The organism is Mucilaginibacter psychrotolerans (assembly GCF_004519315.1).
GTDB lineage: Bacteria > Bacteroidota > Bacteroidia > Sphingobacteriales > Sphingobacteriaceae > Mucilaginibacter > Mucilaginibacter psychrotolerans.
The window spans coordinates 1-57,671 of record NZ_SOZE01000028.1 but is presented as its reverse complement, the minus strand read 5'-3'; the positions used below and the strand labels follow the sequence as shown (position 1 = coordinate 57,671).

Below are 57,671 nucleotides of genomic sequence, written 5' to 3'. Positions count from 1 at the left end.
TAAGCAATGATGTTATACAGGCATACTCCAAAACTGGTACCATCCATATCCTATCCGTATCCGGCGGGCATGTGGCTATTATTTACGCCTTGCTGGCCCTGGTGCTTGGCTTTTTAGATGGATACCGCCGGGGTAAGCTCATCAAGGTATTTTGCATCATCGTGCTGATATGGGCATATGCTTTGCTAACCGGTTTCTCTCCGGCAGTCAATCGTGCAGCTTTGATGATTAGTCTTGTAATCTGCGGAAAAACCTTTGCGCGGTATATCAACAGTTTGAATATCCTGGCTGCTTCTGCGTTTGTGTTATTGTTGTACGATCCGTTTTTGCTTACAGATGTGGGTTTCCAGCTATCGTACCTGGCAGTAGCCGGATTAGTAATCATACAGCCGGTGGTTTATGAATGGCTGGTTTTTAAGCATAAAGTGGCCAATTACCTTTGGAGCGCATGCTCGGTATCTATCGCTGCACAGGTGATTACTTTCCCGCTTAGCGCATTTTATTTTCACCAGGTGCCGGTTTACTTTTTATTGAGCAATTTGCTGATCATCCTTCCTGTCATGCTGATCATGTATAGCGGCCTGCTCCTGCTGCTGTTGCCGCAGCTTCCATGGGTTTCGGGTATACTGGGTTATGTATTGGAGCATAGCATCCTGGTGATGAATAAGGCATTGGCCTGGATAGAACAAGTACCATTCGCAAGTATTGGCAAAATATGGCTGAACGGGCCGGAGCATTTACTGCTTTACCTACTTATTGTCGCTGCCTTTTGCTTCTTTTATAAGGGCAACAAAATCTATCTGAAACTCGGCGTAGTAACGATGCTTGTATTCTGCATCAGCATCAGCCTGAAAAAATACAATGCCGATAGGATAAACGCTATCAGTTTCCTTGACCTGCGCAAGCATATGGGCATCATTTTCAAGAACGGTAGTAGCGGCGTGGTGCTCACCGATTTGGCCTACACCCACAAAACTTTCCAATACGCCATACAACCGGGGCTGGATAGCATGCAGATTGCCCACTACACTTTACTCAAGCCAGATAGTAATATCCGGCTCCCTTATTTTATCAAACAGCAAAACCTGGTGCAGTTTAATAATACCCGCCTATTGCTTTTAAACCAAAGTTGGCAATTGCCGTCTATCCCAAGGCAATTAAACGTCCAATACTTGTACCTGAGCGGCAATGCTTTAATTAATAAGAAAGCAATTAATGGATTAGTGGTCATCGCCGACGGCAGTAATTCGGATATTTATATTGACAAACTAAAAAATATTGCTGTAAATTGTAAAATATTAAAGCGTAACAAATCCATCATCATCGCATCTAAATAGAAAAATAAGTTTAATAACTTTATTGAAACAGCACACACTTAATAAAACACCAAATTGAATTATCAAACTAAAAACATGAAAATTAAATTATTTACGGTTGCCATGGGCATTGTGCTTACCGCAACAGCTTTTAAAGCAAGTGCCCAAAAAGCCTACACCGAAGGTTTTGTTACCTACAATATGGATATGCGCGGCCAGGCAGTAGAAGCCAAACACTATTTCAGGGCAGATTCAAGCGCTATAGCGTTTTCTGCGGGCCCGGCAAACATCAAAGTACTGTCTGACTCTAAGCAGACTTTTATGGCCATTTTAGTAGATGTATCCATCGCTTCGATGAAAAAGGCAGCGGTTATGTCCCCTGCTGAAATTGAAGAGGCTGTTGCTAAAATGCCGACATTGACATTTGCCCCCGGCACCGAAACCAAGGTTATCAGCGGCTTCAATTGCAAAAAGGTAGTTGCTACAGATACCAAAACCAGCAAAACCTACGACGTTTGGGTAACTAACGACATATCTGTACCTGCTACAGCATTTTCTAAATACTATGCAGGCGCGGGCGGTTTCCCGGTACAGTTTGCTAGTTTCCAGGATGGGCAAACTTCTCAAGTTACTGTAAAAAGCGTTACCGAAGGCAAAGCTGCTGCGGGCACGTTCGGTATCCCCGGCGATTTCGAAAGGATTACCATGGATGACCTTAAATCCCTTGGCGGCGGTATGTAATACACTCGCTATATAATATCAAACCCCGGTAATGGATAACGTTACCGGGGTTTATTGCTTTCAAGTATCTTATTTATCATAAAGCTAAAAAGAGAATTAGCGAGAAAGAACCTAAAAAATTGCAGCCAAGCCGCTCAAGTGCGTTAATTCCAATGCCGAAATCCCTTACCAAGCCCTATCGCCTACCAACGGCACGAACCTAAAGGTATCCAGCACAATTTTTTCGTAATGGTTTTCACCGGTTTTTAACACGGTGACCATCTTTTGCGATTTTTCGTCGCCCACGGGGATAACGAGGATACCGCCGATGTTAAGTTGCTTCAGCAACAGGTCGGGAACGGTGGGTGCGCCGGCGGTTACAATAATTTTATCGTATGGCGCATCGCTGGCTATGCCTATGGAGCCATCACCTAAAAAGAATTTGGGCTGGTAGCCCATATAAGGCAGCACTTGTATAGTGCGTTGGTAAAGTTTTTCCTGTCGCTCTATGGTGAATACTTTGGCGCCAACCTCCATCAACACACAGGTTTGATAACCGCAGCCGGTGCCTATCTCCAGCACCTTGTCGCCTTTTTTGATGTGCAATAATTCGGTTTGGTAAGCTACGGTATAAGGTTGCGAAATAGTTTGCCCGGCCCCAATTGGGAACGCGATGTCCTTGTAAGCCTGGTTCCAGAAGGTTTCGTCGAAAAAGTAATGGCGGGGCACTTTGCCTATGGCAGTTAAAACATGCTCATCTTCTATGCCTTTTTTCCTCAAAAGCTCAACCAACCTTTTGCGGGCACCTTGCTCGCGATAATTATCAATAAACTTATAGGCCATTTCATCACGAATATAGTACAGGAATTATGGATTTAGCCATTAACCAGATTGAATTAGCTAACACCCCTTTTATCCGGCTGATTTTGAGACTAATTATTTTAGTACGGGTCAACGTCAGGTTGAATGATGCAGCCCTTGCTCAGTTTAGTCGTTTGAAACTGCGTTATCGTATCGCGTATTAATGCCTTCGCCTTATTTATCGATACACCATCCTTCTCAAACTTCAGCATAATGGTTTTGATATAGAAATTACGGATGCGGTTGACGAGCGGCGGCTCGGGGCCAATCACGCGGTCGCCGAAATGCTTGCGGAGTTCGGTTGCCAGGTATTCGGCCTGGTTGTAGAGTATCTCGGGGTTCATGTGCTTTACATCAATGCTAATGATGCGGTAGAACGGCGGATAGTGAAAACTTTTGCGTTCCTCCATTTCGGTGAGGTACAGGTCTAGGTAATCGTTTTCTATCACCTGTTTTATCACGCGGTGGCTTGGGTCGTAAGTTTGTATAACCACTTTGCCCTGCTTGCCCCTTCTCCCTGCCCTGCCACTCACCTGCGACAGCATCTGGTAGCTGCGTTCATTGGCGCGGTAATCGGGGTATTTTAAAAGGCTGTCGGCATTGATGATGCCTATGACGGTAACATCCGCAAAATCGAGCCCTTTGGCAACCATCTGGGTACCGATGAGAATATCTATTTTCTTCTCCTCGAGGTTATTGAGGATGGTTTGCAGCGAATTGCGCGAGCGCGTGGTATCCAGATCCATCCTCGCCAGCCGCACATCCGGCATCAAAACGGATAATTCATCCTCCACCTTTTCGGTGCCGAAGCCTTTATATTCCAAATGGGTGGAACCACATGCCGGGCAAACGGCGGGCGTATCTTCTTTATAACCGCAGTAATGGCAATGCAGCTTGGTGGTATGCTTATGGTAGGTAAGGCTTACATCGCAATTGATGCACTTTGGCGTATGGGCGCATACCCGGCACATCAGCACCGGTGCATAACCCCTCCGGTTTTGGAACAGTATCACCTGCTCCTTATTTTCCAGGGCCAGTGCCATATCGGCCATCAGCACGCTACTGAAATGCGATTGCATGGTTTTCTGCTTAAGCTCTTTTGATATGCTCACCACCTCAATGGCAGGTAGCTGTACACCACCATAGCGTTCGGTAAGCTCTACCAGGCCATATTTGCTGGAACGTGCATTATAATACGTTTCGAAAGAAGGCGTGGCCGAGCCCAACAGCACTTTGGCATTGTGCATGTTGGCCAGGTAAATGGCCGCATCGCGGGCATTGTAGCGGGGTGCAGGGTCGTATTGCTTATAAGATGTTTCGTGTTCCTCGTCTACGATGATCAGGCCTAAATCGTGGAAGGGCAAGAAGACCGATGAGCGTGCGCCCAGCACCACTTTATACTCGCTGCGCAACACTTTTTGCCATACCTCTACCCGCTCGTTATCATTAAACCGCGAGTGGTAAACGCCTATGGTACCACCGAAATAGATGCGCAGCCGCTCTATGATATGGGTAGTTAAAGCAATCTCGGGCAGCAGGTAAAGCACCTGCCTGCCGGTGGCAATCATCTCCTCTATCAGCCTGATATATAACTGCGTTTTACCTGAGGCTGTTACGCCATGCAGTAATACCACCTCCTTTTTCTCAAAATGCTCCCGAACCTCGGCCAAAGCATGTTGCTGAGCGGGGCTCAGTTCAAACACACTGCTTTCTTCGGCATCATCTTCATATCCAAGGCGACTAATTACTTTCTGCTCAGCAAAAAACACTTCCTTTTCTATCAATGATTTTATGCTGGCCTCACCCGCGCCGCTTTCCTCTATCAGTTCATTTTTGGCAACGTTTTTTTGCTGCCGCGAAAGTTTCATATAGGCCAATAAAGAATCGGCCTGTTTTGGCGCTCGTTTCTCTAAAATCTCGAACAGTTCGCGTCTGTTATCGGGGTTAAGATAAACCGGATTTAGGGTGATATAGGTTTTTCGGCGGGGCTTGTACCGCTCACTTACTTCTTCAGACAGGATGATGATATTCTTCTCGAACAGCAAACGCAGTATCGGCATCACCGTTTTCTGGCCCAGCAGTTTTACGATATCGCTTATCGTAAGTTCGGGCTGTATATCCAGCGCCTCGGTAATCAGGTACTCTTTATCGTTTAGCTGGGTTTTATCGTACTCATGTTCCCGGTTCAGCATTATTTTGGTCTCGCTGGCCAGTTTCAGTGCCGAGGGCAGGGCGGCGTTCATCACTTCGCCGGCGTTGCACATATAATATTCGGCAACCCATTGCCAAAAGGCAAGTTGCTTTTGGGTAACCACAGGGGCATCGTCTAAAACTTCGATGATATACTTCGCCTCGTATTTCTCAGGAGCATGCTCGCCAACGGCGGCTATAACGGCTGTATAAAGTTTGCTCTTGCCAAATTGCACCACCACGCGTTTACCCACGGCAACGGCTCCATTCATATCGAACGGTATGCGATAAGTATAGTTAAGGCTAATGGCCAAAGGCAATATCACCTCAACAAAAAGCGTTTTACGGTTAGGCTGCTGTACTTCGGCAAACTCTAACATGGGCTTATTTGTTGCGGAACGCAGCTAATGCAAGCGTTATCCAGCCAATTATAAAAAACAAACCGCCCAGGGGGGTAACAGGGCCAATGGCAACCAAGCCTGGCATTTTTAATAAATCTCGGCAAGCCAGCAGGTATAGCGAGCCCGAGAAAAGTAATATCCCTAATGTGAAACACCAGTAAGAGGCTACGATAAGGTTATTTTTTAACCTGGCAAAGGTGGAGAGGAACAGCAAAGCGAAAATGTGGTAAAACTGGTACTGAACCGCCGTATGCCAAACTTCCAACTGCCGGGGCTGTAATTTTGCCGCCAGTGCATGGGCACCGAAAGCACCGAAAATAACGGCAATTGCACCAAGTATTGCGGCAGTACTTATAATTTGTTTGTTCATGCAGATATAAAAGGCTAAGTTAACCAAATGAAAGTATTACTTTATTGTGGTACGGTAAAATTCTAAATTGCGGGCGCAAAGCCACATGAAAAGATTCATCCTATTTACGCTAATGCTGATTGTGGGCACCGGGTACCTTACGATTAAGTATTTTAAGAGCTTAAACTCGTCTGGCGTACACGCGGGCAACATTATGCGCACCATACCCGATAGTGCGGTAGCCGTTTTCGAGTTCAGTAACGATAAAGGCTTTTATGAAATTTTTACCGATAACACCTTACTGGGTAGCCTGATAGGCGAACAAGCGATAAGCGAACTGGATACCGTGCGCCAAACGCTCTTCGGCAATGCAGCGCTGCAGCAATTCTTCGAGGGCAGCAATGTGTTCCTTTCATTACACCCCAATACTGGTGCGGGGCCCCAACTGTTGCTTACTGCGGCGGCCGGGAAAGATTTTGAAATAAGTATTTTGGATGCGCTGGCTAAACAAAAAAAAACGGGGATGCTCATCACGTCGTTTACCATGAACGAGAAAAGGGGCTTTATTATCTACTTCGCATCGCTCAAAAAACGCTTCTATCTCCTCAATACCGAAGAAAACATCTACTCGGCAAGTTTTTCTAAAGAACTTATAGCACAGGTGGCCTCACCGCAAAATGATAAGGAAAAATCGGCCTTCCTGCTTTTGCCCGATCAGCAAAACTCCAATTCGCTGGCCAACCTTTACATCAATTACAGCCAGCTATCGCCGCTTTTCGATAAGCTCTTCAAAACTAAAAACAACGATATCTTCAAAAACTTCCGCTTGCTGCCTGCTTCGGCCGCGCTCAACCTCAATTATAAAGCAGATGCACTGATGTTTAATGGCTATACCAAAACCGATGCTAATAAACCGGCCAGCTACCTCAACTTATTTATAAGCCAGGCACCTGTAGAGAACCAACTGAAAGAGATTTTCCCATCTACTACCGCCTATACTATTAATATGGCGGCATCCGACCCGGAAAAATTCATGGGCGATTTAACCAACTTTCAGGATAAAGCGGGGCTGAAAACCGACAGGGACACACTCCTGAAAAGGGTAAAAGCAGAGACCGGCATTAACCTGAAATCAGAACTCACCAAACTGCTAGGCAAAGAATTTGCCGTAGTCACTACACGCTATCGTGAGAAATTTGCATTGATCACCGTAAAAGATGGCTCTAAACTACGCCCCTTTATGGTCAATATCAGTACCATGATAAACGATGACACCGGCGAATTAAATTACAACAAGCTGCCTTATTTTATGTTCGGAGATGCCTTCAATGCCTTCCGCAGGCCATATTTCAGGATATTTGATAACTACCTGGTGCTGGCCAACAGCGTTAAAGAACTGGATAGCTTTGCCGATAGTTACCTTAACCGTAAGTTCATGAGCAAAACAGATTCATACCAGCGTTTTGATAACCTGATGGCCGAGCGCAGCAACGTAACGTTCTATATCAATTTTAAAAACGCCCGAGCGATATTGAAAAACGACCTAAAGGATAATGTTTTGAATGCTTACGAAAACAACAAACTATCCCTGCTGAATTTCGAATCGGCATCGTATCAGTTTACCGCCACCGATGGTAATTTCTACACCAACTTTTGCATGCTACGGAACCAACCCGACACAACTATTCGTTCAAAAAGCGACCAAAACCAACAATAAATACAACCCTTGCAGCAGCATTCCCGTTAAAAGAGCATAATTATTTAGCGCAGTTACCGCTAAGTGAAATTGGATATTATATATTTAACCGCTTTTACGCGAGCAAAGAATTCAGAGCGATTTATGAAGAAAATTTTATTAGCATTTCCCCTGCTGTTAATTACTGTACACTCCTTCGGCCAACAATTTTCGCAATACAATACCGGTACTTTGTACGATTCCTTTGAGAATCCGTCGCGCGGCACCTTCATCCCCGATTCAAGCCGTAAGTTTGCTTTCAACTTCTTTCTTCCTAACTTGTCTACCAATACGTTTTTAACAGGTAATTCGCAGATACCGTTAAAATCGAGGGCGTTTTTAGGCTATTACACCACTACCAACCTAACGTTTAACCAGGGCAAAATGAACCGGTTTAACAGCAACATCAATTATTACTCGTTGATGTTCAAGGCATTTACAAACCTGGAGGGGAATGCCGAGATTGGCATATCGGTACAAAGCAAAGCGGAAGCCCGCGGCCTTTTCAGCGACGAAACCATCGCCTTGTATAACGGCCCAAATGCCTTTGCCGACAACCATTACGATAACATCTTCAACAACCAGGGTACTTACCAGGCCTATCACCAGCTTAGCTTTACCTACCGCGAAAAAATAAACCGCAAACTGGCGCTGGGCGTAAAACTTAGTGCCCTAATGGGTATCCGGTATCAAAAGCTGGAAACTACATCCTCTTCGCTAGACATAAACCGACCGGGCGACCAGGCATTGCTTATTATGAGGGGCCGATATCATCTTAACTATAACCCCGGAGAGTTCACCGGACGCGATTTTTTGCCGACGTTACGCAATCCGGGCTTATCTGCTGGTTTTGGCGTATCGTTGCGAACAAGGGATGCATTCAACCTGCAATTCAACCTTAAGGATTTAGGGTTTATACACTGGAGCAACCGATCCAGCATCTACAATTTTGCTGCTGCTGATACCATATTTCAATTTTCGTCGAACCGGCGCGAGCGGAATATCTACGAAGCAGCCAGGCACATCACCAAAACCAATCAAAAGATCGGCGGTTTTATTACGCCCACCAACAGCAAAATTGAGATCAGCGCAAACAAAAACTACTGGCTCGACTATGACAACCAATATAAATACTCGCCAACGTTTATCATTTCTAAGGAGGTGTTTTTTGATGGTATAACGGCGGCGCTGGTAAACCCTGTGCAATACAAAAACTACACGGTAACACTTACTACCAGTTACAATAACTATAAAATATTAAGCGTGGGCGGCCAGTTTATGATAAAAACACCCAATGTGGAGTTTTTTGCCGGCAGCGAAAGATTGATACCGACCGCAAGACTGGCATTGGCATCAGCCAAAAACAACGGCCAGATAAACCGTAACGCGGCCTATACAGGCGAAGACATCTTCTTTGGCGCAGCCTTTAAATTCGGCCCGTTGATAGAGCATCCGCTTAATGCCAGTTATGTACCTATAGATAATAAACCGGGTTTCATCCGCAGGATATGGAACCGCCTGTTTGGTAGCGGCGACGACTATTAGGCGTTCGCCTTTTTGCCGGCGATAAAATCTTTAAGGTAATAAGGCTCAAAGTAAGCCACGTCTACAAAATCATTCGCAAGGTATTTCTCTGCAGCTATAGCCGTGAGGTGTGCCGCAGAATTGGCAAAGCCACTACGGAAATTGGCATTAGGGTTATCACTTAAAGCTACGCGGCATTTCTCTGCACCATCGCCAAAAAACAATATCTTATTATCGGCTAACAAGTCTGCAAAGCTATCCCCGTCAATTATTTCTGCTGCGGTGGGCTTAACCATATCGCCCTGCTGATTAAATATAGCCGTAAACACTTCCATGCGGCGGGCATCAATCATAGGGCATAATAGCATATCGCCTCCGGCATCTGCAATGCCCTTGCCCATAGCAGCCAGGGTATCTACCGATATCAGTGGTTTATCCAACGCAAAACATAAGCCTTTAGCGGTAGAAACACCAATGCGCAAGCCAGTGTACGAACCGGGGCCACAGCTTACTGCAACAGCATCCAAAGCATCATAGCTTATGGCCGCATCCTTTAGTAAGCCATCTATATAAAGCGTTATTACCTCGGCGTGAATATTGCGCTGGTCTATTTCTTTAAGGCCCAATACCTGCCCATCCCGGGCTAACGCTACCGAGCAGGATGTTGTTGCTGTTTCTATTTGTAGTATGGTCATTGTTTAGTGAGCGGTGATTAGTGGGTGGTGAGTGGTTTGAAAGCTGATGATATTAAACTGGTGGAGTTTTTGGCAAAAATAAGCAGTGTGCAAATAATCCGCAACACCAACCATTCACCACTCAACCATTTACCACTCAGCAACCTCAAGGTACCGGATCATGCCCGTGGCCGCCCCACGGGTTGCAGCTGCCTATGCGTTTTAGGGTAAGCCAACCGCCTTTAAATGGTCCGTATTTTTTGATGGCCTCTGCCCCGTATTGCGAGCAGGTGGGTGTATAACGGCAAGATGCCCCGGTTATAGGCGATATAAAGTACTGGTAAAACTTTATCAGCAGCAAAAAAACACTACCAATAAGGCGTACAAATATATCCCACAAAAACTTCATTTAATTACCTGCCCCCCAAGCTGCGCCAAAAGCTTAAGCATTTTCTTTTCCATAAGGGCATAATCGGCCATTTCTTTGCCAATGAAACCAATAGACAAAACAATACGTTTATCGGCTTCGCCTAATATATTGTATAAATATGCTTGTTTGTTGAGGCGGTAGGCCTCGCGCATGCGTCGTTTGATCACATTACGGTCCACAGCACGCTTGTAGCGCTTTTTCGATACTGAAAACACTACCTGTACAGGGAATTCCTGCGCATTATCTACAGGCTTCCAGGAGGCCCTGAAAGGGTAACATAAAAAAGAAGAACCGTTATGAAAGAGCCCGTCGATAAGCTTCTTGTTACATAACCGTTCTTCTTTTTTAAAAGTATGCATAGTTGTTAGTGCTGAACCTAAATTAAGCTTATAACCGGTTCGGCCCCTTATTTAAAAGGAAAAACAACCAGTATATTAAGCTTTGTGGGTGCGCTCGTCAGAAACTGACAATCTTTTGCGGCCTTTGGCTCTTCTTGCTGCTAATATCCTTCTGCCGTTAGCAGTTGACATGCGCTCACGGAAACCGTGTTTATTCCTTCTTTTCCTTTGTGAGGGCTGAAACGTTCTTTTCATGGCTATATTTTATTCTTATTATCCTTAATCTTCGTCCTAAAAAACAAGAGTGCAAATGTAGCGTATTTTTTAGTTTTTTCAAATAGAAATGTTGTTATTTGATAACGCGTATTTATTAACATATTAACATAGCCGCTTATCTCATGAAATTTACTGCTTACCTGCTTTTTTTATTGCTCCCGCTTACCGCCTTTTGTCAGGACCCTATGGCCGCCCATTATAAAATATACAATACGGCCAAAAATGCCCCTGCTACGCTGGAGGATGTGATTAATGATATGGAGAAGAACGATGTGCTTTTCTTTGGCGAGGAGCATAATGATAGCACGGGCCATTACCTGGAGGCCGTATTATTTAAGATGCTGGTAGCTAAATATCCTGCCAAAACAGCGCTATCAATGGAGATGTTTCAAACTGATTGCCAAACGGTATTGAACGAATACCTCGCCGGCTTTATCCGCGAGAAGAACCTGATTACCGAAGGCCGCGCCTGGAAAAACTATAAAGATTACCGCCCGATGGTTGATGCTGCCAAAGACAATCAAGTGCCCGTTATTGCAGCCAACGCCCCTGCCCGCTACACCAACATGACTACCCGCGTTGGCCTGGGCGACCTGCAAAAACTGGATGCAACTGCCAAAAGCTGGCTGCCACCCCTACCTATAGATACCGCAACCGGCCGCTATTATGATAAGTTTGGCGAGGTGATGGGCGGGCATGGCGGACCGATGCATGTGTACCAATCGCAAAACCTTTGGGATGCTACCATGGGCTACTCTATTGCCAAATTCTACAAAGCGCATAAAGATTTTAAGATAATGCAGGTAAACGGTGGCTTCCACAGCGAAGAGAAACTGGGTACCGTTGCGCAGCTAAAGAAGTACGCGCCTAAAATAAAGGTAATGAACGTACAGGCCTACGCCGATGATAACTTCGACAAGCCCGATTGGAGCAAATACGCCAAATTTGGCGACTATATTATTATCACCGACCCTAAGCTGCCGAAGACGTTTTAAGTTTTAAGTTAGAGGTTAGAGGTTAGAGGTTAGAGGTTAGAGGTTAGAGGTTAGAGGTTAGAGGTTAGAGGTGAACTCCAATTAAAGTGTATTGTTTTTCACAGACACATTTTTCCTAATCTCTTACCTCCAACCTCTAATTAACTAAACCTCACTCATCAAAACTAATCAGTACCGCGTATTTCTTAGGCGCTACCTCGCAGTAAGCTACCTTTAATAACGCTGCGCACATTTCAGGTTTGGCGATATCCAGGTCGATGTGCATCCAGCCAAGTTTGCCCCACTTGTTAGGTACGGGGTAAACACCATTACTATCGGCCAGGCAAAAAATGTCCTGATCGGCTGGAGAAAGCTTTACCGTGGCACGGTTTGCCATTTCGTTCAGCGTGGCAAATATTTTTTTAGCTATTTTGAACGATATTTTATCGAAGTGCGGCTCTTCCGTTACAGCTGGCAGGGAAAGTGCCGTTTGGCGCAACATTACTGTCGTTGTCATTTGGTTTAATAGCCTACCCTATAACCTCTAAAACCCGACACCTTCATATAGCTGGGGGCATCATTATTAGGCAGGCGCTTTAAAATTAGTGTATCGCTATACTTGCCCGATATAAAATCCTTATAGTCAACTTCCAAATCAAGCCGCTGATTGTTTCCTAAACGGGTATAATCCACCACAACATGATATTCCGTCCGCTTGGAATTACTCCATTCATAAACGGAATCAATACGGCAATACACCGTTATACCCTCTTTAGTTAACCTGCTTTCAACCTGCTTGTCGTTATATTGCGTACAAAAATAGCAGGCAACCAAAATAACGATTATGATGGAGGGATAGATATACCACAAAACCTTCTCGTCCTCTTTGCTATAATAAGGCGGCATGGCCAACTATTTCTTAGCAGCCAAAATATCCCTTATCTCGGCAAGTAACACTTCTTCTTTTGATGGTGCGGGCGGCGCGGCAGGTGCAGCTTCTTCTTTCTTTTTTAGGGAATTAATGGCCTTCACTGCAACAAATATGCAAAGTGCAACAATCAAAAATTGAATAATGGCATTGATGAACAAGCCGTAATGAATAGCTACTTCCGTTACTTTTGCTGTAGCGTCTGCGGGAGTAAGGACAATCTTCTTATCAGCAAAATCAACACCACCGGTGATATAACCAATTGGCGGCATGATCACATCAGACACTAAAGACGTGACTATTTTACCAAAAGCAGCACCAATGATAACACCCACCGCCAAATCAATCACGTTACCCTTTACGGCAAACTCTTTAAATTCTTTTACGAAACCCATAATATAATATATATAAGTTTTAAAGTTATCAATATTTATACTTTGCCTCCAAACAAATTAATACAAAACGCATTTACAACATTACGCCGGTTACAACTTCTTTATTTTATAAGTTAAGGTAATTGATGTACTTTTGCCCTTGTCTTAATTATGCTTAAACAGAACCTCCAACAAAAACTTTTACAAAAACTTTCGCCGCAGCAAATACAATTTATTAAGCTGTTGCAGGTGCCTACGGTATCGTTAGATACCCGTATAAAAGAAGAACTGGAAGAAAACCCTGCGCTTGAAGATATAAGCCTGACTAACATAAACGAACCCGAGGAACTATACCCCGACCGCGACCCCGATGAAGATAAGTTCAACGCCGACGAAGAGCGCGGAGAGATGGATGAGTTTAATATAGACGATTACCTGCAGGAGGATAACGTGAACGATTACGGCTCGCGTTACGACCAAAACGGCGAAGATGAAGACGAACGCAAGGAAATACCCATTGCTGTGCAAAGCTCGTTCTTCGAGAGCCTGCAATCGCAACTGGACCTGCTCCCTGTATCAGATAAAGATTTTGCTATAGGCAAGCAGATCATCGGCAGCCTTGATGACGATGGCTACCTGCGCCGCCCCATCATGAACATTACCGACGACCTGGCCTTTTCGCAAAACGTGATGGCCGAAGATGAGGAAGTGGAAGATATGCTGAAGGTGATCCAAAGCTTCGACCCGCCGGGTGTGGGTGCCCGCAGCCTTCAGGAATGCCTGCTGATACAACTCCGCAAAAAAGACGTTAACGACCCTATCGTAAAAAAAGCGATCATCATAGTTGAAGATTACCTGGACGAGTTTACCCGTAAGCATTACGATAAACTGGAGCGGGTGTTGAACATGAACTCGATAGAGTTGCGCGGCGTTGTTGCCGAGATACTAAAGTTAAACCCTAAGCCGGGCGATAGCAATGAGGTAAGCACCAAGCAAATGCAGGTGATACCCGATTTCCACATCAGCAACAACGATGGCATGCTGATACTAACGCTAAACAGCAAGAACGCGCCCGAGCTAAAGGTAAGCCGCTCGTACCAGGAGATGTTTCAGCATTACGATAAGGCATCGCAAAAAGACAAGAAACTGAAAGAGGCGGTACAATTTGTGAAGCAGAAGCTCGATTCGGCAAAATGGTTTATTGATGCCATTAAGCAGCGCCAGCAAACCCTGCTGAAAACCATGAACGCGATAATGCAGTATCAGTACGATTTCTTTTTAACCGGCGACGACAAGAACCTGAAGCCGATGATCTTGAAAGATATTGCCGACCGTATTGGCATGGATATCTCTACCGTATCGCGTGTGGCCAACTCCAAATATGTACAAACCGAGCATGGCACATTCCTGCTGAAATCGTTCTTTAGCGAAGCTATCCAAACCGAAAGCGGCGAAGAGGTATCTAACAAAGAGGTTAAAAAAATACTGGAAGAGCACATTGGGCAGGAAGACAAACGCCACCCCCTTGCCGACGAAAAACTGACAGACATACTAAAAGATGCGGGATATAATATAGCCCGACGCACCGTAGCCAAATACCGCGAACAAATGAATATCCCCGTGGCAAGGTTGAGGAAAGAATTATAGAAGAATCAAGAAATAAGAGTCAAGAATCAAAATAAAAGAAAAGCCCTTTAAAAATCAATTAAAGGGCTTTTCTTTTATCTGAATATTGTCTTGTCTCTTGATTCTTAACTCTTGCCTCAATCCTAAAACCCGTGCTGCGGACTTTTTAAGTTATAACGATTGTTTAACAATATGCCCAACACCACTTCGTGCGAGCCGTTGCTTACGGTGCGTAGAGCCGATGTGGTAACATCGTAAGAATAGCCCACGTTAATTACCGAGCTTAGGTTGAAACCAGCCAGTACAGAGTACGAATCGCCTTTGCGGAACGAGCCACCGAACCAGAACCTATCGCGGAAAGATAGCTTCATGTTGATATCGAAGGTTACAGGTGCCGGATCAATGAATTTAAGCAAAGCCGATGGCAGCAACGTAACATCGTCTGAAAGGAATATCTTGTAGCCACCTGTTGCGAAGTAGTGCGGCACTGTTTTACTTTGGTTGGCTGTGTTGCCGGTAGTTATATACAGGTTCTGCGGCAAAATCTGCTGTACAGATACGCCGAAGTAAAACCTGGACGAATAGGCCCATAAGCCCACGCCCAGGTCGGGTTTCCATTGACTGTTATTGATATTGTTGAGGGCCGGGTCGTTGGAAGTCTCCAGCGTTATCATATCGGTATTGAGATTAATATGGCTTACGCCGGCCTGTACACCCACGGCGAGGTTAAGTTGGTCGGTAAGGCCAAGGTGGTAAGCATAGCTCGCATCGATATTGGTTTGGGTGATGGGGCCTGCTTTATCAGATACGATGGCGAAGCCAATACCATGATGCGGTTCAGCAGCGCGATAGTATTGGGTGAACAACCTGCTCGATGGGTTCTCCCCGCCCGATGCCGGGAACGCTGTTGCATCGCCCTGCAAAAAATCCTGCCCAAGTGGTGCGTTTATGCTAAAGTAGCTGGTTACCGGTGCGCCTTGCAAGCCGGTCCATTGGCTACGGTAACCTAGTTTGGCATCTGTATAATTCTCGATACCGGTTACGGCCGGGTTTAGCAGGAAGTTGTTAAATACATATTGGGTGTACTGTGGCCGCTGCTGGGCAACAGCTGCACGCACAAATATGGTAAGCAATACAAAAAAAAGTAACGTTTTCTTCATCTGATAATTGTGACACTGCCCGAGACAACCTTACGGCCATTTTTGGGGTTTATAATGTAATAATAGGTCCCTGATGGTAAATTTGCGCCTTTATAGGTGCCGTCCCACGGAATGCCGTAACCAACAGACGAATATACCTTTTCTCCGTATCGGTTGTACACATCAACAGTGTTTCCGGGGTAACTTTCGAGATACTTTATGGTCCAGGTGTCGTTATATCCGTCTCCGTTAGGCGTAAAGGTATTTATTACGCCCAACTTTTTCAGCACTTTAACAAAAATTTCATCAGATTGCTGGCAGCCATCGCTACTGGTAACGGTTAACCGGTAATTAATATCGTCTGTTGCAGCACAAACCGGGTTCAAAACATCGTCATGATCCAGCCCGGTAGCTGGTGTCCATTTATACGTGAGGCCGTTACCGCTGGCCTTTGCTTTCAAAAGCACCGTGCCGCCCTCCAGCAAGCCAGTATTGCCCCCGGCATTCACCGTTGGCGTAGGGTTAACCGTAATCTGCTGGGCCGTAGTATAGCTGCAGCCGTTGGTAGCCGTAAAAACATAGGTAATGGTAGCAACGCCTACCCCTGCTACCGCCGGGCTGAATAAACCCGAAGCACTCACGCCCCTGCCGCTAAAAACACCCGTGCCGGCAAAGCCGTTGTTGTTGGCAATCAACTGCACCGGCGGTACTTCCAGGCAAATGGAACCTAAAGCGGTAACTTGGGCAATGGGGTTAGCTTTTATAACGATGTCCTGAGAGACACTATCTACACAGGCATCGCCCGAGTAAGCTTCCATGTGCAGGCGGTAAGTTTTAGTAGCAGGCGTGTTGAATAAGGCATAGCTGTGGCTGTATATTCTATCGGCGGGCAGATTGGGGCGCAAAAAGGTTTCCGCATCCTGGCGGTTGCCGTTATAATCGTAATACCAAACTATCTTGGTGAAGTTACCAAAATCCAGCGTAGAAGATTCATCCATCACCACCGGACTGCTACTGCAAAGTGCATCTTTATCGCGTACGGTAAATTTAGCCACGGGTTGCGCACCATTAACCGTAAACTGCTGCGTTTTCTCGAATACACATCCACTCGCGCTGGTCACCGTAAGCTTTACGGTGTAAACCGCTGCCAGTGTGTACCTGTGGCTTGGGTTTTTAAGCGTTGATGTATTGGGGTTGGCGGCATTGGCTTTGCTGTCGCCGAAATCCCACAGGTAGGCGAAGCTGCCTTCGGTATTATCGGCAATGGTGCTTTTATCGCTAAAGCGGGCTACATCAGATATACATACATCCGGCAAACTAAAATCTACTACGGGGATGGGGTTAATTACCATGGTTCGCTCTACCGGCATGCCCACACAGCCATTTTGGTTGGCTACTGTTAGCTTTATTTTGTAACTACCCGTATTGGCGTATAGGTGGGTAAATGGCTTATTATCGTTAAAGGTGGCGTTGGTGCCGTCACCAAAATCCCAAAGCCAGGCTTTAATACTGCCATCGTCGGTTGTAGAGGCATCGGTAAGGGTAATTTCTTTACCCGCACAAAGCGGCGCACTGATCTTAAAATCAGCCAGCGGCTTGTTAGCAACATGCACCACCATGGGCTGCGAAACCGAAGCGCAATCATTGAAATTCACGGTGGTTAATACTACATGATAATTGCCCGGCAAAGCATACACATGCTTAGGGTTTTGCAGAGCACTGGTTTGCCCGTCGCCAAAATCCCATAGCCAGGTTTTTACGGCTATGCCCTTGGTATCGGTAACATCGGTAAAACCGACTTCTTCGCCGGGGCAGGCCCCATCAACCGTAAATTTAGCATCGGGGTATTCGCTAATGTTGAAATCAAAATCGATATCGGTAGTAGCGCCGCAAATATCGCCATTAGGGTTGCTTACGGTGGCTGTAACACTATAGTCGCCGGCAGTGTATTTTACGGGTTTGTTATACTCGTAGTAATATAAAGTCTTCCCTTCTTTAACGGCGGTGCCGATAAAGGCAGGGTTGTTTATTACAAGCGGAGCAGTACCATCTTTAAAATCCCATTGGATGCGTGGGGTGGCATACGGCAGGGTGAGCAGCATCTTGTAAGCAATATCTTTACAGCCGTTTATTTTTACGGTGGCCGGGCTGCCGGTTGCCGCATCCTCCAGGGCGATGAACTGATTGAGGTTTTTGAGGCTGGCACCTGCGGCATACCCGTACGATTCCAGGTTGCCAAAACCATAGGCAATGGCGTTGAAACCATCTGCCGCCCTGATGTTGTGCGTACCGGCATCTACGCTTATTTGCGCATACGAATAAGCTGTGTTACCCGGCACGGGCGTAAAACTGGTGTACGGCTTGCCATCCAGCGTAAAGGTTGATGCCTGGTCGGTTTTGATGACAACATTGATATAGTTGGCAATGATGTTGAAATATGGGCTCGAGTACAAAGTAACCTGATCAAGCGTTTGCTCGGTAGGTGTTAGGTATATCATCTCCGGGTCGCCCAGGTCACTGTTATCGTGCGTGCAGCCATTGAGGTTTTGCCCCTGTGATATGGCGTATTGCACCACCTGTATGGGCTTATCTGCCGTTATTACGTTAGTTTGCTGTGAGGTAAATTCGTAGCTCGTGAGTCCTGCAACCGGGATGAATGTACTATTGCCGTTAATTTTGATAGCGGTATTATCCTCGCTGGTAATTATCCGGAAGATATCGTAATTACGGTTCTTCAGCGGAACGGTAATATAATTTTTCCCCCACGATGAAATAGGGTACACCTGCTGGAAAAGATTGTCTGACGTAAAATTCGTTTCGGGGCAGCCGATGCCGATCTTGCTGCTGCCCGAGAATACGGCTATAGGCTTGCAATCGCCGTTTACGTTTTTGGTACGGATAACCGTGTTGGTAAGATCGGTAGCCGACAGCCCCTGATAAACTTCGCCTTTCTTTAAGGTGATGGTTAATGTTTGGCCAGCAGGTATGCCATTTAACAAATTGCCCTTAGGGATGATTTCTACCGTAGTATTATCTTCGGTAGCAACCACCATAAAGGTGGAATACGAGGGAAGATTTTCTACCTGTTGAGAGTTAGAGGCCTGTGTGTAGTTAATAGAATAGTAATTTTTGCCCAGGGCATTTACCGGCAGCAAAAGCGTTGCGCCGGAAACGCTGGCGGCATAGATATGTGCATAAACTGCAACGTTTTTTTGCGCGGTAATGTGCAAGCCTTTCATTGACTGCCCCTGCCCTTTTATAAAGGCGCTTGCGGGGATAACTACCGTAGTAACCTGGTTGGCCGTTACCGTAAACGGAATGGCGAAGCTGCCATCGGCAATCTCTACCTTGCCCGTTGTGTTTGCGCCACCGGTAATGTAAAGGCTCATCTGGCTTTGCTCAGCACCCTTGATGTGCGACATCCAGCCCGTCCAAAACTCTTTGCCCTGGCTGGATTGCGCAATGGCCAAATGGCCAAAACATGCCAATATAATTGCCACCGCCGCACTTATCGCCTTAACCTTATTCAACTTAACAATAGTTTATATTTAATTGGTTGCAACAAAACGCGGGCTTGGGCTAAAATACATCATATCCATAATTATACCTTCGGGAACCTGCGGATTACCCCCGTAAATATATCGCTTTTTATGGTTAAAAAAACTTATCAGGGTTGGGTACCAGGTTCAAAAATTTCTCAAAGTTCTCCTGGTAGTGCGATTGATCCAACCGGTAATAGAATGCGCCTTTTTTAGATGATAACTTATCCTTTTCGGTCAGTTTTACCAATAAGCCTGTTGATAACAGTTTGCGGCTAAAATTGCGGTCATCAAACTCGGTTTGATAAACCCCCTCGTACAGTGCTTGTAGCTGCGGTATGGTAAACTTGTCTGGCAGCAGTTGAAAAAGTATCGGGTGCAGCGCAGCCTTATACCGCAGCTGCTTCAGCGCACCGGCCACCATCTCGGCATGGTCAAAAACCATGGGCGGCATATTATCCAGCAAAAACCACTCGGGGCTATACTCGCCGGTAAGTTGCTGTTCGTACTGGTGTATATCTATCAAAGCGAAGTAGGCCACAGATAGGGTGCGTTCCACCGGGTCGCGGCCGGGTTTGCCAAACACCATAAACTGGTCCATATAGACATTCTTTAAACCAGTGCGCTCTTCCAGCACGCGGGTTGCGGCATCTTCGGGGCTTTCTGTAGGGTGCATAAAGCCACCCATCAGGCTCCATTTTCCCTTTTCGGGCATCAAACCGCGCTTTACCAGTAACAATTTAACGTTTGTGCCATCAAAACCAAATATTATACAGTCAACAGCAACCAGCATACGCAGTTGCCCGGGATATTCATGCATGAGCGATAAGTTTATTTACAAGTGTAGAAATAATATCGGCATTTTAAAAACCGGATAGAAATGTAATGCATTTGTAAGTAATAATATTATAGAACCGCGTTATTAAGAATACGTTGATATTTACAAGGCATCAGCAAAATATATAATCGTTTTGGAAACTATACTAAACATCGCTAACCTCTACAAAACCTATAAAAGCGCGGGGCGCACCTTAACGGTTTTAGATAATATCAACTTCGCCATAGGTGCCGGCACGGCCAATGCCATTGTTGGCCCGTCGGGCAGTGGCAAAACCACCTTGCTTGGCCTGTGCGCCGGGCTGGATAGTGCCACATCGGGCCTGGTAGAGCTCAACGGCGTAGACCTTGGTTCGCTGGGCGAGGATAAACGCGCGCAGGTGCGCAACCAGTATGTAGGTTTTATTTTTCAAAACTTTCAGCTGTTGCCAACGCTTACCGCTTTAGAGAACGTGATGGTACCGCTGGAACTGCGCGGCGAGAAGAATATCAAAGCGCGCGCTTTAGATCTGCTGGATAAAGTGGGCCTGGCCGACCGCGGCCACCACTACCCTGCCCAGCTTTCGGGCGGCGAGCAGCAAAGGGTATCCTTGGCCCGGGCTTTCTCCAACTCTCCCCGGATATTGTTTGCCGATGAGCCTACCGGGAATTTAGATGCCGAAACCAGCGAGAAAGTGGTAAAACTTATCTTCGACCTGAACACCGAGGCGGGTACTACTTTGGTGCTGGTAACGCACGATTTGGAACTTGCTGCCAAAACACAGCGCATCTTGCGCATAAAAGGCGGTAAGCTGGTATCCGACGAACCTACAGGCAACCAATAAGCGGCGAAATGGACAACATGAATTTTAACCGCAAAATAAACTTTGCCTGGCTGTTTAAAATGGCCCTGCGCGATAGCCGCCGCAACCGCGCCCGGCTATTGCTTTTTATATCCTCCATTGTATTCGGCATAGCTGCACTGGTGGCTATCTATTCGTTCAGGTATAATATACAAAACGACATCAATGCACAGGCAGCTACCCTGATTGGTGCCGACCTCAGCATCACCGGCAATAAACAACCCGACAAAAAGCTGCAAACCCTGCTGGATTCCATAGGTGGCGACAGGTCTGAAGAGCGGAGCTTTGCCTCGATGATCTACTTTCCGCGCACGCAGGGTACGCGCCTGGTAAACGTAAAAGCATTGCAGGGGGCGTTCCCCTACTACGGCGATTTAGAGACCACGCCATTACAGGCGGGCAAAAGCTTCAAAACGGGCAAATTTGCTTTGGTTGATAAAACCCTGATGCTACAATTCAACGCCAAGGTGGGCGATTCCATAAAAGTGGGCAGCACACCTTTCGCCATAGCGGGTATATTGAATAAAGCACCCGGGCAAACAGGCATAGCGGCGGGCATTGCGCCGATTGTGTATATTCCCTTCCAATATCTCGAAGAAACTAAACTGATTGGCTTAGGCAGCCGTATCAACTATGCCTATTATTATAAGTTAAAGCAAGGCATCGATGCCGAAAAGCTCTCCAAAAAAATAGAGCCCGAACTGGAAAAAGCCGATTATGGCTATGATACCGTAGAGGGCCGTAAAGAAAACACGGGCCGTTCCTTTGGCGATTTGTCGCGGTTCTTGTCGCTGGTTGGGTTCATAGCCTTGCTGCTGGGTTGCGTGGGCGTGGCGAGCGCCATCAATATCTACATCCGCGAGAAGATTGCCTCTATAGCCATCATGCGCTGCATGGGCGTGAAAGCCTCCGAAGCATTCCTAATTTACCTGATACAGATTACCGGCATCGGCCTAATCGGTTCGGTGGCGGGCGCGGTGCTTGGTACTTCAATCCAGCATTTGCTGCCATTGGTGTTGAAGGATTTCCTGCCGATCACCATATCCGTACAAATCTCCTGGATGGCCATATGGCAGGGCATCTTGCTGGGCATTATCATATCGGTGCTGTTCGCGCTGTTGCCGTTGATCAATATCCGCAACATATCGCCGCTGAATACCCTGCGCCTCTCCTTTGAGGATGCGGCCACCAAACGTGATCCGTTCCGCTGGCTGGTATATTTGCTGGTGGTAGGTTTTGTAGTTGGATTCTCCTACCTGCAACTGGAAGATTGGGCGAGCGCAGCAACCTTCACCGTTGGCATCCTTATCGCCTTCCTGATATTGACGGCCATTGCCTGGCTGCTCATCCGCTTTACGCGGCTGTTGATCATGAGCAGCTGGAGCTACATCTGGCGGCAGGGCTTTGCCAACCTATATCGGCCGCGCAACCAAACCATCATCCTTACCGTGTCTATCGGTTTAAGCACGGCCTTTATCGCTACTTTATTCCTGATACAGCAATTGCTTATTGCGCAGGTGTCGCTATCATCAAGCGGCAATCAAAGCAATATGATCTTGTTCGATATCCAAACCGCACAGGAAAAACCCCTTGCCGAGCTTACCCGCAAAGAAGGCCTGCCGGTGTTGTCGCAAGTGCCCATCATCACCATGCGGCTGGAGAAAGTAAACGGCAAAACCGCCGCTGATGCCAAAAAAGATAGTACGCTGCGCATATCGCCCCGCGCCTACGCCTGGGAATACCGCGTTACCTACCGCGATTCGCTCACCAGTTCGGAAGACATTACCTCGGGTAAATTCATTGGCAAGGCTACGCCGGGCAAGGATATCCCGGTATCTGCAGAGGAGCGTTTTGCGCAAAGGGTAAACGCCAAAGTTGGCGATAAGCTGGTATTCAATGTACAAGGCGTTATCATGAATACTTACATCAGCAGCATCCGTAAGGTAAATTGGAACCGGGTGCAAACCAATTTCCAGGTGCTGTTCCCAACCGGGGTGCTGGAAGATGCACCGCAGTTCCATGTGCTGCTTACACATGTGCCATCGCAAAAATCTTCAGCAGCTTATCAGCAGGCGGTGGTGCAGCAATTCCCCAACGTCTCCATTATAGACCTGGGCCTGGTGCTTACCGTGCTGGACGAACTGCTGGATAAGATAGGTTACGTGATCAAATTCATGAGCGGTTTCAGCATCCTCACAGGTATCATCGTGCTTATCTCTTCCGTACGCATCAGCAAATACCAGCGCATTCAGGAGAGCGTTTTGCTGCGCACCCTGGGTGCCAGCCGCAGGCAGATATTTTCGATAACGGCTTTAGAGTATTTGTTCCTGGGCGCATTATCTGCATTAACGGGTATCGTTATCGCCATAGGCAGCAGTTGGTTATTGGCTAAGTATACTTTCAAAACACCTTATCACGTAGATTTTGCACCCGTAGCCTACATATTCCTGGCCATAACGGGGCTAACGGTAGTCATAGGCTTGCTCAACAGCAGGGGCATTTTAAACAAACCGCCTTTGGAGGTGTTACGTTCAAACGCATAAAACCAATATGAAATATCCATTCAAAATAACATCCGTATTGCTGCTAACCGCCCTTTTGACTGCCTGCGGTGGCGATAAGAAACCAGCAGCCGGATCAGATACCACATCGACATCCACCACTAGTAAGGGTGCAGAAAAAAAAATCGTCTTGTTTTTTGGCGATAGCTTAACCGCCGGTTACGGGTTGGAAGATGCCTCGCAGGCATTCCCCGGCGTAGTGCAGGCAAAAATTGATTCGGCTAAACTCCCTTATACCGTAGTAAACGGCGGCCAAAGCGGCGAAACATCTGCAGGCGGCCTAAGCCGTATCGACTGGCTGCTGAAACAACAACCGTTGGATGTTTTCGTGCTGGAACTTGGCGCTAACGACGGCCTGCGCGGACTACCCGTAGATGCCACCACTCAAAATCTGCAGGCCATTATAGACAAAGTAAAGGCCAAATACCCGAAAGCAAAACTGGTGATCACCGGCATGCAGGTGCCGCCCAACATGGGTGCCGATTATGCCAACAACTTCAAGAACATCTTCCCCACGCTGGCCACAAAAAACGCTATGGTGCTAGTACCCTTCCTGCTTCAGGATGTTGCCGGCATACGCAAGCTTAACCAAGGCGACGGCATCCACCCTACTGCCGAAGGCGCCAAAATTGTTGGAGCGAATGTTTGGGCGGAGTTGAAGGATATCTTATAGCTCATATTACCCCAGGGGCACAAAGAACTTAAACGGGTATAACGTAAAGGGCACAAAGAAAAAAACCTTTGTGCCCTTTCTCGTACGCTAGCAGATTTGATAACTTCGGAAGTTTGTCAACTATCACACCCTTTGCCAACTCCTAAAAAATTCGCAAATATTTAACTATTTACACCAATTTTTGACTTAATAAAAACCAACTGCTCTGTGGTTAGCTTCGACTTGTCGATAAAATTTCCAAACTTTTTTGTGTGGTAGAGAATCAAATAATTGCGAATCTCTTTTTGCTTCATGATATGTTCCCATGAAAACTCGCTTTTAAAGGTTTTGCCTGTAACCGTCATGCCCAAGTCTGTAAAAGTATAATGCATATCGCTCAATAGGCTGGGATTTGATTTGAGCTGGTTAACCGCAATAACAATAATTATTGATGGGGCCAGCAATAAAAAAAAACCTAATAACGCATCCCAAAGCGGTGAATAAGCATAAGCATCTAAAACATTGCAATAGTTTAAAATCGATGTTATTAAAAAGTAGGCGCCTATTATGGTTGCCAAAATAAACCCCGGTTTTTTATATAGGCCGACAAACATAACCTTGATATATTCCTGCTTATTCAGGCAAGTCGTAATAGAAAAATTCATTGAATCGTCGTGGTGGATATTGGTTAATGCCCTGCTACTATCTCTACATTTTTCACTTTTAAGTTTTTAACTGCAAACCACAGTATCCCAACAAAGCAGGCGCAGGGCACCATGTATGCAATTTGGATATTGAACATATCTGATATACGCCCCATCAATGGCGGCAATAATGCCCCCCCAACAATACCCATTATGACCAGCGAAGAGCCCAGCTTTGTTTTTGCACCCAAATCTTTGATGCTTAAGGAGAAAATGGTTGGGAACATAATAGACATAAAGAACCAAACGCCCATTAAGGTGTAAACCGCAGCCGTACCGTGCAGGTTAACCGCGCATATAATGAGTATAATATTAATGATGGTATAGGTAACGAGCAGTTTTACCGGGTTAAAATACCGCATTAAAAAGGTGCCAATAAAACGGCCCGCCATAAACCCGCCAAAAGCAATAGCCAAATAATTAGCAGCCGGTTTTTCTTCAAAGCCTGCTACCCTTTCGCTAAAACGAATAAAAAAACTGCTTACGCATGATTGCGCGCCTACGTAAAAAAACTCGGCAAGTACACCGCTCATTAAGTGTTTATTGCGTAACAACTCACCTATGCGTACCGATAAAGGCCTTTGCTCGTCTTTTAACTCTGCCGCGCTTTCTTCCTTAACCGGCGGGAAGGTGGTACGCCATACCATTATAGCTACCACAAAAACTACCAGACTGATTACCACAAATGGCATTTGAACGCTTGAGGCCTCTTTGTTTAAGAATGTATTCAATTCGGCAGGTGGCATAGCAGCTGTTTGGGCCTCGGTTAGACTATTGCCCGATAAAATGAACATCCCTCCAAAATAAGTAGACGATACCGCTGCGAAACCGTTAAATGATTGCGCAAGGTTAATACGCTGTGTTGCGCTTTTTGGGTCGCCTATTAAAGTAATGAGTGGGTTGGCCGCGGTTTCTAAAAACGCCATACCCGAGAAAACAATAAACAACGCACCAAGGAAAAACCCGTAATTTCTTACGGCTGCTGCCGGGTAAAACAGGGCCGCCCCGAACGAAAACAACAAAAGGCCCAACACGATGCCGCCTTTGTAGCCATACTTCTTCATAAAAAGCGCTGCCGGTATAGGCAGCAGGAAATAAGCGATGTAAGATGCCGAATCTATCAGCGAGGATTGGAAATCCGTTAGCTGGCATGCTTTCTTAAGGTGCGGGATCAATATGGGGTTAAGGTTCAGCGCAAATCCCCATAAAAAGAACAGGGAGGTAATGAGCGCTACGGCTACCAGGTTACTATTTTTTTGCATTGGTCGGTTTAAATGAATACAGGTTTTTTGGAGGGCACAAGATATATTATTTAAATGCAGCTTGTATGCTATCTAACGAAATTGCTCATATTTTCAACAAAATTGCGTTTAACGCTGAATGATCTCCGGTGAAATGGTAAAGCTTACCAAGATAGCTTTCCAGCCAATCGTTGTTTGCAATGGTATCTTGATCGCCTTTTACTTTAAAAAATCCGTCGTCGGTTTGCAACAGGTTGCCCTTTTTGGATTTGTGTAATTTCATTCAAAAATGAATTTAGCTCAGTGTCCTTTGTGTTTCTCCTTCGTGTCCTTTGTGGTAAATTAACCACAAAGCGCACTAAGGTTTCACAAAGGCCACAAAGATTTACAATGGCGAATTTTAGTTTGCCACTCATTTGGGCTTGTTATTTTTGAAACAGCCAATTATGTCATCCAGGCATGCTGCACGGCACCGGGGCCATCAATTTCGGCAACGGTATGGGTAGTGTGTTTTTTGATGACCACGCTCGGGCTCACTTTTCAGGTTTGGCCCAGTTCGCGCGATGCAGCGGCACCTGTGCCCGTGGTGGCCATGCCGCCTTTGCCTTTCTCGCCATGGAAATTTTCGGGACTGATGGAGCGGCTAACAGCATCCGAGGTACGGAAGATATTGCCCATGTTGTTGTTTAACCCATCGTACGTTTGTTGCGCACGCGCAGAGAGGCCCAGGATGCACAGCATCCCGAAAAGGAATAATTGCTTCTTCATATTTCAGGTTTATTGGGAACTAAATGTAGGGAATAATTTTTAGTGGGTGGTGAGGAGTTGGCAAAGCGTTTAAAAAGATGTCATTTTGAACTTGTTTCAAGACCCCATCATAAAAGTCGCCGATATGCTACACCGTAATGCATGCAGTAAGCCGTCGACTAAAGTCGACGGCAATGAAGGTGGGCTTACGGTTATTTGCGCTAGTCAAACATCATAAAGAGTAATGCAACTTAATTGCCGTTCCATTTATGGAACAGATAAAAGTTGACGGCAATGAAGGTGGGCTTGCGGTTATTGGCGCTAGTCAAATATGGTAAAGAGTAATGCAACTTCATTGCCGTTCCATTTATGGAACAGATAAAAGTTGACGGCAATGAAGGTGGGCTTACGGTTATTTGCGTATCAAACATCGTATACCGTCGACTAAAGTCGACGGCAATGAAGGTGGACTTGCGGTTATTGGCATATCAAATATGGCAAAGTAATGCACCTTCATTGCCGCTCCATTTATGGAACGGATAAAAGTCGACGGCAATGAAGGTGGACTTGCGGTTATTGGCATATCAAATATGGCAAAGTAATGCACCTTCATTGCCGCTCCATTTATGGAACGGATAAGCAATGCTGAATGGCAATTAAAGCAAACATTAACAGCCCCGAACGTTACATTTTGAACCCAATCGCTATGGAAAAGGGATAATTCAGGCGCGTTTTTATCCATTTTTTGAAGAAATTAGCACATTTTCTGAGAAAAAAAAGGAAATTTAAGGAAACTTTCGACAATAAAATCTCCTGTATGCGCGTGTTTTACAAACATCAACCGCAATTTTTCAGTGCAAACTACTAACTGCCAACTGCAAACTAAAAAGCGTATCTTTGCACCCTCAAATTTTGGTACAATGGCGTGGGCAGAAAAATTCAAACTAAATAAGCAACTGATAAAGGCGGTAACCGAAGCGGGTTTCGATATGCCGAAAGAAATGCAGTTGAAAACTTTGACGCGCATTGCCGGTGGACAGGATGTGATAGGCATAGGTCCGGAAGGTGCAGGCAAAACCACCACTTTGGTGTTGGGTACCCTTAACCGCTTCGGCTATAAGGCCGATGGCGTGCCGCGTGCTTTGATCCTCGCGCCCGACCAGGAACGTGTTTTTGAGATCGTTGCGCAATTCGACCGCCTGAACCGCAATAGCACGCTCCGCATTGTTAGCTTGCACAGCGGCGCCCCGGTTGACCAGCAAATGGACGACCTGGCCGATGGTGCCGACATTGTAGTAGCCACACCCGACCGCGCCCGTGCCATTTATCTAAAGCTGGGTCTCAACCTTAACAAGGTGAACTTTATGGCCATAGACGATGCGCACCTCATTGTAAAACAAGGTTTACAGCTACCCGTAATAGAACTGGCCAACAGTATTGATAAAGGGCAGCACCTGGTTTTTACAGAAGTGATGCACGATAAGCTGGAGAAGATGCTGGCCCCTTTTATGCTTAACGCAGCCACCATTGAGGTAGATGAACTTCCCGAAGAAAAGATAAGGACACACCCGCAAATACTGTATCACGTACCCAACTTTGGCACCAAGCTTAATTTATTGAGCCTGTTTATGTACGATGAGGAACTGTTTACCAAAACCGTAGTATTTGCCAATACCAAAACCACTGCCGAAACGCTGTACAAAAACCTGGAGAACCGCCTGCGTAAGTCGGTTGTTTTACTTGCCCCTGCTTTTCATGAGCATCACCAGGTGAAAGACATTAACGAATTCAAAGCGAACGATGCACAGCGGGTGCTGATCGTAGCCGGCGAAACTGTTACGGATATCGACCTTAGCGGCATCCCATTCATCCTCCATTTCGATTTGCCGTTGGAGAAAGAAGAGTTCATCGGCCATATCGTGAACAATAACCTGGAAGCAGAAGAAGAAACGTTAGCCATTACCTTTGCTACGGATATAGAACTTGACCAGGTACGCAAGATAGAACAGGCTACCGGCCAGAAAATGCAGTCGGTTGAGCTGCCGGAGGAACTGGTGATACAGAAGACCCGCAAGCAAAAGGAAAGCGAAAAGGTGGTAAAACCCACCAAAGAAGACCCGAACAAACATGTACCCGGAGAAGCTTTTCATGAGAAGAAACCGGAGAATGCCAAAACCTATAACTTCAGCGCCAATAAGAAGGCAAAGATGAATAAGAAGAAAAATCATTAAGATCTTAGCTTAAAACAGCGCCGGGTCGGCGCCATGCGCTATCATTGGGTGTTCCACTTGGCGTATTTCAGGTATTTTACGCGCACAAAGCTGCTTTATTTAATATCTTAACATACAACTATTTACAGCCATTACTTAAAGAGAATGAATATTCCAAATCGTTCCACAAAAAACTATAAAACGCTGGCTGTCAATAACAATTAATAAATATGTGTTCCACATTTAAATATGGAACACCCGCGTAGCACTAAGCTTTATCCGCAGCCATTTCCTTGTGGTGTTTTACGTACAAATCTTCCACTTTCTTACGTGCCCAGGGCGTTTTACGCAGGAATTTTAGGCTCGAGCCAACGCTCGGGTCCTCCAAAAAGCAGTTGATACGAATGCGGTAGCCCAGCTCGGCCCAGCCAAAATGTGCCACCAATGCGTTAATGATAGCTTCTAGCGTTATGCCATGCAGCGGGTCCTTGGGTTTTTGCTCCATGCTGCAAATTTAGTCATTTTACCATTATACATCCTTCTCGTGCAATTGCACGGGTTTCATAGTTGGTGTTAGCAGGTGCATGATAAGCCATGCGGCCAGATAGGCGCAGGCACATATGGTAAAAATGATGTTATAGCCCGCTGTGATATGCCCTGCGGCTTTGTTTACCTCGAGGATATAACTGATCAGCATCGGGAACAAAATCCCGCCTACAGACCCCGCCATGCTTCCTATACCCACAACAGAGCTTACCGCCTGCTTAGGGAACATATCTGATGCCGTGGTGAAGATATTGGCACTCCAGGCCTGGTGTGCCGCTGCGGCAAGGCTTATCAAGGCTACAGCCTGCCAAATATTTGTAGCGTACCGTGACGAAAAGATAGGCAATACGCATAGCGCGAACAGCACCATAGCCGTTTTACGCGCCTTAAAAATGGGCATACCCCGTTTAATAAACCAGGACGACAAATAGCCGCCGCCTATGCTGCCAATGGTGGTAGCGGTATAAACAATTACCAGGGGTAGGCTGGGCTTTTTCAGATCCAGATTGAAGGTGCTTGCAAAATAGCATGGCAACCAAAACAGAAAAAAGTACCAGATAGGGTCGGTCAGGAGCTTGCCCGCAAAAAATGCCCAGGTTTGGCGTATGCCGAAAAGCTCCAACCATGCTATTTTAGTTTCGGGCGTGTTGGCCACCGTTGCTTCTGAGGTATCGCTGTTGATGAAGACCAGTTCTTCTGCGGTTATCTTTTTATGTTTGGAGGGCGTTTGGTAAAACATGCGCCAAAATATAAGCCATATAAAACCGATAGCTCCGGTAAGAATAAAGGCCATCTGCCAGCCATATACCCCTAGTATCCACGGCACCATAACCGGAGCTACCACAGCGCCTATGTTAGCTCCCGAATTGAAAATACCGGTCGCGAGTGCACGCTCCCGCTTTGGGAACCACTCTGCCACCACTTTGATAGCCGCCGGGAAGTTGCCCGATTCGCCCAGGCCTAGCGCCGCTCTTACGAAAACAAAACCCAGCGTGGTCTTAACCACTGCTGTTAGTGCAGCCGCAATGCTCCAGAAAACGATGGAAATGGTGTAACCCATCTTGGTGCCCAGTTTATCGATAATGCCACCAAAAGCCAGCAACCCTATTGCGTATGCCGCCTGGAAAGCCATTACAATATGCCCGTAATCGGTCTCGGACCAGTTGAACTGCTTTTCAAGTGTGGGTTTCAGTAGCCCGATAACCTGCCTGTCGAGGTAGTTGATGCTCGTCGCAAAAAACAGCAGAGCTACTACACCCCATCTGTAAGTAACGCTTTTGGTTGGTGCCATTATCTTGCTGAGGATTATTTGCTTAACTGTACCAATTGAAGTGCTTTTACGGTGTCTGCGTGCAGTTGTTCGTACAGGCGCTCGTCCAATACCTGCTTGCTGATGAGCTTGCTCCCCATCCCCACCGCACACACGCCAGAGCGGAACCAGCCCGATATATTCCCCGCCTCTATCTCTACGCCACCTGTGGGGATAAACAGTTGCCCGGGGAATAAGTCCCTGATAGACGACACAAAAGCAGGTCCTAATATATTAGCCGGGAACAGCTTGATGAGCATCGCCTTGTACTGCTGTGCGATGTGGATTTCGGTGGGCGTCATGCAGCCGGGAATCCAAAGCAATTTATAGTTGGCAGCTACCAGGGCAACCTCGTTATCTACTATCGGCGATACCAGGAAATCAGCACCTGCATCTACGAAGCTTTCTGCTTCTATCCCGGTTTTGATGGTGCCTATGCCCAGGTATAGGCCGGGCATATCTTTCTTTACCGCTTGTTTGATGTAGCGGAAGTTGGCCAGGGCCTCCTTACCACGATTAGTATATTCCAGCACCCTCACCCCTGCTTTATATAGTGTACGGATAATTTGCAGGCTCACCTCGGCATCCTCATAAAAAAATAAGGGCAGCATACCCTGTGTCAATATAGCGTCTAATACTTGTTCTCTGTTATCCATGGTTGATGGTATTGGTAATATCCTTTACGGTATTGGTGGTGGCATCGCTGTGCACGAATAGTTTGTTATAGGCCGCGGCTGTGGCAAAAGCAAGAGTTTGCTGCGGAGTTTGACCGTTATAGAAGCCATATATCAACCCGGCCATGAAACAATCGCCGGAGCCAACCTTGCTGACGATGCTTTCGGCGCGGTACTCCTGCGAGCTATAAAATTCGCCATCCATATACAGAGCGGCGTAATAATCGATTCCGCCCGAACCATCGAACCGGAAAGTATTGGCCACCACTTTACATTTTGGGAAAAGTTGGGTTATCCTTTCAGACGTGGAAAGTGCTTCTTTCAGATAAAGGCTTTTCTGCCCGCTCTCATGTATGTTGCCCGATACCGGGATACCCAGCATAGTTTCCGCCGCCCATATGTTGCCCATTATCACATCGCAATAAGGCGCCAGCATGGTCATAACCTCCTGTGGTTGTTTACCATATTGCCATAACTTAGAGCGGTAGTTCAGATCGAGTGAGATGGTGATGCCCTTTGCCGATGCTGCCTGCAGCACCTCCAGGCAAACATCTGCCGTTTGCTGACTGACAGCAGGGCATATGGCACTGAAGTGGAACCAGGTGATGCCGTCGAGCACTTTATCCCAGTCTATCCTACCCGGTACTAATTCGGCAAAAGCGGAGTTGGCGCGATCGTATATCAGCGCATCATGCTTTAGGTCTTTCCCCTTGGTGAGGAAGTACAGGCCAATACGGTTGCCGCCGTAATGCGCTTTGGTGGTATCGATGCCCAGCCTATCCACGTAGTCAGTCACCTGTGCCGAGAGGCCGTTTTTGGGCAGTGCAGTAAAGTATTGCGAAGGCACACCCCAAAGGGACAAAGCAGAGGCTACGTTCAGTTCGGCACCGCCAACAAAAACGGATAAAGCATTATCATCCAGCCATTGGCCGCCGTCATCGGGACTAAGCCTTAACAGCAACTCGCCGAACGATAGCACGGCACCTTGCTTATATTCTTTTGATGATATGCTACTCATTTTTGCTCGAAATCAAAATAACTTTTGGCATTAAAATAACAGATATCCTGTATGATCTTGCCGGTCCACTCTATGTCGTTTGGCAATTCTCCGTTCACAATATCATCTGCAAACAGGTTGCAGAGTATCCGCCTGAAGTACTCATGACGCGGGAACGACAGGAAGCTGCGCGAATCGGTAAGCATGCCTACGAGGCGACTCAGCAGGCCCATATTGGATAGCGTGTTTATTTGTTTGGTCATCCCATCTTTCTGATCCAGGAACCACCAGGCCGAACCCCATTGTATTTTACCGGCTACCGTGCCATCCTGGAAATTGCCAGCCATGGTAGCCATCAATTCGTTATCCGCAGGATTGAGGTTATAGAGGATGGTTTTGGCCAGTTTGTCCTCGCTGTCCAGCCTGTCCAGAAATTTAGAAAGGCTTCTACCCTGATGGAAATCGCCTATCGAATCGCGGCCGGTATCCGGCCCGCTTTGCCTTAGGCCGCGGGTGCTGTTGTTACGCAGCGCGCCTATATGGTATTGCTGCACCCAGCCCTTCTCATAATCCCATATGGCAAACTGATAAAGCATGGCTGATTTGAATTTCACACTCTCCATCACGGTTATCGGCTGGCTACTCCTTATCTTGCCGAAAATCTCGGCAACCTCTTTCTCTGTGTAATCCTCGGCGTACATCTGGTCGATACCATGGTCAGAAACACAGCAGCCGTTGCCTGCGAAGTAGGTGTGCCGCTTCTTCAACGCGCCAAGGAAGCTGTAGTAATCGTTTATAGCCACGTCAGCAGCTTTTTCAAGCTGGTTGATATAACTGTTCAGCGCAGGGATATTATCGCTGTTCATGGCCTTATCGGGCCTGAAAGCGGGCAATACCTTAGTGCCGAAGTTATCGGCTTTGAGTTTCTTGTGATATTCGAGGTTATCGATGGGGTCGTCGGTAGTGCAAATCACCTCCACGTTCATTTTGGTGATGAGGTTACGCACGCTGTATTGCGGACTTTGCAACTTACCGGTGCAATCATCATAAATATCGTCTGCTGTCGTGGGCATCAGGCGCGATTGTATACCGAAGTACCGCTGCAGTTCCAGGTGCGTCCAATGGTAAAGGGGGTTACGCAGCGTGTAGGGCACGGTAGCCGCCCACTGGCGGAATTTCTCTCTGTCACTTTGGCCGCCGGTAATGTAGCTCTCGTCTACCCCGTTGGCACGCATGGCCCGCCACTTATAATGGTCGCCGTTGAGCCAAACCTGCGTAATGTTGCCGAAGTTGATATCAAGGGCAATTTCGTAAGGTGGCAAATGGCAATGGTAATCAATAATGGGCATAGCGGCGGCAAAGTCGTGATATAAACGCCTGGCCGTATCGGTTTGCAGCAAAAAGTCCTCGTTGAGAAAGGGTTTCATAGGTCAATCGTATCCGGGAATTTGTAATGATAGGGTTATTCTTGCAAAAAGCCCAAAATTATTCACGAAAACGTTGCCGGAAGATCGCAAATGATAAGTGCTCATAAAACGCACAAAGCCCCTGAGACTATCAGGGGCTTTGCAATATTTTTTTGCGAAGGATTACTTCAATACCAGTACGCCATCGGCCATGATGGAGATGTCTTTCCGTGGCTCTTTAATGGCCGCTATTTCGCCATCGGTTTTACCGGCATCTTTCGCATAGTGTACCAAGCGCTCAACAGGCACTTCTTTCACCCTGGCCAGGCCCTCAACCACAACGCTTTTGCCTACAATGTTTTGCGGCATAAAGTAGGCGTAATCTGTAAACTGCACCATGATGGTTTTACCATCGGCCTGGGCCAGTTTCATAAAACAGCCTTTCTTTTTGCAAACCTCTACCACGGTTCCGGTGATTTTGCCTGTGTAGGCGGTATCGGTGTTTAAAGTAGTGCCAAGGGCATCGGTGGTTAGGTAGTTATCGGCGGTTACTAATTTACCGTAAGTAACGCCGGGAGCGGCAGGAGTGATATTGGTTTGCGCAAATGTTATTGCCGAAAAACAAAGGCAGATGATGAATAATGTTATGGCTTTCATATGATTAAATGGTATTGGTAACACAACTGCAAGCAAAGTTACGTTATTACTACAGCAGTTCAAAATTGTTTACAATGACCATAGACTAGTTGCTCCTAATACAAAAAATTACTTTAGTTAGCACACATTACCTTTTGATTTACAATATCATTTAACTATAAGTAAATCCTAAATTAAGGTCAATTACGAATTTCGCAAACTCAATTAATTACTCTGAAGGTTAAGTTTATCCGCTCTTTCAAAGCTTTGGTCGATTTGGGTACCTGGTGCTCCCACTGGTGCTGCAGGTCTCCTTTCATGATGAGCAGAGAACCGTTTTCCAATTCTACCGAGTGCTTCTCCTTCTTATCGATCTTATGCCTAACATGGAACCTTCGGGCTTGCCCAAAGCTAACCGAGGCGATAATGGGGTTTACACCCAGCTCAGGTTCGTCGTCGGCATGCCAGGCCATAGAATCATTGCCATTGCGATAGAGGTTCAGTAAAACGCTATTGAAGGTTACACCGGCTGCGTAATCTACCCTGCTCTTTATAAAAAGCAGTTCATCTGTCCAGGGCTGTGGCGCATATTTTTTGCCGGAGTAGGCATAAGTTTTGCCGTTGTCGCCATACCAGGCGGTAAGGCGCGGCTGGTTAAGCAATTTGCCATACATCTGTATGGTTTCCTGGTTCCATTCGATATTGGCTTTTAGTGCAGGGATAAGCAGGTCGCATTCGGCTTTGCTGAAGAAGGTGGCGCGATAATCCATCAAATCAACTGGCAGTTTGGGGTTTTGCAGGTCGCTGTCAAAAAAACTAAGTTGTTCCATTTGTCTGAACTCGAATTTGGGGGGAATTTTTAGAATTAACAGAATGAAATATTTAAATTCGATAAACTGCGAAGCTTTCTTGAACACTATCTGAAATGATGACTCTGTGAAAAATTGGAATTTCGTACAATTGATCGTGTTAATCGCTTCATCTTGAAATCGTGTAAAAATTTCTGCTTAATTCTGTTTAATCCCTTAATCCTAAAATCCTGTCAAACTTTGATGAATATTTTCTTCCGGTAAAGCCAGTAAAGCACCAGCCAATCAATTGTTAACATAATCGCGCCTTTAACCAGCGTGCTGTACGCGTCGCCGAAAAGCTGGTCGTAATGCGGGCCCAGGTGGATATACAGGGTTTTACTAAGGAAGGCACCAAAGCCATCTGCCAACACGTAAGCCGCAATTGAGTTGGTACCTATTACTGCCAAAAATAACCCCCTTCGCTTATGCCTCGCGTCTGTAAGTCCGTAGAAAACTGCCAGTAGCAAAAAGCAGCAGCCCCCGCTAAAGATAACCCAGCCGGGTGTCCATATCCGTTTTACAACGGGCGCAACGCCGCCGAAATGTAAAGCAGCGCTAAGGACAAGCAGGCCCGCCCCTATCATGGCGAAACAACGTACCAGCGCAAACGGTGCCATGCCCGAGCGCAACATATTGCCGGCCATTAAGCCGATAATCATCGTACCGAGCGTAGGTATAAAACTGAGTGTAGAATACCCGCCGTTGTTGAAGTTGAAATAATGCTCGCGCGGAAAAAGGTTTAAGAACCATTTATCCACAGCCCAGGCCAGGTTGGTATTCTTGTTCCAATGCGCTGCGAAGCCTTTGAAGTTGCCTCCCCAATCGGCCGTAACGCCGGCCGAGGCATAATCGAAACCCGGACCCGGTAATGGGTAAAAAGCAAACGCTGCCCAATAGCCTACCAAAATAACGCCGAGGGCAATTAACTGTGTGCGCTGTTTACAAAAGCCCAACAGGAACAAAAAAGTATAGCCGAGTCCTATCTGGCTCAGGGTATCCTCAAAGGTAAAATAGGTTTGGTTGGCCCACATCGAACGCAGGAAGATACCCAGGGCAATCAGCACTACCGACCTGATGAGTGCATGCCTCAGCAGTTTACCGAAGCTATCGCCTTTTGCCGTGCGCGCCGCAATTGAAAACGGCAGGGCAACGCCTACTAAAAAAGAAAATGAGGGTTGTATCAGATCGTGCAGGGAGCAGCCCGCCCATTCCACATGGCTTTGGTTAAAGTTAAGAAAGCTCCAAAAAGCGTTCCCTGGCAGTGCCTTCGATACATGCTCAAACGAGAGCACCTCGCCCATCATCAACAGCATCACAAAGCCGCGGTAAGCATCTATAGAAGTTAGGCGGCTGCCGGGTGCTGGCGCATTGGCTGCCATCTCAACAGATTTTTTCGTAGTCATTATTCAAGGTTTAAATCGGGGAAATAAAGTAGCAATATAGGCATAAAGCCTTAATCGTCTCGCGGTTAAATAAAGTTAAAAAGCCCCGGCAAATTGGGCATTAACATTTTATCGAGTAATTTGCCGCACATAAACTCCTCACCCATGAAAACCATCCGCCTGTTGCCTCTACTTGCTATTTGTGCCATATTTTTTACCTGTAATAACCCGCAGCCCAAAACTGTGAAAATTGCTACACCCTCCCCAATAGAAGTAAAAAATAATGGCGTACATATCGACTATACCGATACCGGCAAAAGCGATACTACGCTGCTATTCGTGCATGGGTGGTGCATTAACAAAACTTACTGGGCACAGCAGGTGGCTTATTTTGGTAAACGCTACCGCGTGGTAACGATGGATTTGGCTGGCTATGGCCAGTCTGGCCACAACCGTGACAATTGGAGTACAATTGCTTTCGCAAACGATGTGAATGCGGTAATAGACCAGTTGAAGCTTAAGAAAGTCGTATTGATAGGTCACTCTATGTCGGGCGATATTGTATTACAGGCAGCCATCGACGCGCCGGATAAAGTGATAGGTTTAGTGGGCGTAGATAACTTCAAGGGCCAGGGCGCGCCGCCGCAAACCGACGCGCAGAAAAAAGAAATAGCAGAGGCAATTGCCGCCATGCGCAAAGACTTCAAAAAAGTGTCGTTCCAATGGTTCAACGAGGGGCTCTTTTCGAAGAACACCAGCGAGCCCATTAAAGATAGGATACTGAACGATGTTGCGCATGCAGATACCGTAGTTGCCGCAGCATCAATGGAGCAACAAGCGTATGACGAGCTGCCCGCCCTCATCAAACTGAAAAAGAAATTATATCTAATAAACAGCGATTACCAGCCTACCGATACCGCCTGGCTGGTGAAGCAGAAGCTGCCTTTTATGTTGTTAGAAGTGCATGGCACAGGCCATTTCCCGATGGTGGAAGCACCTGTAGAATTCAACCTACAATTAGACAAGGTACTGGTAAACATGAACCGCTAATTACGCTAGCTTAGGCCAGCATTCTTGCGTATCGTGAACTCGAAAGTTGTGCCACTGCCCACCTTCGATTTTACGCTGATGACACCTTCTAACTTTTCCACCAGGGCTTTCACGGTGTACAAGCCTACACCCGTGCCTTTTTTATTGAACTTATCTACCACATTCAGGGTTACTTCGTTCTGAAATATCCGTTCGAGATTTTTTTCGGCGATGCCCATACCATTGTCTATAACTTTAAAGTGGTAGTGGTTGCCTTCATCCAGAAATTTGATACTGATGATGCCCTCCGCCTTATCGTTGTACCGGATGGCATTGGTAAGCAGGTTGATGAATATTTGCTCCAGTGCAACTGCCGAACAGGTAATTGCAGCTTTAGCGGCAGGCAGGTTTATTTGCAACTTGGCTGGCAGGTTTATCAGGCCAATAACATTCCGAAGGAGGGTGTTCAGGTCGATGCATTTCTGGTTGGTAAGCAGCAAGGCAGGTGCTGATGAATACTCCAGCATTTCGTCTACCATCTTCAAAAGCTTTTTTGTAGAGGCTATGTTGATTTCAGCAAGCCCCCTACTCTTGTCGTCGCCGCTTCTAACCAGCCGCATGTGCATGGCCTGGGAGGTAAGCAGCATGCTGCTCAAGGGGTTTTTGATATCATGCGCGGCCGTGGTTGCGAATTTCTGGATAAAGGCATTGGTTTCCAGCAGGGCATCGTTTGCCCGCTGCAAATTGGCAAGCTTTCGGCGCAACTCAAACTGGGCAAGCACCTGTTTCCCTAATGTTTTAAGGGCACCAAGCTGCTGCGCGGAAAGCTCCTTGGGTTCGGTATCTATCACACACAACGAGCCCAAAGCGTAACCCTCGGCATTTATTAAAGGAACGCCCGCATAGAAAACCACATTCGGACTATCGGTAACCAAGGGGTTGCTGGCAAACCTCGCATCCTTACGCGCATCAGGCACTACCATTACTTCATTGCCCATGATGGCATGCGCGCAAAAAGCCTGTTCTTTGGGTGTTTCTTTGGCATCAAAACCAACAATGGATTTAAACCATTGACGCTTATCATCCAGCAGACTTATCAGAGCTATTGGCGTTTGGCAAATTTCTGACGCCAGGAGCGTCAATTCCTCAAAATCGCTTTCGGGCAGGGTATCTAACATTTGGTAAGAAGCCAGTGCCAAAAGTCTTGGTTCTTCGTTAGTCGGGATGGGGTAAGAATAATTATGCAAGCCTATTTTTTGTCAGGGGAAGGGATTTCACCGCAAAGATACGATTTTAGTTCACCCAAATTATCATAATACGAAATATATTTTCCACAAAGAACATACTTTTAAAATAACTCATTTCATACCCGTACAGCTCACCCCACCCAGTTCTTATTTAAATTAATTCTAAATAATATTTGTGATTAAAATCCGCATTGTTACTTTTGCACTTAATTAGACTTAATATAAATAACAGATGAAAATAACCCTACATCCTACTCTCCTGAAAACATATTTTCTCTTCTTGTTGCTAACAATTACCAGTTTTTCGCTTAAAGCCAAAGGCCCCGACGATGATGGGAACACCGGCAAAATAAGCGGATTCGTCAAATCCAGCGATGGTCAGCCGGCCAGCTTTGTTACCGTAGCTATAAAAGGTCTCAACAAAACCACCATGACTATTGAGGACGGCTCGTTCCTGTTCAACAACATTAAACCTGGAAACTATACTTTACGCATTTCATATACCGGTGCCAAAAGTGAAGAAAAAACCGTGACTGTAACTGCTAACAATGTCACCAAGGTTGATTTTACACTCGCAGAAAGCGCCACTGATTTGAACGAGGTTACTGTTTCCTCTACCAAAACGATCAATCGTAAAAGCATCCGGATTGGTAAAATGAACGTATCGCCTATTGATTTGCCGCAAAGCATTTCTATAATTGGCCGCGATGTGCTTGACCAACAACAAGCCTTGCGCCTTAGCGATGTAATCAAAAACGTAAACGGAGTTTATTTATACAGCGCCCGCGGCAATACTCAAGAAACATTTGCGGCGCGCGGTTATAACTTTGGCGCAACCAATATGTTCAAAAATGGCTTCAGGGTAAATACCGGCGCCATGCCCGAAATCAGTTCGTTGGAGCGTGTAGAAATACTGAAAGGCAGTGCGGCCTTATTATATGGCAACGTTGCGCCCGGCGGTGTTTTAAACATGATCACCAAAAAACCCAAATTTGAACAGGGCGGCCAAGCTTCCATGACTTATGGCAGCTACGACCTGTACAAGCCGGCCGTTGATGTATATGGACCTATTACTTCCAAACTAGCTTACCGCTTAAACGCAACTTACGAAAACTCAAAAAGCTATCGCGATTACCTCAAAAACAAGCGCATTTACGTAAATCCATCCTTGTTATATAAAATAAGCGACAAAACCACCCTGGTGGTTGAAGGCGACGTTCTTGATTACGATTTCGTACCCGATTTTGGTACTGGTCAGGTAGATAACGTAATAGCTAATGTACCGCGCAACAGGTATCTGGGCGCGGTATGGTCTACCGGTAAAACAAAACAATCTACCGCAACGGCAACAATAAACCACCAGCTAAACAGCCTCTGGCAAATAAGTGGCGGTGTATCTTACCAATATTACGACCGCCGTTACCAAACCACCGAGCGTGTGCAACCCGATGCGACCGGTGATTGGTCGCGACCGCTTAACCGTACCAAAACGCTCGAAGATTACGTTACAGGCCAGCTAAACATTACCGGTCAATTTAATACAGGCCCGATAAAACACAACATCTTAGCAGGCTTTGATGCCGACCGATATAGTAATGATAACTATACCTATGTAACTAATGTGACTGTTAACGGCAAAGTGCAATCAAGCTATCTGGATCAAAACAATGCCGTACAAAACGCTACATACGATAAGATCAACATCTATGATCTGAACAAATACACCCAGCGTACAGATATGCCCACCATGAATCCATTTTATGACGTAGTAACAACAACCAACCGTTTTGGTGCTTATTTTAATGACCTGATAAGCTTATCAGAAAAGCTGAAGGTACTTGCCGGTATCCGCTGGTCATACCAATACATCGCTCCTACTGCTGTCAATAATTTTTATACTCCGGCTTTAACTCAATCTGCAAAGAGCAAAACAGATCAGGCATTTTCGCCCAGGGTAGGCATCGTTTATAAGCCATTGGAAAATACCGCTTTATTTGCCAGCTACTCCAACTCGTTCGTAGTAAATACCGGTACAGATGTTAACAATAATCCGTTAGACCCATCGATCATTGACCAGTTTGAAGGCGGAATTAAAAACGACTTCCTTAACGGCAACCTATCGGTAAACGTAACTGCTTACCGCATATTAAACAATAACCTGGCCCAAACAGCCACTTTTCAGGCCGATGGCGTAACCCCTAACACCAATACCAACATTAAAGTATTGAGTGGCCAAACCAAAAGCGATGGTGTTGAACTGGATATTGCCGGCCACCCATTTAAAGGCCTGGATGTTTTGGCAGGCTATAGCTATACCAATGCGCGCTATACCAAAACTTCTACGGTATTAGGTAGCACCATTGCAGGGCAGCCCTTGCTAAACGTACCAAAACACACGGCCAATACCAGTGTGTTCTACAATTTTTTTGATGGCAAATTAAAAGGCTTTAAAGCTGGCGTATCTGTATTTTACTTGGGCAACCGCACAGCGGGCTTTCTAAATACGGTAGGCCAAACGCAAACCGCATCGAGATTGGTTTATGTACCAAAGTTCACAACTGTTGATGCTTCTGTAGGATACAACTGCAAGAAAGTTTCTATCATTGCAAAAATATCTAACATAGGCAATGTACTCAACTGGAACGTTCACGAAAATTACAGCGTTAATCCTATCGCTCCAAGGCAGTTTTTAACTACCCTAACTTATAAATTCTAAACCCCGAAAAACAACCCGGGACACCATGCGTGCCCCGGGTTTATCAATTAAGCCATGAAGGTATTTTTACGCAACATACACCTTTACCTGAGCCTTGCAGCCGGGGTCGTTATTCTCTGTTCGTGCATTACGGGTACTATCCTTGTCTTCGAGAAAGAAATAAACCAGGCGATAAACCCGCAATATTACCATGTTGATGCCAAAGGTCAACAGATGCCTATTGCATTGTTGGTCAATGCCGCTATAAAGGAAGTGCCAAAAAGTAAAGCGACATCTGTGCTGGTTTATAATGACCCCGCCCGCAGCGTTGAAGTAAGCGTTACGTTGCCCGGAAAGAAAACATCTGGCACCCCACATCCCGAAAAAAATAAAGAAAGTGTAAAGGCCGAAGCGGCCCCAGGCAAAAAAGATAAAAAGTCCAATGAGGGCCGTAAACCTCAAATTACCGTTTTTGTAAACCCTTATACGGGGCAGGTGCTGGGCCAGTACAGTAAAAAGGAGTCGTTTTTTAATACGGTAGAAATGCTGCACCGCTTTTTGCTGGCAGGTAAAGACAGCGCAGGCGACATGATTGTAGGCATCTGCACGCTGCTCTTTTTATTTATACTCATTACCGGTGTAATACTTTGGTGGCCAAAAACCAAAGCCGTTTTACGCCAGCGTATTAAAGTAAAATGGGATGCCAACACCAAAAGGTTGGTACACGACTTGCACCTGGTAACTGGCTTTTACACTTCCGTTTTCCTTATAGTTATCGTACTAACGGGTCTTATCATGTCGTTCAAATGGGCGAATACCGCTCTTTTTGCCCTAACCGGCTCTAAGCAAGCCGAAAAACAGGAGGCCCCGCATTCTAAATTCATGGCAGCGCAAAAGCCCGTATCAATCGATGTGGCACTACGAAGCGTAAATCAGAAGACTAATACAGCAGAATACTATAATCTACGCCTCCCGGCCGACACTACAGCCGCCTACAGTGTCAATATCTTACCGAAGGGCGCATTTGAAAATACTTCCGATGCCTATTTTATCGATCAGTACAGCGGGCGAATTATTGGCAGCGAATTGTTTGCCAATAAAAGCCTGGGGCAGCGGGTGCGTTCGTTCGTAAAGCCTGTGCACACCGGGGCGGTTTATGGTGTCCCTACCAAAATACTCAGTTTCGTAATTTGCTTACTGGCCTGCATATTCCCCGTAACAGGTGTGATGATGTGGCTTAACCGCATCGGCAAAAAACCTAAACGCAAGAATGCTGCGGGGATAAAAAAAGAGTTGACTGTTGAGGGCGTTTAAAGATCCAGTCTTAAAAAAAGCCATGACCATCTTCTTAGCACCTATCATAAAAGTAGCCGCGATGCTCAACTGCTTTGCATGCCGGTTACCAGCGATGTGGGGTTCTGAAATGAGAATGAGGGTTTTCGTATATTAGACCTAAAACAGCTACCTACTCTCCTGTTTGAGCCTTCCAAACCGCAGCGTATTTTTTTCGGTACTTAAGGTCAATTTCAGTTGCTATCAACTGCGCGGCCTGTTGCTTCACCTCCTGGTCACCGGTTGCATCGTATATCTTCTTGAATAACTCAATAATATCAAAACGCACCAGTGTGCCGTTGTGGTTACTCATGGCGTGGGTAAATCTATCCGTTAAATGCCCTACCAGCAACTCGTTGTACTCTGGTTTTACAACGGCAATTTTCCAGAGGCTTTGCAGAGTGTGCCGTGCGGTAACGAATTTTTCATCGTACGTAAGTTGCATCAGTTTCCGTATATCGTGTATCATGCGGCCTTCGATATCGCTTTTGGCCAGGTTACAAAGCACTTGCGAGGCGATGGCGCGGCGGTGGTTATTGGTATCGCTAAGCATGGTAACCAACTCGTCCCACACCTCATATACCCAGGCAACAGGCTGATTAGTTTTAGAAATAATATCCACGAATGACGAATACCGTGAAACGGCATCATTGGCATACAGGTCGTCGAAATAACCGCGTATCGTAGCTTCCATCAGGGGGTTGGGCAAAACTCCCTAAATATAAAAAAAGCGGGCGATAATCCGCCCGCTTTTAGCTAACAATTGTTTATTCCTTAGACTTCTACCTCAAAACCAGTAGCGGTGGCCAATTTGCGCCAGGCTTCCATATCGGCCTGTACATCGGCTATCTTCTTTTCTGCCAAGGCATAAGCATCGGCACCTAAGAATAAATGCATCGGCGCATTTGCCGATTCGGCGGCGGCTATCATTACCAGCGCTGCTTTTTCTGGGTCGCCTGCCTGGTTACCGTTGATATCGTTTTGATGGGCGGCCTGCACGGCACGCACTTGTTTGTAGGCCTGTATTTCGTTCTTAGGCGTACTCAACGAATCGGGTTCCAAAAAGTTGGTGCGGAAATAACCCGGCGATACGATGGTGGCTTTAATGCCAAATTCCTTTGCCTCTGCCGAAAGCGATTCAGTAAGGCCCTGCACCGCAAATTTGGTGGCGCAATAGATGCCAAAGCCAGGAAAGTTGCCCGTAAAACCGCCGATAGACGAAACATTAAAGATATGGCCAGACTGCTGCGCCCTTAGGTATGGCATTACAGCGCGTATTACATTTAAAGAACCAAATACATTTACATTGAAGTTTTCACGTGCTTCTTCGTCGCTCAGTTCCTCCAGGCTGCCGGTGAGGCCGTAGCCTGCGTTATTTACCACTACATCTATCTTACCAAAGCGGGCGATAGTTTGTGCGATGGCATCGGATACGCTATCTTCTGCTTTGATGTTAACCGTAAGCGGCAGAAAGTTGTCGTGATTACCAACGGCCTTGTCCAGGTCTGCAGCGTTGCGCGATGTTGCGGCCACGTTATATCCTTTATTTAATAATTGCTTTACCAGGCTAAGCCCCAAACCTTTTGAGGCACCTGTTACGAACCATGTTTTTTGCATGTTCATTTTTTATATTGTTTTATGTTAAGTAGATTCTTGTTTGTTTATTAGCCATTAAAAGCCATCGATTTGGTGATAGCCTCGTTCACCCGAAATTCCCGTTCCAGTTTTTGCAGCTTGGCCATGGCCCTATCGTAAGCATCCTCGCCTAGTAGCAGATATAAAGGTGGGTTCTCCATCTGCGCAACCTCTATAATGGCGGCGGCAGCTTTTTCGGGGTCGCCGCTTTGCGCGCCGTTCATTTGCAAGTAGCGTGATTGCGTTTGATGTACCGCGGTATAATCTGCAATAGGTCGTTTAGCTATATTGAGGGAATCATCGGTAAGGAAACTGGTACGGAACGCGCCGGGGGCCACTACTGTTACTTTTACGCCGAACTCGGCAACATCCTGCGCAAGCACCTCTGATAGGCCCACTACCGAGAATTTAGTAGCTGCATAAACCGACCAGCCGGTTGCGCCGGTAAAGCCTGCGATGGATGCTATATTGATGATGTGACCGGAATGCTGCTGGCGCATATACGGCATAGCCATACGGATAACGTTCAGCGTACCAAATACATTTACTTCGAAACTATCGCGTGTTTCGCGGTCGGTGAGTTCTTCTATGCTGCCGCCTATCCCGTATCCTGCGTTGTTTATTACCACATCTATACTGTGGAAAGCAGCATTTGTTTGATGGAGGGCGCATCCCACACTATCCTCGTTGCCCAGTTCTACCTGCATGGGCAGGAAATGAGGGGCGGTTACATTTACAGCTTTTATAAGTTCGGCCACGTTGCGGGAAGTGGCCGCTACGTTATGCCCGGCATTTAATAATTGCGTTACCAGGCTTAGCCCAAACCCTTTGGAAGCACCTGTTATAAACCATGTTTTTTTGTTTTGCATACCCTTTTTTCTTTTGATAGAACAAAGATATGTACCAAAAACAGGACAAAGTAGCGTTAATCAAACCAATTATTGCAAAATTCAAACAACCCTAAATGCGGATGGCGTTGTTTGGGTTTGTTTTTTGAAAAAGTTATTGAAATGCGCCGGCTCTTCAAAGCCCAAGCTATAACTAATTTCAGATACGTTCCAGTTGGTGTGGCGGAGGAGGGCTTTGGCTTCGCTGGCCAGGCGTTCCATAATATGGTCTGTAGTGGTTTTGCCGGTGGTTTGGCGGATGGCACGGTTAAGGTGGTTTACATGTACCGACAATTGCTCTGCAAAGTCTTTAGCCGACCGTAGGCCGAAACGCTGCGCAGGCGATTCGATGGGGAACTGGCGCTCCAATAGTTCGGTGAATACTGAAGTGATGCGCGAGTTGGCATCGGGGTGCTTGTATAGCCTGTCGCTGGGTTGTATTTTCATGGCGTAGTGGATCAGTTCGGTGATGTAGTTGCGTAGCAGATCGTACTTATAGCGGTAATCGGAATTAATTTCGGCCAGCATCTTTTCGAACATCGCGTAAACGTACTTATCCTGCTCATCTGTAAGCATGTACACCGGGTTGGCACCCGGCGCAAACATGGGCAGTTCGTGTACGTTGCTGCGCATCATATCATTAAAAAACGACTCTTTATAGATACAAAAAGCGCCCGAATGCTGCTGGTTAAGGTTCTCGAAGGTATAGGGCACAAAGGGGTTGAAGAACACCAGCGCGCTGCCCTCCATCTCGATGCTCTTATCGGCATAATGCACTACCCCCTTGCCGCGGAAAAGGCTCACCTTGTAAAAATCGCGGCGGCTGTACACTACGGGTTTGGCGCCGGGCATATAGCAATCTTCGGTACGGAAAACATTGAAATGCCCGATGTCCTGGCTCAGGTTATCGGGTAGCCAGTTGAACTTCTGTTTGTAAAAATCTTCGAGGGTTTCTGTAGTTGCCATAAAACAAAGTTACACAATTCAAACTATAGCCTCCAAAAACACCCGGGAAAACCGGAGAAAAATCGGTGTTTTTCTTTGATTTTCCGCAGAAAACCGGCCGTTCCGGCGAATTTTACCTGCTAAAATCTACGTGTTTTTACCAAAATGCATCAAAAAAAGGGTCGTTTTTACTACCGGGAGGTGCTTTCTTTTTGTCGATGCGGGAAGCATGTACATCCCGCACAGCACTGCTGCTACCGCGTGGATGCTTTTCAAAACGAGCCGCCGGGCCGCCACTAATCATAGCGCATATTCATCGTTTAAAAACGGCATTCCATCTATGCTTTATGCCTCCCCGTCTATCGCGTTTTAGGGTATCAACCGATAATTGTTTCTTAGCACAACCAAAAGCCAACCGGGTTTACATCATGTGCTTATCAACCAAAAAAACACCTTTAAAAATGCAATCGATTGCATGTATTGAACGTAAATTTCGTGCCGCCTTTTTGCCTTTTAATACCGGTAAAAACAATAGGCCGCTGTTTCCCGCTTTTGCGCAAGCAGCACCTGGCAACAGTGAACAAAAACCGGGGCACCGCCATAACCTTTTACCATTAACGAATTAACCAAACCATCCATATAATTATTAAACCCAAAAAACATGATCAAAAAACTCTCAACCACCGCCGCGCTTGTCATTGTTTTGATAACCGCTTGTTTCGCTGCCGACATCACCGGAAAATGGACCGGAAAAATTATGGACCAGTATGATATTACCTATAACTTTAAGGTCGACGGTGAAAAACTAACCGGCTCTACCACCGGCCCCGAAGGCAACCCAATCAATATTGAAAACGGTGTGATTAAAGGCGACGAATTTTCGTTCAGCATTAACATTATGGACAACACCATGAAAATTACCGGCAAAGTAAAAGATGACGTAATTACCCTTACCATGCCCGGCATGAATGGCGGCGAACCGATGAACGTTATCCTGAAAAGAGCAAAATAAAACCAGCCAAAAAAATCAGAAAAGGGTAAGCTGCAAATTGTGGCTTACCCTTTTTTGTTTAACTATTGTTTATCAACGCATGGTATTTACTGCTCACAAAGGCCAACAAAAACTTAGCGCCCCACAAAGGTGTAAGGGTTTATATAAATTTGGGCAATCCCTGCGGGGCGGGCTATACGCTCATACTGCGCAGGCCTTAATCACATGGCCGGTATCCGCTGCTATCCCTATTGCGCATTTTCTGAACCGTTGATTTCACTGATAAAATGATCCCGATGAAATTTGAACTGTGATTATCGAACTACCCGGCACACCACGTATCAACAAAATCTAAAAATCATTAAAACGGCGAAGCCCTTGAGCAACTTTAAAGAATATATAAAATGCGAAAAATCAACGGTTCAGACAAATTCTCCGTCATCGTAGGGCTCCCAATAGAGTACCCTTCGGTAGCATGCAGAACGAATACGCTACATGCGAATGCCCTGCTGCCGCAGGGCCCATTTTCAAAGAGCCCCTGCGGGGATGTCAAAAATAAAATCATTTATAGTTTCAGCAGGCAGTCGTTAAACGAAAATTAACAGCGCGAACATTGCGTTACAAACAATAACGAATTGATTTTGTGCTAACTGATTACATAATCCCGTGTTTTTAAATTGTGGAGAAATATTTCAATTTATTTTTTTTGAGATATCAAAACCGTGTCCATATATTTGCAGCATGTCCTAACAACCTTTAATCACACATTATGCATCAAATATCATTGCCCTAAAGCTTCCCTAAAAGCCCGAATAATACGCTGTTTGATTCTTGATAGTCAAGGCAAACCTGTGTTTGTTTTATAATTAACATTTTCCTCTTTCAACCTTCATTACAACATGAAAAAAATCTTGTGTTTATTGTGCCTTATTGGCGGCACTCGTTGCAATCGGTAAGAAGTTACATCGAAGCGAACCACCATTTGCCAGATGTGCCATCTGCGGCGGAGATGATGACTAATGGTTTGGATGTAGGCGAGATGAATAAGCAATTGATGAAAAAAGCAGAGGAGTTGACGCTATACCTGATTGAGAAAGACAAGGAGATTGAGGCGCAAAACAGTTTATTGCTGAGGATGCAAAACGAACAAAGAAAATTAAATACAAAAGTTAACAAGTTTATTAAAAGGAAATAATACCCGTAGAGAAGTAATATTGCTAGTGATTTCGCCGCTCTTCTGCGTATCGTACCGCGTACAGACATCGGCAAGTTGCCAAAAACTCACATGCGCTTTCGGACTTATTTCAATAGCAATCAAAATTTCGACCAGCAAGCCTTATCAAAACCGCACATGAAATACCTAATATTTACCCTGCTTATTATAGGGGCCATATCCTTTTTGCCCTTCTCCCAACGCTTGATGGCCCAAACAGGCCCCAAGCCCCAGGTACTTACACCTCCGCCTCCGGATGTCAGCGCGCTGGGCAAATTCGGGCTTATTCCGGTCAGTAACTTTTCGGGCATACCCAGCATCAGCTACCCCGTTTATACGATCCAGGAGGGGAATCTTCAGTTCCCTATCTCGCTGATGTACCATGCCGGGGGAATCAAGGTGAAAGAAGAGTCCAGCGAAGTAGGGTTGGGTTGGGCGCTCAGCGCAGGCGGGTCAATTGTCAGCACTGTCCGTGGCGGGCCCGATTTCGAAGGAGGTTTTTGGGCTACTTACGTGGACATGCCCGACAACCCGCAGCAGGCACTGTTATCTAAATCTCCTCTCTTCAGTATGGATAACTATTATTACATCTGGAATAACGATACCAACGCTTTCTTTGCAAATGGCATTTCAAGCCCACTCGTTAGTGGGCTATCACTTCCTCATAACGGCGTGAACAAGGAATATTTCAACTATTTTGATGTCGCCGGTGGTAAAGCCCCCGATTTTGCATCCGACTTGTATATGATAAGCATCGGTGACCGCAGCTATAAATTTGTTTTCGACAATAATTTTAAGCCCGTAGTATTGGGCGACGGGGCATTGAAGATTGAACTCATTTCCTACCCTAACAGCAGCTTCCCCGACTGGAAAGTAACTGATGAAAAAGGGATTATATATTTTTTTACCCAGCGGCAGCTTAATTCAACTAACTCAACCGACCCTTTTTTCATCAATAACCGAGTTTCCCATACCCTCAATACATGGCATCTAACCAAAATTGTATCTCCGGTTAATGGAGAGATTAATTTTGAATACCTGTATTCTACGCAAAATTATACCCATCCATTGCCGAACATTGGCGAAACCTATCTGGTGGGAAACGTTTCGCCACATACACAGCAACAAACGGATAATGTGACAGCAAGCTTCTCCATTTATCAGCAGCTCAATATCAGTAAGATAAGCTTCTCTGACGGCTTTGTACAGTTTGTTTATGCAGAAACGCGAAATGACCTCCAGGGGGCCCGACGTTTGCAGGCTATCGAGATCAGGAATAAAAAAGGATCTTTAGTTAAGAAAATCGTCTTGGATAATGATGCCTATTTTACGGCGACAGCCGGATTTAGCGGAAATGTGGGGTTCGATGGCATTTTTAGTAACTTAAGCCAGTACACCAGTGACAACCATTATAAACGGCTTAAGTTAAACGGCATTGCAGAAACAGACTCTCTGAGCACTGTGCCTTACAAAAAAACGCTATATACCTATAATGAAACGCTTAACCTGCCGGCTAAACTTTCTTTGTCAATTGATCACTGGGGGTACTATAACGGGGCGGGTAACGCCCAGCTTGTCCCGCCCGCAAACATTTATATTAATGGTGCATGGCAATCTCTAACCGGTGCCAACAGGGATGCCAACCCTAATTACATGCAGGCGAATATATTAACCGCCATTCAATACCCCACAGGTGGTACATCTACTTTCAATTACGAAACTAACCAGTATGTCAGAAGCGAGTCGGTAACGACTTACCGGGATACCGTCAGCAATTCCTATAAAGCTTCTGGGGCAACCGTTATGTCAGCTACCGGATTTATGGACGCAAACGGCAATATTACACCCGCCTCTAACTGGGTTGGTAAAAACTTGAACGTTTTTTGCCTGGTCGACAGGCACGGCACTTACCCGGCTGATTACTTCCTAAATATTCTTGTCTACAAAAACGGCGCGTTCCTTAAAAGAATCCCGACATCTGCCTCCAGTTATACCTCAGTACTCGATTCTTCCATAGTTATCGAAAGCGCAAGCACTTACCGGGTGTTTTTCGAACCTTATACGCAGGCTTTTTTCAATAACTGCGAGATCAGGCTTCAGACCTATGTTAAGGCAACGGGCAGCAGTACCGCTATTGTAGATAAAACCTATTACTCCGGTGGCCTACGAGTTAGCAAGATCACCAACTACGACCCGGTAACACAAACGAGCAACATTAAGAAGTTCACCTATATTGATGGCAAGGAAGACGATATCCCTATTTACGTCTCCCAGGTGGGCACGGATTACTACAAGCTGTCTGAGGCCCCGAATGTGGTCTTGGCTTCGAACAATTTCCGCTACCGCTACGGGCAATCTATCTACCCTTTCAGCGACGGCCGTGATGCCGCGTGCTTCGGTTATTCTACCGTGCAGATATCTGAAAGCGAGGGTAATAACCTGAACGGAATGTCAGAGTTCAGGTATAATGCTTCCAGCAATTTCAATGTAAATACAGTGCTGTACTACGGCAATACGTTGAGCAACCCGGGTATCCTCAACCCCATTATGGCTACGATCCCTTCCATCCCCGGCGGGCGCGGAGACCTGATAGAAGAAAAACACTATAAGAAAACCGGCAGCAGCCTCGTGTCGGTGTCCAGGGATTACTATTACTATGATCGCGACTCAGCCCCAAAAATCTGGCAGATGCTATTTAATCAGGGCCTGAGTGAATACACCAGCCCCGGGTACGACAATGGCCAGGTATTTAAGATTTACGCGCACCATTTCCCGATACCGGTTTACAGGAATGTGATGAAGCGGAAAGAGCACTTTGAATATGATGTGGCGGGGAACCAGGCGCAGGCAACCTACGAAGATTATACCTACGATAAAACAAAGGGACATTTTCAGCTGATTAAGAAAGCGACGGGCACCTCCCGTGAAGATACGCTGAATACTTATTATAAGTATCCCCAGGATTACCCCGACCTTCAAGCGGCAACCGGGCTCGATTCTGCGGCAAATGGCATTAAGTTACTACAGCAGAAACATATCATCGTACCGCTGGAATCTTATAACGAACGGGTTACCACAGTTCCATCAGCAGCTAAACAATACTGGGGAGGACTGCTTAATATTTTCAATACAGACCAGCCCACTCTTAAGCAGGTGCAGGTGCTTGAGACCGTATCGCCCTTATACGGGTTTGCCTTTTCGTCTGTTGCGGGTGGCACCCTTTCCAAGGCTGCGGGGTATGCCAGCCGCCTCAACTTCAAATACGATAGTATTGGCCGCGTGGTGCAACAGTATCCTGAGCGAGGGGCATCAACGGCATATTTATGGGGTAAAAGCCTTTCCTATCCGTTGGCAAAGGTGGATAACGCGAACTTAGCTAATGTTGCTTTCGCCAGCTTTGAGGCTGATGGCAACCCAGGCTGGACGGTAGCCTCTGCATTACGGGACAATACTACAGCGCTGACCGGTAAAAGCTCCTACATCCTGTCAAACGGAACGTTAAGCAAAAGCGGATTGAGCGCCGACAACACTTATATCGTATCGTACTGGACCAAGAACAGCACCCCATTTAGCGTTGCAGGCACAATTGCAGGTTACCCCGTAAAAGGCAGCACACATATGGGCTGGACGTATTATGAGCACCGAATAACCGGGCAAACAACCATCAGTCTATCGGGAGGAGGGTACATAGATGAAGTAAGACTATATCCCGTTGCTGCGCAGATGAGCACTTATACCTACGAACCATTGGTTGGGGTTACCAGTATGACTGATGTGAAGAGTCAGATTACGTATTTTGAATATGATAGTATCCAACGGCTGGTAAACATCAAAGACCAGGACGGCAACATTATCAAACACACCGATTACCATTACCATGGCCAATAAAACATCGAAATGAAAATAGCAAGAATAACAGGCATCATCATGATGATATTGATATGCGCAGCGAAAAGTTACGGGCAGCAGCCGGATAGTAGCCGGAGGCAGTCAATCACTTACTTAAGCCAGCACTTAAAAACGGATACGGCGACAGCTCGCCTTGTAAACGAGATTAGAGAGCGTTACAAAAAGGCGCTTGGCCAGGTGATGGCTAACGGAGCGCTTAGCGAGCAGCAAAAGCGTAATGCTATAGACGGCCTGATTGATGATAAGAACAGGAAGCTTGAACAATTGCTTAGCCCGCTGCAGCGCGCCAAAATTATACCCGCAACAGAAAGAAGAGTGGCATGGAGGGCAGACAGCACAGCACGAAAAAATAATTAAACCAACCAGATCTAACCTTATCACATGAAAAAGATATTATTTATGCTGGTGGTACTGCTGACGGGCATGATGACAAGTGCCTTTGCCGAGATTCCGGGCTATTCTATGACTAGCGCTATTGCAGCAGGGACCTACAGTTCATCAGGAAGTTTTTTTGACACCCGAAACAGCGCGACAGGCGGGTTTGCCAACACTTACGGCAACAACAATGTTGCCAATGATGTTTGGTACCGGTTTACCATTAATTCAACGGCAACATCGGTAACATTATCCCTTTGCGGGAGCAATTTTGATACCTATCTTAACCTGCTCAATAGCAGTGGTACAGCCATAACCACCAATGATGACAACGGCCCGGCCTGTAGTGGTGTGCAATCATCCATCACCTTAAGCAATTTAGCGCCGGGAACCTATTACGTGGTAGCAGAAGGATACGGCAACAATGCCGGGACAATAAATTTTACACTGAACGTAAGTATTGTACCGCAGATGACGATTAGTTACACCGGCGGCACCAATAGCTTTACCACAGGCACAGCCATAACCCCATTATCGCCAACAATTACCGGAGGGCCGCCGTTGTCAAGCGCCCTTACATCAACCTTTGCAGGCATAGGCTCGCAGGGACTGGGTGATGGCAATGGATCAACCGCAAGTTTTAGTTTGCCCCTGGCGGTGGCGGCAGATGCGGCGGATAACATTTACGTGGCCGATGCAGATAACCATGCGATCAGGAAGATTACACCCGGTGGAGTGGTGAGTACCCTGGCAGGAAACGGTTCTCTCGGCAGCACCAACGGAACCGGGGCGGGAGCCAGCTTTAATCACCCGGCCGGCGTGGCCATAGATGCAGCAGGTAATGTTTTTGTTGCCGACCAGAAGAACAACCTGATCCGGAAGATTACGCCGACAGGTGTGGTAACAACGTTTGCTGGGAGTGGCAGTGCCGGCAATTTGAACGGTACAGGCACCGGGGCCAGTTTCAATAATCCCATCGGTTTATGCTTCGATGCTGCGGGTAATTTGCTGGTGGCAGATTATTCCAACAACCAGATTCGCAAGATCACGCCGGCAGGGGTAGTCACTACATTGGCCGGTACCGGTGTGGCAGGGGCAACAAACAGCACCACAGCACTGCTTGCTACCTTTAAAAACCCCATGTCGGTTACTTTAGATGCGTCGGGGAATATCTACGTTGCCGACCGGTTAAACAACCTGATCCGTAAGATCACACCGGCGGGCGTGGTTTCCACTTTTGCAGGGAGCGGCGTGGCCGGCTATGCCGATGGTACCGGCACGGCGGCACAATTCAACCTGCCGACAAATTTAAAAGCAGATCCGTCGGGCAATATTTACGTTACCGATGCCAGCAATAACATAATCCGCAAGATTACCCCGGCAGGTGTTGTAAGCACCCTTGCCGGGGCACTAACGGCAGGCATGGTTAATGGTGCCGGTACGGTAGCGCGCTTTTACAATCCGTACGGGCTTTGCCTGGACAGCAAGGGCAACCTTTACGTAGCCGACGCTTACAACTATAGGATCAGAAAGATTATTACCAATGCATTTACCATTAGCCCGCAGTTGCCCGCAGGGTTGGTACTGGATGGTAATACCGGTGTGATTAGTGGAACACCTACAGTAGTATCGCCCGCAACCAATTACACCATCACCGCCTATAGCGCAACCGGCAGCGCTACTGTAACGCTGAGCATCGCCGTGGGTACAGGAGGTTATGCCTTCAGTTCTGACCAGAATTATATCGTTACTTATACGCTGCGTGACCAAGGATTTACCACCACGACGGCCGTAATATCGGCAAGCAGCGATCAAACAAAAGTAATGACAACGGTGCAATACCTCGACGGCCTGGGCCGCCCCATGCAAACGGTGCAGGTAAAGGGCAGTCCCGCTGCAAAAGATATGGTTCAACCTGTTGCTTACGACCAGTTTGGCAGGGAGGTTTACAAATACCTACCCTATGCAGCAACTACGGCAAACGGCAGTTTTAAAACAGACGCGCTTGCAGCAGGCGCCGGAGTTTCAAATTTCTATTACCCAACGGGCAGCACTGCGGCCTCGGGCGCGCAGCAAAGCAATAATGGCATAGTATACAACCCGCAGCCCTTTTCTGCCACCGTTTTTGAACAATCGCCTCTGAACCGCGTATTGGAGCAAGGTGCGCCGGGTACCGATTGGCAACCCGTGCCGGGAGCCACCACTGGTCATACCCAGAAAATGGCGTATGCAGGTAACAATACCAATGCGATAACGGATACTACCAACACCCGCTTTGTGGCGCTTTATACCGTGTCTATTAATGCCGATCAAAGCCGTTCGCTGGCCGTGGCAGGCGGCACTGCAGGCAGATACAACGCTAATCAGTTATACGTAACCGTTGCCTATGACGAGAACTGGAAAAGTGGGCGCGGCGGAACAACAGAAGAGTATAAAGACAAGGAAGGACGCGTAGTGCTGAAGCGTACGTTCAATTATGTTCCCGGCGGTTCCCCGGCGTTGCAAATATTAAGCACCTATTACGTTTACGACGATATGGGCAACCTGGCCTTTGTGCTGCCGCCTATGAGCGGCGCAGACAACGGCATCACCAGCGCCGCTAACCAAAGCACTTTAGACAACCTGTGCTACCAGTACCGCTACGACGAGCGCGGTCGCCTCACCCAAAAGAAACTGCCAGGCAAGGGCTGGGAGTATATGGTGTACAACAAGCTGGACCAGGTGGTGGCTACCCAGGATGCCAACCAGCGCGGCAAAACCACGCCCGAATGGACGTTTACCCGTTACGATGCTTTAGGCAGGGTAGTAACAAGCGGCATATACCTATACGGCGCTACCGGTGCAGATGTACGGGCTACGATACAAACACTGGCAAATAACCAAACCTACCTTTGGGAAGTACCTACGGGCACAGCAACCAATTACGGTTATAATGCCCAAAGCTTCCCGGCAACAGTAAGCTCCACCCTGGCGGTAAACTATTACGACGATTACAGCTTTGCAGGCAGCAACCCTTACCAGTATGCGGCGGGTAGCGGCATGACGAAAGGCCTGCCCACCGGCAGCCTCACCAATGTATTGGGGACGGCCGATATGCTTAGGAACGTAATGTATTACGACGGGGAAGGCCGCAACATAAAAACCTACAAACAGCATTACCTGGGCGGCACCGCGGCCTTTAACCCCTACAACTACGATGAGGTAACAACGGCATACAACTTTACCGACCAGCCGGTAAGTACCACAAGGCAGCATTACACCAAAAACAGCGGTGGTACGGCGGCGGTATTGGCTATAACCATAGCCAACAGCTATGACTATGACCACATGGGCAGGAAAATAAACACCTGGGATAAGATAAATTCCGGGACCAATGTATTGCTATCCGCAAACACCTATAACGAGGTAGGTCAGTTGTGGAAAAAGCACCTGCACAGTACCAACAGCGGTGGGTCATTTTTACAGGATATCACCTATGCCTATAATGAGCGGGGTTGGCTGAGTAAAATAAACGACCCCTCTGTTGCTGCAACGGCAACCCAACTGTTTGCCGAACAGCTGACCTACAACCAGCCACAATACGGCGGATCAGCCCAATATAACGGTAACATATCCGGGCAGGGATACCGGGTGTACAACTCGCTAAGTGCAGGCTTGCAAACTGCGGTGTACAGCTATGATCAACTGAACCGTTTAATAGCGGGCACCAGCAGCAGCGGCTATACCGAAAAGGACATCACCTATGACCTCAATGGTAACATTAAAGCCCTTAACAGGCTTACCGCGCCCAATAATGCATCGCTTTTGTATAGCTATACCGGTAACCAGCTGCAGTCCGTGAGTAATTCGGGGGCAGCCTTCCGCAGCTACCCCCTGTACGATGCCAACGGCAATGCAAAAAGCGACGGGTTAAACAATAATATTAACTACAACCTGTTTAACCTGCCGGAAAGCGTCCCATCCAAAAACCTGAGTTATACCTACGACGGAGCCGGCCAAAAGCTAAAGAAAGTAAGCGGTACGGTTACAACAGAATACATCAGTGGCATCCAGTACACCGGCACTACGATAGACTTTATCCAAACAGAGGAAGGCCGCGTGCTGAACCCAACAACATCGCCGAATTACGAATACACGCTGACAGACCACCTGGGCAATAACCGGGTAACTTTCGACCAGGTGAGCGGCAAGGTTAGTGAAGATGATTATTACCCCTTTGGATTAAATGTTGCCAGGGGACCTGTTCCGAGTTTGAGAAATAAGTACCTTTACAATAAAAAAGAACTGCAAGAGGAACTCACCGAATACGATTATGGCGCGCGCTTTTACGATCCTGTAATTGCCAGATGGACGAGTGTAGATCCGTTGGCGGAGAAAGGCAGAAGATGGTCGCCGTATAATTATGGATTCGACAATCCGATTTC

49 protein-coding genes (1 of these 49 running past the window's edge) are annotated in these 57,671 nt (G+C 46.6%); 19 read left to right on the top strand and 30 right to left on the bottom strand.

Features of this window, described 5'->3' with window-relative positions:
* Positions 1–1,337, top strand: partial view of a ComEC/Rec2 family competence protein gene (locus E2R66_RS21465; RefSeq protein ID WP_133234551.1) — the 3' portion only. It extends 739 nt beyond the left edge of the window; 1,337 of the gene's 2,076 nt are visible here — the last part of the coding sequence; the start codon falls outside the window, past its left edge; its stop codon occupies positions 1,335–1,337.
* 75 nt (positions 1,338–1,412) lie between these two features.
* Positions 1,413–2,057, top strand: a complete 645-nt coding sequence (locus E2R66_RS21460; protein ID WP_133234553.1) for a DUF4412 domain-containing protein — start codon at positions 1,413–1,415, stop codon at positions 2,055–2,057.
* A gap of 165 nt (positions 2,058–2,222) precedes the next feature.
* Here the strand turns inward: E2R66_RS21460 and E2R66_RS21455 are convergent, their stop codons facing one another.
* The 3 genes from E2R66_RS21455 to E2R66_RS21445 all read right to left on the bottom strand — a co-directional run bounded on the left by E2R66_RS21455 (position 2,223) and on the right by E2R66_RS21445 (position 5,858).
* Complete coding sequence (locus tag E2R66_RS21455) at positions 2,223–2,879, bottom strand: protein-L-isoaspartate(D-aspartate) O-methyltransferase (RefSeq protein WP_133234555.1); 657 nt, start codon at positions 2,877–2,879, stop codon at positions 2,223–2,225.
* A gap of 98 nt (positions 2,880–2,977) precedes the next feature.
* Positions 2,978–5,467 carry a replication restart helicase PriA gene (gene priA / locus E2R66_RS21450; protein ID WP_133234557.1) on the bottom strand — a complete coding sequence of 830 codons (2,490 nt, stop codon included), beginning with the start codon at positions 5,465–5,467 and terminating at the stop codon, positions 2,978–2,980.
* A 4-nt stretch (positions 5,468–5,471) separates the two neighbouring features.
* Entirely contained in the window at positions 5,472–5,858 is a 387-nt protein-coding gene (locus tag E2R66_RS21445; RefSeq protein WP_133234559.1) for a DUF423 domain-containing protein, read from the bottom strand.
* Positions 5,859–5,943: 85 nt separating this feature from the next.
* Here E2R66_RS21445 and E2R66_RS21440 point away from each other — a divergent pair, with 85 nt between their 5' ends.
* Positions 5,944–7,554 (top strand): hypothetical protein, encoded by a 1,611-nt coding sequence (locus E2R66_RS21440; RefSeq protein WP_133234561.1) that lies wholly within the window; start codon positions 5,944–5,946, stop codon positions 7,552–7,554.
* Between the two features lie 123 nt (positions 7,555–7,677).
* Positions 7,678–9,117 (top strand): DUF5723 family protein, encoded by a 1,440-nt coding sequence (locus E2R66_RS21435; RefSeq protein WP_133234563.1) that lies wholly within the window; start codon positions 7,678–7,680, stop codon positions 9,115–9,117.
* Here the strand turns inward: E2R66_RS21435 and tsaB are convergent.
* From tsaB to rpmH, 4 genes are all read right to left on the bottom strand, one after another.
* On the bottom strand, positions 9,114–9,791 hold the full coding sequence (tsaB, locus tag E2R66_RS21430) for a tRNA (adenosine(37)-N6)-threonylcarbamoyltransferase complex dimerization subunit type 1 TsaB (protein ID WP_133234565.1): 678 nt from the start codon (positions 9,789–9,791) through the stop codon (positions 9,114–9,116). The two genes, E2R66_RS21435 and tsaB, sit on opposite strands and share 4 nt — an antisense overlap.
* Positions 9,792–9,936: 145 nt before the next feature.
* Positions 9,937–10,179, bottom strand: coding sequence for a membrane protein insertion efficiency factor YidD (yidD, locus tag E2R66_RS21425; RefSeq protein ID WP_133234567.1), 243 nt, complete (start codon positions 10,177–10,179; stop codon positions 9,937–9,939).
* Complete coding sequence (gene rnpA, locus E2R66_RS21420) at positions 10,176–10,559, bottom strand: ribonuclease P protein component (RefSeq protein ID WP_133234569.1); 384 nt, start codon at positions 10,557–10,559, stop codon at positions 10,176–10,178. The genes yidD and rnpA overlap by 4 nt, the downstream gene beginning before the upstream one ends.
* Positions 10,560–10,634: 75 nt before the next feature.
* A complete protein-coding gene (rpmH, locus tag E2R66_RS21415) occupies positions 10,635–10,793 on the bottom strand; it encodes a 50S ribosomal protein L34 (RefSeq protein ID WP_133234571.1) in 159 nt (52 codons plus the stop codon).
* Positions 10,794–10,936: 143 nt separating this feature from the next.
* Here rpmH and E2R66_RS21410 point away from each other — a divergent pair, with 143 nt between their 5' ends.
* Positions 10,937–11,809: a ChaN family lipoprotein gene (locus E2R66_RS21410; protein WP_133234573.1), complete on the top strand. Its 873-nt coding sequence runs from the start codon at positions 10,937–10,939 to the stop codon at positions 11,807–11,809.
* Between the two features lie 151 nt (positions 11,810–11,960).
* Here E2R66_RS21410 and E2R66_RS21405 read toward each other — a convergent pair whose 3' ends face one another.
* The 3 genes from E2R66_RS21405 to mscL are packed head-to-tail and all read right to left on the bottom strand — an operon-like array spanning position 11,961 to position 13,111.
* A complete protein-coding gene (locus E2R66_RS21405) occupies positions 11,961–12,305 on the bottom strand; it encodes an MmcQ/YjbR family DNA-binding protein (RefSeq protein ID WP_133234575.1) in 345 nt (114 codons plus the stop codon).
* A 5-nt stretch (positions 12,306–12,310) separates the two neighbouring features.
* The gene (locus tag E2R66_RS21400; protein ID WP_133234577.1) at positions 12,311–12,694 is read right to left on the bottom strand and encodes a hypothetical protein; all 384 of its coding nucleotides are present in this window, start codon (positions 12,692–12,694) and stop codon (positions 12,311–12,313) included.
* Positions 12,695–12,700: 6 nt separating this feature from the next.
* Positions 12,701–13,111, bottom strand: coding sequence for a large-conductance mechanosensitive channel protein MscL (gene mscL, locus E2R66_RS21395; RefSeq protein ID WP_133234579.1), 411 nt, complete (start codon positions 13,109–13,111; stop codon positions 12,701–12,703).
* A gap of 150 nt (positions 13,112–13,261) precedes the next feature.
* On the opposite strand from mscL, the gene rpoN reads away from it, so the two are divergent.
* Complete coding sequence (rpoN, locus tag E2R66_RS21390; RefSeq protein WP_133234581.1) at positions 13,262–14,737, top strand: RNA polymerase factor sigma-54; 1,476 nt, start codon at positions 13,262–13,264, stop codon at positions 14,735–14,737.
* A gap of 122 nt (positions 14,738–14,859) precedes the next feature.
* On the opposite strand, the gene E2R66_RS21385 is transcribed toward rpoN, so the two are convergent.
* The 3 genes from E2R66_RS21385 to E2R66_RS21375 form a co-directional block, all read right to left on the bottom strand.
* Entirely contained in the window at positions 14,860–15,876 is a 1,017-nt protein-coding gene (locus E2R66_RS21385; protein ID WP_133234583.1) for a PorP/SprF family type IX secretion system membrane protein, read from the bottom strand.
* Complete coding sequence (locus E2R66_RS21380; RefSeq protein WP_133234585.1) at positions 15,873–19,385, bottom strand: gliding motility-associated C-terminal domain-containing protein; 3,513 nt, start codon at positions 19,383–19,385, stop codon at positions 15,873–15,875. Before E2R66_RS21380 ends, E2R66_RS21385 begins: the two co-directional genes overlap by 4 nt.
* 124 nt (positions 19,386–19,509) lie before the next feature.
* Positions 19,510–20,214: an NUDIX hydrolase gene (locus E2R66_RS21375; protein WP_133234587.1), complete on the bottom strand. Its 705-nt coding sequence runs from the start codon at positions 20,212–20,214 to the stop codon at positions 19,510–19,512.
* Positions 20,215–20,365: 151 nt separating this feature from the next.
* Here E2R66_RS21375 and E2R66_RS21370 point away from each other — a divergent pair, with 151 nt between their 5' ends.
* Genes E2R66_RS21370 through E2R66_RS21360 form a run of 3 tightly spaced genes read left to right on the top strand, consistent with a single transcriptional unit; the run spans position 20,366 to position 24,307 of the window.
* Entirely contained in the window at positions 20,366–21,055 is a 690-nt protein-coding gene (locus tag E2R66_RS21370; RefSeq protein WP_133234589.1) for an ABC transporter ATP-binding protein, read from the top strand.
* An 8-nt stretch (positions 21,056–21,063) separates the two neighbouring features.
* Positions 21,064–23,616: an ABC transporter permease gene (locus E2R66_RS21365; RefSeq protein WP_240049404.1), complete on the top strand. Its 2,553-nt coding sequence runs from the start codon at positions 21,064–21,066 to the stop codon at positions 23,614–23,616.
* Positions 23,617–23,623: 7 nt separating this feature from the next.
* Complete coding sequence (locus E2R66_RS21360) at positions 23,624–24,307, top strand: arylesterase (protein WP_133234591.1); 684 nt, start codon at positions 23,624–23,626, stop codon at positions 24,305–24,307.
* A 161-nt stretch (positions 24,308–24,468) separates the two neighbouring features.
* On the opposite strand, the gene E2R66_RS21355 is transcribed toward E2R66_RS21360, so the two are convergent.
* The 4 genes from E2R66_RS21355 to E2R66_RS21345 all read right to left on the bottom strand — a co-directional run bounded on the left by E2R66_RS21355 (position 24,469) and on the right by E2R66_RS21345 (position 26,999).
* The gene (locus E2R66_RS21355; protein WP_133234593.1) at positions 24,469–24,951 is read right to left on the bottom strand and encodes a YcxB family protein; all 483 of its coding nucleotides are present in this window, start codon (positions 24,949–24,951) and stop codon (positions 24,469–24,471) included.
* Positions 24,952–24,974: 23 nt separating this feature from the next.
* The gene (gene fucP, locus E2R66_RS21350) at positions 24,975–26,252 is read right to left on the bottom strand and encodes an L-fucose:H+ symporter permease (RefSeq protein WP_133234595.1); all 1,278 of its coding nucleotides are present in this window, start codon (positions 26,250–26,252) and stop codon (positions 24,975–24,977) included.
* Between the two features lie 85 nt (positions 26,253–26,337).
* Positions 26,338–26,514: a hypothetical protein gene (locus tag E2R66_RS28485; protein WP_158288473.1), complete on the bottom strand. Its 177-nt coding sequence runs from the start codon at positions 26,512–26,514 to the stop codon at positions 26,338–26,340.
* Positions 26,515–26,771: 257 nt separating this feature from the next.
* Positions 26,772–26,999 (bottom strand): hypothetical protein, encoded by a 228-nt coding sequence (locus E2R66_RS21345; protein ID WP_133234597.1) that lies wholly within the window; start codon positions 26,997–26,999, stop codon positions 26,772–26,774.
* A gap of 899 nt (positions 27,000–27,898) precedes the next feature.
* Here E2R66_RS21345 and E2R66_RS21340 point away from each other — a divergent pair.
* On the top strand, positions 27,899–29,209 hold the full coding sequence (locus tag E2R66_RS21340; RefSeq protein WP_133234599.1) for a DEAD/DEAH box helicase: 1,311 nt from the start codon (positions 27,899–27,901) through the stop codon (positions 29,207–29,209).
* Positions 29,210–29,456: 247 nt separating this feature from the next.
* Here the strand turns inward: E2R66_RS21340 and E2R66_RS21335 are convergent, their stop codons facing one another.
* The 8 genes from E2R66_RS21335 to E2R66_RS21300 all read right to left on the bottom strand — a co-directional run bounded on the left by E2R66_RS21335 (position 29,457) and on the right by E2R66_RS21300 (position 37,010).
* Positions 29,457–29,693 (bottom strand): VF530 family protein, encoded by a 237-nt coding sequence (locus E2R66_RS21335; RefSeq protein WP_133234601.1) that lies wholly within the window; start codon positions 29,691–29,693, stop codon positions 29,457–29,459.
* A gap of 24 nt (positions 29,694–29,717) precedes the next feature.
* Positions 29,718–31,025, bottom strand: a complete 1,308-nt coding sequence (locus tag E2R66_RS21330; protein WP_133234603.1) for an MFS transporter — start codon at positions 31,023–31,025, stop codon at positions 29,718–29,720.
* A 14-nt stretch (positions 31,026–31,039) separates the two neighbouring features.
* Positions 31,040–31,699 (bottom strand): beta/alpha barrel domain-containing protein, encoded by a 660-nt coding sequence (locus tag E2R66_RS21325; protein WP_133234605.1) that lies wholly within the window; start codon positions 31,697–31,699, stop codon positions 31,040–31,042.
* On the bottom strand, positions 31,692–32,735 hold the full coding sequence (locus E2R66_RS21320; RefSeq protein ID WP_133234607.1) for a sugar kinase: 1,044 nt from the start codon (positions 32,733–32,735) through the stop codon (positions 31,692–31,694). The genes E2R66_RS21325 and E2R66_RS21320 overlap by 8 nt, the downstream gene beginning before the upstream one ends.
* A complete protein-coding gene (gene uxaC, locus E2R66_RS21315; RefSeq protein WP_133234609.1) occupies positions 32,732–34,141 on the bottom strand; it encodes a glucuronate isomerase in 1,410 nt (469 codons plus the stop codon). Before uxaC ends, E2R66_RS21320 begins: the two co-directional genes overlap by 4 nt.
* 162 nt (positions 34,142–34,303) lie before the next feature.
* Complete coding sequence (locus E2R66_RS21310) at positions 34,304–34,777, bottom strand: DUF4920 domain-containing protein (RefSeq protein ID WP_133234611.1); 474 nt, start codon at positions 34,775–34,777, stop codon at positions 34,304–34,306.
* Positions 34,778–34,977: 200 nt separating this feature from the next.
* Complete coding sequence (locus E2R66_RS21305) at positions 34,978–35,586, bottom strand: alpha-ketoglutarate-dependent dioxygenase AlkB family protein (RefSeq protein ID WP_133234613.1); 609 nt, start codon at positions 35,584–35,586, stop codon at positions 34,978–34,980.
* A 212-nt stretch (positions 35,587–35,798) separates the two neighbouring features.
* Positions 35,799–37,010 carry an acyltransferase family protein gene (locus E2R66_RS21300; protein WP_204985973.1) on the bottom strand — a complete coding sequence of 404 codons (1,212 nt, stop codon included), beginning with the start codon at positions 37,008–37,010 and terminating at the stop codon, positions 35,799–35,801.
* Between the two features lie 144 nt (positions 37,011–37,154).
* Between E2R66_RS21300 and E2R66_RS21295 the strand changes: the two genes are divergently transcribed.
* Positions 37,155–38,039, top strand: a complete 885-nt coding sequence (locus E2R66_RS21295; protein WP_133234615.1) for an alpha/beta fold hydrolase — start codon at positions 37,155–37,157, stop codon at positions 38,037–38,039.
* A gap of 5 nt (positions 38,040–38,044) precedes the next feature.
* On the opposite strand, the gene E2R66_RS21290 is transcribed toward E2R66_RS21295, so the two are convergent.
* Positions 38,045–39,196 (bottom strand): GAF domain-containing sensor histidine kinase, encoded by a 1,152-nt coding sequence (locus tag E2R66_RS21290; protein ID WP_133234617.1) that lies wholly within the window; start codon positions 39,194–39,196, stop codon positions 38,045–38,047.
* A 301-nt stretch (positions 39,197–39,497) separates the two neighbouring features.
* Here E2R66_RS21290 and E2R66_RS21285 point away from each other — a divergent pair, with 301 nt between their 5' ends.
* Entirely contained in the window at positions 39,498–41,981 is a 2,484-nt protein-coding gene (locus tag E2R66_RS21285) for a TonB-dependent receptor (protein ID WP_133234619.1), read from the top strand.
* A 54-nt stretch (positions 41,982–42,035) separates the two neighbouring features.
* The gene (locus E2R66_RS21280) at positions 42,036–43,274 is read left to right on the top strand and encodes a PepSY-associated TM helix domain-containing protein (RefSeq protein ID WP_133234621.1); all 1,239 of its coding nucleotides are present in this window, start codon (positions 42,036–42,038) and stop codon (positions 43,272–43,274) included.
* Between the two features lie 151 nt (positions 43,275–43,425).
* Here E2R66_RS21280 and E2R66_RS21275 read toward each other — a convergent pair whose 3' ends face one another.
* From E2R66_RS21275 to E2R66_RS21260, 4 genes are all read right to left on the bottom strand, one after another.
* Positions 43,426–43,986, bottom strand: coding sequence for a hypothetical protein (locus E2R66_RS21275; RefSeq protein WP_133234623.1), 561 nt, complete (start codon positions 43,984–43,986; stop codon positions 43,426–43,428).
* An 80-nt stretch (positions 43,987–44,066) separates the two neighbouring features.
* Positions 44,067–44,915, bottom strand: coding sequence for an SDR family NAD(P)-dependent oxidoreductase (locus tag E2R66_RS21270; protein ID WP_133234625.1), 849 nt, complete (start codon positions 44,913–44,915; stop codon positions 44,067–44,069).
* Positions 44,916–44,956: 41 nt separating this feature from the next.
* Positions 44,957–45,796 (bottom strand): SDR family NAD(P)-dependent oxidoreductase, encoded by an 840-nt coding sequence (locus E2R66_RS21265; protein ID WP_133234627.1) that lies wholly within the window; start codon positions 45,794–45,796, stop codon positions 44,957–44,959.
* Between the two features lie 81 nt (positions 45,797–45,877).
* The gene (locus tag E2R66_RS21260; RefSeq protein WP_133234629.1) at positions 45,878–46,780 is read right to left on the bottom strand and encodes a helix-turn-helix domain-containing protein; all 903 of its coding nucleotides are present in this window, start codon (positions 46,778–46,780) and stop codon (positions 45,878–45,880) included.
* A 65-nt stretch (positions 46,781–46,845) separates the two neighbouring features.
* Between E2R66_RS21260 and E2R66_RS21255 the strand changes: the two genes are divergently transcribed.
* From E2R66_RS21255 to E2R66_RS21230, 6 genes are all read left to right on the top strand, one after another.
* Positions 46,846–47,385, top strand: coding sequence for a hypothetical protein (locus E2R66_RS21255; RefSeq protein WP_133234631.1), 540 nt, complete (start codon positions 46,846–46,848; stop codon positions 47,383–47,385).
* Between the two features lie 35 nt (positions 47,386–47,420).
* Entirely contained in the window at positions 47,421–47,771 is a 351-nt protein-coding gene (locus E2R66_RS21250) for a glycoside hydrolase (RefSeq protein WP_133234633.1), read from the top strand.
* A gap of 892 nt (positions 47,772–48,663) precedes the next feature.
* The gene (locus E2R66_RS21245; RefSeq protein WP_158288472.1) at positions 48,664–48,945 is read left to right on the top strand and encodes a hypothetical protein; all 282 of its coding nucleotides are present in this window, start codon (positions 48,664–48,666) and stop codon (positions 48,943–48,945) included.
* Positions 48,946–49,101: 156 nt separating this feature from the next.
* The gene (locus E2R66_RS21240) at positions 49,102–52,851 is read left to right on the top strand and encodes a hypothetical protein (RefSeq protein WP_133234637.1); all 3,750 of its coding nucleotides are present in this window, start codon (positions 49,102–49,104) and stop codon (positions 52,849–52,851) included.
* Positions 52,852–52,860: 9 nt separating this feature from the next.
* Positions 52,861–53,229 (top strand): hypothetical protein, encoded by a 369-nt coding sequence (locus tag E2R66_RS21235; RefSeq protein WP_133234639.1) that lies wholly within the window; start codon positions 52,861–52,863, stop codon positions 53,227–53,229.
* Between the two features lie 24 nt (positions 53,230–53,253).
* Positions 53,254–57,671 (top strand): DUF6443 domain-containing protein (locus tag E2R66_RS21230; protein WP_133234641.1); only part of this gene is annotated, 4,418 nt, incomplete at its 3' end.

Coding starts and splice junctions, on each gene's coding strand:
- E2R66_RS21385 (WP_133234583.1), bottom strand. CDS start 15,876: ATGAAGAAAACGTTACTTTTTTTTGTATTGCTTACCATATTTGTGCGT.
- E2R66_RS21295 (WP_133234615.1), top strand. CDS start 37,155: ATGAAAACCATCCGCCTGTTGCCTCTACTTGCTATTTGTGCCATATTT.
- E2R66_RS21235 (WP_133234639.1), top strand. CDS start 52,861: ATGAAAATAGCAAGAATAACAGGCATCATCATGATGATATTGATATGC.
- fucP (WP_133234595.1), bottom strand. CDS start 26,252: ATGCAAAAAAATAGTAACCTGGTAGCCGTAGCGCTCATTACCTCCCTG.
- E2R66_RS21305 (WP_133234613.1), bottom strand. CDS start 35,586: ATGGAACAACTTAGTTTTTTTGACAGCGACCTGCAAAACCCCAAACTG.
- rpoN (WP_133234581.1), top strand. CDS start 13,262: ATGCTTAAACAGAACCTCCAACAAAAACTTTTACAAAAACTTTCGCCG.
- E2R66_RS21290 (WP_133234617.1), bottom strand. CDS start 39,196: ATGTTAGATACCCTGCCCGAAAGCGATTTTGAGGAATTGACGCTCCTG.
- E2R66_RS21460 (WP_133234553.1), top strand. CDS start 1,413: ATGAAAATTAAATTATTTACGGTTGCCATGGGCATTGTGCTTACCGCA.
- E2R66_RS21260 (WP_133234629.1), bottom strand. CDS start 46,780: ATGGCAACTACAGAAACCCTCGAAGATTTTTACAAACAGAAGTTCAAC.
- E2R66_RS21330 (WP_133234603.1), bottom strand. CDS start 31,025: ATGGCACCAACCAAAAGCGTTACTTACAGATGGGGTGTAGTAGCTCTG.
- uxaC (WP_133234609.1), bottom strand. CDS start 34,141: ATGAAACCCTTTCTCAACGAGGACTTTTTGCTGCAAACCGATACGGCC.
- E2R66_RS21410 (WP_133234573.1), top strand. CDS start 10,937: ATGAAATTTACTGCTTACCTGCTTTTTTTATTGCTCCCGCTTACCGCC.
- E2R66_RS21300 (WP_204985973.1), bottom strand. CDS start 37,010: ATGACTACGAAAAAATCTGTTGAGATGGCAGCCAATGCGCCAGCACCC.
- E2R66_RS21285 (WP_133234619.1), top strand. CDS start 39,498: ATGAAAATAACCCTACATCCTACTCTCCTGAAAACATATTTTCTCTTC.
- E2R66_RS28485 (WP_158288473.1), bottom strand. CDS start 26,514: ATGAAATTACACAAATCCAAAAAGGGCAACCTGTTGCAAACCGACGAC.
- E2R66_RS21240 (WP_133234637.1), top strand. CDS start 49,102: ATGAAATACCTAATATTTACCCTGCTTATTATAGGGGCCATATCCTTT.
- E2R66_RS21275 (WP_133234623.1), bottom strand. CDS start 43,986: ATGGAAGCTACGATACGCGGTTATTTCGACGACCTGTATGCCAATGAT.
- rnpA (WP_133234569.1), bottom strand. CDS start 10,559: ATGCATACTTTTAAAAAAGAAGAACGGTTATGTAACAAGAAGCTTATC.
- E2R66_RS21435 (WP_133234563.1), top strand. CDS start 7,678: ATGAAGAAAATTTTATTAGCATTTCCCCTGCTGTTAATTACTGTACAC.
- E2R66_RS21320 (WP_133234607.1), bottom strand. CDS start 32,735: ATGAGTAGCATATCATCAAAAGAATATAAGCAAGGTGCCGTGCTATCG.
- E2R66_RS21345 (WP_133234597.1), bottom strand. CDS start 26,999: ATGAAGAAGCAATTATTCCTTTTCGGGATGCTGTGCATCCTGGGCCTC.
- E2R66_RS21310 (WP_133234611.1), bottom strand. CDS start 34,777: ATGAAAGCCATAACATTATTCATCATCTGCCTTTGTTTTTCGGCAATA.
- E2R66_RS21340 (WP_133234599.1), top strand. CDS start 27,899: ATGGCGTGGGCAGAAAAATTCAAACTAAATAAGCAACTGATAAAGGCG.
- E2R66_RS21440 (WP_133234561.1), top strand. CDS start 5,944: ATGAAAAGATTCATCCTATTTACGCTAATGCTGATTGTGGGCACCGGG.
- rpmH (WP_133234571.1), bottom strand. CDS start 10,793: ATGAAAAGAACGTTTCAGCCCTCACAAAGGAAAAGAAGGAATAAACAC.
- E2R66_RS21270 (WP_133234625.1), bottom strand. CDS start 44,915: ATGAACATGCAAAAAACATGGTTCGTAACAGGTGCCTCAAAAGGTTTG.
- E2R66_RS21265 (WP_133234627.1), bottom strand. CDS start 45,796: ATGCAAAACAAAAAAACATGGTTTATAACAGGTGCTTCCAAAGGGTTT.
- E2R66_RS21280 (WP_133234621.1), top strand. CDS start 42,036: ATGAAGGTATTTTTACGCAACATACACCTTTACCTGAGCCTTGCAGCC.
- E2R66_RS21405 (WP_133234575.1), bottom strand. CDS start 12,305: ATGACAACGACAGTAATGTTGCGCCAAACGGCACTTTCCCTGCCAGCT.
- E2R66_RS21360 (WP_133234591.1), top strand. CDS start 23,624: ATGAAATATCCATTCAAAATAACATCCGTATTGCTGCTAACCGCCCTT.
- E2R66_RS21325 (WP_133234605.1), bottom strand. CDS start 31,699: ATGGATAACAGAGAACAAGTATTAGACGCTATATTGACACAGGGTATG.
- mscL (WP_133234579.1), bottom strand. CDS start 13,111: ATGGGTTTCGTAAAAGAATTTAAAGAGTTTGCCGTAAAGGGTAACGTG.
- E2R66_RS21355 (WP_133234593.1), bottom strand. CDS start 24,951: ATGAATTTTTCTATTACGACTTGCCTGAATAAGCAGGAATATATCAAG.
- E2R66_RS21335 (WP_133234601.1), bottom strand. CDS start 29,693: ATGGAGCAAAAACCCAAGGACCCGCTGCATGGCATAACGCTAGAAGCT.
- E2R66_RS21445 (WP_133234559.1), bottom strand. CDS start 5,858: ATGAACAAACAAATTATAAGTACTGCCGCAATACTTGGTGCAATTGCC.
- E2R66_RS21375 (WP_133234587.1), bottom strand. CDS start 20,214: ATGCATGAATATCCCGGGCAACTGCGTATGCTGGTTGCTGTTGACTGT.
- tsaB (WP_133234565.1), bottom strand. CDS start 9,791: ATGACCATACTACAAATAGAAACAGCAACAACATCCTGCTCGGTAGCG.
- yidD (WP_133234567.1), bottom strand. CDS start 10,179: ATGAAGTTTTTGTGGGATATATTTGTACGCCTTATTGGTAGTGTTTTT.
- E2R66_RS21250 (WP_133234633.1), top strand. CDS start 47,421: ATGATCAAAAAACTCTCAACCACCGCCGCGCTTGTCATTGTTTTGATA.
- E2R66_RS21400 (WP_133234577.1), bottom strand. CDS start 12,694: ATGCCGCCTTATTATAGCAAAGAGGACGAGAAGGTTTTGTGGTATATC.
- priA (WP_133234557.1), bottom strand. CDS start 5,467: ATGTTAGAGTTTGCCGAAGTACAGCAGCCTAACCGTAAAACGCTTTTT.
- E2R66_RS21455 (WP_133234555.1), bottom strand. CDS start 2,879: ATGGCCTATAAGTTTATTGATAATTATCGCGAGCAAGGTGCCCGCAAA.
- E2R66_RS21365 (WP_240049404.1), top strand. CDS start 21,064: ATGGACAACATGAATTTTAACCGCAAAATAAACTTTGCCTGGCTGTTT.